The organism is Fulvimonas yonginensis (assembly GCF_037137055.1).
GTDB classification, from domain to species: domain Bacteria; phylum Pseudomonadota; class Gammaproteobacteria; order Xanthomonadales; family Rhodanobacteraceae; genus Frateuria_A; species Frateuria_A yonginensis.
Genome location: NZ_JBBBNY010000002.1, coordinates 474,712 through 529,959 on the forward strand (window position 1 = coordinate 474,712; position 55,248 = coordinate 529,959).

Below are 55,248 nucleotides of genomic sequence, written 5' to 3' on the forward strand. Positions count from 1 at the left end.
ACTCCAGCGCCACCGCGATCCCCAGGGGAATCGTGCGCAGCGACATGTAGAACACCAGGTTCATGGCGCCCATCGAGAGTCCGTAACCCCACAGCGCGCGCCAGTCCCGCTCGCCGTTCGAACGGCGCCATGGCCGCCGCCACGCCAGCAGGATCAGCGCGCTGAGCCCCAGCCGATAGGCGGTCGCCCCCTGCGCGCCGACCTGCGGGAACAGGTGCTTGGCCAGCGAAGCCCCGCACTGGTACGAAACCATGCTGATCAGCAGCGCGCCGACCGCGAGCGCGACCGGGGCAACAGCGGTACGTGGGGACATGAGTCGGTCGAGGGCTGGAGAGGCGGGTACGCCCATGATGCCTGCGTGGGTGGCTGAAACCCACCGGGCCGACTGGCCTTGCAGGCGGGGCTGCTGACAACGGCTGGCAGCAGCATGCAAGCAGACGAGACCCACGATGCGTTGGTCAGCCGGCGAGACGCAAGCGCCTGACGCATCACCGCGGAGGGGGGCGCACCGCACGGTCGGCTGCGCCGCGGAGACCGGCGGCGCGCCCGACCCTTAGTCCTCAGCGCATCCCGCCGGCGGCGTAGAGCTGCTCGCCGCTCAGCCAGTAGGAGTCGTCCGAAGCGAGGAAGCTGACGATCGAGGCGATATCGCCCGGCTGGCCGATACGGCCCAGCGGTGTCTGTGCGACCGCGCCCTGGTGGAAGTCCGAGCCGATGAAGCCGGCGCTGTGCGTGCCTTCGGTCTCGACCATGCCCGGGTTGACCGCATTGACGCGGATCCTGCGCGGCCCGAGTTCGCGTGCGAGCACCGCGGTGATGCCGTCCACCGCACTCTTGGTGGCCGTGTAGACCGCGCTGCCGGGCGGCACGATGCGCGAAACCAGCGAGCCGATGTTGATCACGCTGGCGCCCTCGCCGAGGTGTTCGGCGGCCGCCTGGGTGACCAGCAGCAGGCCCAGCACGTTGACGTCGAACTGCTTGCGGAAATGCTCTTCGGTGATCGCCTCCAGCGGGGCGAACTCGTACACGCCTGAGTTGTTGACCAGCACATCCAGCCGGCCGAAGGTCCCGACTGCCGCGCCGACGATGGCCCGGGCGTCGGCCGCCTTGGCGACGTCCCCTTGCACGGCGACGGCCTTGCCACCCTTGGCGGTGATGTCGGCGACCACGGCGTCGGCGCCGGCCTTGCTGGAAGCGTAGTTGACGACCACGGCTGCGCCTTCGGCGGCCAGCGAACGGGCGATGGCGGCGCCGATGCCCTTGGATGCGCCGGTGACCAGCGCGACCTTGCCTGCAAGCTTGTTCATGAGTGGCTCCTGGGTTGGGGGAGGTACTTCATAAGTGCCGTAGTTCGTAAAATATGAACTATGGAACCCATAGTCAAGGGCTGGTAGCCTGCATCGGCATGAAGCCGCTGATCCATCCGTCCATCGACGACATCACCGTGGAGGGCATCCTGCACGCGCTGTCCGACCCGGTGCGGGCGGCGATCTACGCCGACCTGGCCGGAGCCGGCTGCGCGCAGACGTGCACGGCATTCGCGCAGGTGAGCGACCGCGAGATTCCCAAGTCCACGCTGTCGCAGCATTTCCGTACCCTGCGCGAGGCCGGACTGATCCGCAGCGAACGCCAGGGCGTGGAGATGCGCAATACCACCCGCTGCGCGGAGATCGAACAGCGCTTCCCCGGCCTGCTGCCGGCGATCATGAACGCCCATCGCCTGCAGCGGGAAGGCAGGCGGCCGGCAGGCAGACGCAAGAGCGCCACGGGCAAGGCCTGAGCCGGGCCGCTACGGTCCGTCCGGCGGCGGCCACCGCCGCATCGTTTCCAGTGCCACGCCCACCCGCCGGCAGGAGCGGCTGACCACGCCGCTCTCCTTCAGCGCCGCGCGGAAGGCGGGCGCCATCGACCACAGCACCCGTGCGGCGAGGCGCGCCTGCCGCCGTTGCCGGGGCGTGTGCCGCAACAGCTCGCTGGCCCAGGCAGGCAGCAGGGCGATCCCCGCGTGGAGGAAGACATCGCGGGAAAGACCGGCGAGCGGTACGGGCAGGCGCACGCCGGCGAGGATGCGCAGCACCTCGCGCGAGCGGTCGGTATAGGCCAGCTGCGGCCGGACACGGGCGAAGTAGTCGGCCACCTGAGCCTCCGAGGCCGGCACCCCGCGTGCACCGAGCGCCTCGGCAACGCGCCGTACTTCGTCGTAGTAGCGGTCCGCGACCGCGCGAGGCACGGCGTGGTGGGCGAAGCGGCGGTAGCCGGCAAGGAAGCTGTGCGCTTCGGTGACGTGGACCCAGGTGAGCAGTGCCGGATCATCCGCGCGATACGGCGTACCGTCCTCGGCGATGCCGTGCACCTGCGCATGGATGCGCCGCACGCGCTCGATCAGCCGCTCGGCGTCCGCACGCGGCGCGTAGGTGGTGGCGCCGACGAAGGTCGTGGTGCGGCGCAGCCGCCCGACCAGGTCCTCGCGGAAGTTGGAGTGGTCCCACACGCCGGCCAGCGCCAGCGGGTGCAGCGTCTGCAGCATCAGCGCCGCCAGCCCGCCGGCGAGCATGCCGGGGAAGTCGGCATGGATGCGCCAGGTCACGCTGTCCGGTCCGAACAGGCCAGGATCGCCCGGCGGCCTGTCGTAATCCACCGTACCGCCGGGGTCGCGGGGAAACGCGCCCACGACCCAGCGTCGGATCGGTTCGTGCGCGACGCGCTGGAGCAGGTGCAGGACCATCGTCCCAGTATAGGAACCTTGCCCCGGGCGTCCCGGTGGGCGCGCGATGCACGCGTGCCCACCAGGCGGGTTCAGCCTTCCGCGCTCACCGCGGCGGTGGACGGCGCATGGCCGGCCGCGATCGCCGCGGGCGCGGGCAGGACGAACATGGCGCTCATCACGCCGAGGCAGAGCAGCAGGCAGGCGGCGAACAGGCCGTGCAGCATCAGGGTCTCGAATTTCATGGTGGTTCTCCGGCAGAGGGGTCTCGAGCCTTGGATGGCACGAGGCGTGCCAAGGTTTGAATCGCCCGCAAACCCCGCCGTTGCGCGGTTTTCTCCACGCCGCTGACGCGCCGTGAGTGTCCGCGGACGGCGGCCAACTGTCCGGCCGGACCGCGGACAGCGGAGCCGGCCGCCGTCACCTTGCACCGTCATGACGGTGCGGTCGCATCGACTGCGCTAGCTTGCCTGTCCACCCCAGGCCGCTCGAACGAGGTGAACGCTCCATGGTCCGCGTTGGGCTGATCTCCGACACCCACGGCCTGCTGCGCCCGGCCGCGGTCGACTTCCTGCGCGGCTGCGAGCGGATCGTGCACGCGGGCGACATCGGCCATGCCGCCTTGCTGGAAGCCCTGGCCGAGGTGGCGCCGGTCACCGCGGTGCGCGGCAACAACGACCGCGACGCCGCGCTGGCGGACTTGCCGGGGACTGCCGTGTTGCAGGTGGGCGAGGTGCGGATGTACGTGTTGCACGATCTCAAGCAGTTGGCGATCGACCCCGTGGCGGAAGGCTTCCACGTGGTGTTGTCGGGCCACTCGCACCGGCCGCTGGTGGAAGAGCGTGCGGGCGTGCTCTACGTCAACCCCGGCAGCGCCGGGCGGCGCCGCTTCAGCCTGCCGATCGCCGTGGGCGAGCTGGTCATCGAGGGGCGCGAGGTGATGCCGCGCATCGTGGAGCTGGACGGGTAACTCCGATCGCTGGCCGGTGCGGCCAGGTTGCGACGCCGGCCGCGCGCACGTCGGCCATCACGAAGCCGCTGGCCGGCCGGCTGGGCAGGCGATCGAGGCGGTAGCGCAGGTCCTGCGGCGGCACGGTGTAGCGCAACGCATTGGCCAGCTCGCCCACCGCGACCATGAGCAGGGCGATCGCCGGGTTCTCGCCCGGGCAGCGGTGGGTGAGCGCGACCTCGCCGCCGCCCTGCGGGATGAAGTCGTAGGCGTTGCCGTCCCAGTCCGCGAAGCGGGCCGGGTCGAAGCGCTCGGGGTGCGTCCAGCGGCGTGGATCGTGGTCGGTACCGTACAGGTCGAGCACCATCCAGTCGCCCGGCTCGAACCTCCGCCCGCGCCAGACGAAGGGCTCGCGCACGCGGCCGCCGATGAAGGGGAAGAACGGGTACAGGCGCCGCACCTCCTGCACCACCGCCAGCAGCAGGCCCGGCTCGCCGGCTTGCAGCCGGCGGCGGATATCCGGTTGCCGGTGCAGCGCCAGCGCCGCGAAGGCGATCCAGCGCGCCACCGCCACCGTCGGGCGCAGCAGGTTGAGCAGTTCGGTGGCCGCGTCGCTGCAGGACAGGCGCCCCCCGTCCGGACGGCGGTAGCCGGCGAGGGCGGCCGCCGGCGTGGCCGCATCGACCGCAGCGCCGCGCAGGCGGCGGATCGTCTGGCGTGCCCAGCGCTCGCAGCGCTCCCGCGCCAGCCAGCCGCGCAGCAGGCGTGGGCCGGACGCGCCGGCGCCCTCGATGGTGTCGGCTAGGTCCCGGGCGCGTCGTGGCGCCTGGTCGTCAGGCAGCGGGACGCCGGCCCAGCGACAGGCCGTGCGGCACAGGATCAGCTCGGCCTGCGGCAGCAGTGTCACCCGCGAAGCGTGTTGCCAGTGCAGCGCCTGGCGCCGCCATTCCTCGCGGAAGAGGGACACCATGCGCGCGGTGCCCGGCGCATCGAGCAAGCGCAGGAACAGGGCCTTGCGATGCGCGTGCGCGGGGCCGTCGAGCCGTTGCACGCTGCCGAAGTCCTGCAGCAGCGCCACGGTGGTGGGCGGCATCGCGCCGCGCCGGGTGAAGCGCCCAGGGTGGTAGAACACGGCAGCCGCTTCGGCTCCCATCGCACAGACCACCTTGCGCAGCATCAGCCGCGTCTCGAAGGCATCGCTGCCGTAGCGCCGGCACCGCTGGCCGACGAAGTCGTAGCCGTCCACCAGCAGCGCGGCGGTGCTGTCGAAGCCGGGAACGTGCGGGAAGGCGGAGCCGGAATGGGCCATGGTCGGTCGCTCGGGACGACAGTGTCGCCATGGCGCCGTGAGCACCCCGCCAAGAACCACGGACCTGGCCGACGCCCGCACAGGCACGCTTGCGTCCGCCGCCGGCTCCTCTATGGGAAGGGTTTCCGCCGACAGGAGGGGCACATGGCGCATCAGGGCAAGTCCGCAGGCATCGGCCTGTTTCCGTTGCTCACGTGGGTACTGAGCTGCGTGTTCTACACGGCAACCATCGCCACCGGACACCTGCGTGGCGCAATGAACATGTACGTGACGAGGCTGATGTGGTGCCCCGGCATCGCGGCGCTGCTTACCTGCCGCCTGCGTGGCGAGGGGTTCGGGCGGCTGGGCTGGCGGTGGGGCGCGTGGCGCTGGCAATGGCTCGCCTACCTGGTCCCGCTAGGGTACGTCGCGGTGGCCTACGCGGTCGTGTCGAGCACCGGCCGGGGCGGCTTCGGCGATGCGCAGTTCCTGGAGCGGATCGCCACCGCGCTGGGCTGGAAGGGCGCGCCCGCCTGGCTGGATACGACTGTTACTTCGTGCTGCTCGTGTTACTTCGTGCTGCTCGCCAGCACGGGCATGGCGCGCAGCCTGTCCATGGCGCTGGGCGAGGAGATCGGCTGGCGCGGTTTCCTGGCGCCGGCGCTGGTGGGGCGGCTGGGCTTCACCGGCGGTGCGCTGGGCACCGGCGTGATCTGAGCCGCCTGGCACCTGCCGATCCTGCTGTTCGCGGGTTGCAACGCGGGCACACCCTGGTGGTTCGGCATGCCCTGCTTCGTGGTGCTGGTGCTCGCCAGCAGCGTGATGATGACCTGGCTGCGGCTGCGCTCGGGCAGCCTGTGGACCGGCCGCGGTGATGCGCGCCAGCCACAACCTGTTCATCCAGGCCTTCTTCACGCCGATCACGGCGCCGCGCGGCGGGATCACGCCCTACGCCATCGACGAGTTCGTCTTCGTGGTGCCGTGGGTGATGGTGCCGGTGGCGCTCGGGTCCTGGCTACGCCGGCGCGAGGTGGCGCGTCCCGCGGACCTGTCCACGCCCTGAGGGTCGCGGCAGGCGCTCGCATCGCAAGGGAAGGGCGTCCGGGAAGTGGCCGGACGCCCCGTGTGCCCAATGGACGCGGGGTCGGGGTTGAGGGAACACCATTGGGCAGGCGTGGTTTACGCCTCGAGTGCACCCGAGTCCGTGACCTGGTTCTCCTTTTCGGGCGGAGCCGACTTTCGTAGCGTGTTTCGGCCGGGTCCGCTGCCTGCAGAGCGCCAGGGCCTCATGCGGAGGCCGGCTGCGCCTGCGGCAGGGCCTGTGCCCGGCGCCAATCGCGCAAGCCGATCGCCGCGAGCACCACGAAGCCGGCGTACAGCACGGCCGTGATCAGCAGGTCCTTGTAGACGTATTCGCCCACGTAGATCACGTCGACCACGATCCACAGCCACCAGGCGGCGACGTGGCGGCGGCCCTGCCACCACTGCGCGACCAGGCTGAAGGCGGTGAGCGCGGCATCGAGCCAGGGCAGGGCCGCATCGGTCCAGCGGTGCATGGCGTAGCCCAGGGCGAGCGCACCCGCCCCGCCGACCAGCACGTGCAGGGCGAGCAGGCGTGCGGGCAACCGCGCGATGGTGACACGGCCGTCGCTGTCCAGGTGCCCGAGCCAGCGTACCCAGCCGTACACGATCAGGGCGGCGAAGGCGCCCTGCAACAGGGCGTCGGAGTACAGCTTCGCGCCGACGAAGATCCAGCCGTAGACCAGCACCGAGGCGAAGCCCACCGGCCAGCACCACGGTCGGCGCCGGGCGGTGAGCCAGACCGCCCACGCGCTGAGCAAGGCGCCGATGAACTCGACCGCGTCCATCAGAACGCGTAGCTCACCGACAGCCGGGCCAGCCGCGGCGCGCCCGGGAACAGGTAGCTGTCGCCGTAGGCACTGCCGGTATCGCGCCAGTAGAAGCGGTCGAACAGGTTGTCCACCGACAGGCGCGCGGTGAGCGCGTGGCCGCCGAGCGTGGTGGCGTAGCGCAGGCCGGCATCGAACACGTTGTAGGAGCCCACGCGCACGCGGCCGTCCGGCGTGGCAACGTTGGGCGAGGCATAGCGCCAGCCGCCGAGCAGGCTGAACTGCGGCGCGAAGGGCAGGCGGTAGTCGGCGTGGACCGCCGCACGGAACCGCGGCACGTTGGCCACCTGATGACCCTCGTAGGCGCCCGTGCCGGTGTCCTGCGCGCGCGCGCGGATCAGGCTCGCGCTCGCGGTGAGGTCGAGGTTCTCGCTGACGCGGCCGTTGGCACCGAGCTCGAACCCGGTGTGCACTTCCTCGCCGTGCTGCACGAAGGTAAACCCGTAGGCGGAGTCGTCCGGCTGCGCGAACTGGTACGGCTGGCGGATGCGGAACAACGCGCCGCTGAGGGCGAGCGTGTCGCCGAGGTCGAGCTTCACGCCGGCCTCGACCTGCCGCGACAGGCGCGGCGGCAGCATCTGGCCGTCGTTGCTGGTCCAGTACGGCGCTTCCTTGCCCAGCGACAGGCCCTCGCTGTAGCTCAGGTACGCGGTCAGCGGCTCGCTCGGCTGCCACAGCACGGCCGCCTGCGGCAACGTCCTGCTCAGGCGCGTGTTGCGCTCGAGCGCGCCGTCGCCGTCGTAGGCGCGTTCGTGCAGGCGCACGAAGCGGCCGCCGGCGATCAGTTGCCATTGCTCGCCCAGGTGCAGGCGATCCAGCGCGAACAGCGAGCGCTGCCAGCTGGTGAGGCGACGCACGGACGGGCCGGGCTGGTTGGGCGAGGGCGCGAAGTAGGGCGGGTCGAGCTCGGCGATGTTGGCGGTGCCGACGTAGTCGTAGACGTCAGCGCGCTGGTCGTTGAGGCGGCGGAACGCGCCCGCGCCCAGGGTCAGTTGCTGGCTCACGCCGCCGGTGTCGAAGTGGCCTTCCAGCACGGCGCGCGCCTCGTCGTCGACGCGCGTGTCGTCCGGGCTGCGGTAATCGTAGACGTCGTAGTCGCCGTTGGGCGCGAAGAAGTTGCCCGGCGCACCGTTGGCACAGGCGGGCGAGTAGAAGCAGCCGTAGGCGAACGCGACGTTGTCGTCGATCACGCTGCGGCTGTGGCCGGCGGCCAGGCGCACCCGCCAGTCGTCGCTGAAGCTGTAGTTGAAGCGCGCGCCGCTGTTGGCGGCGTGGATGCCGACCGGCTGCTGCCACGGCTCGAAGCCGAGCATGCGGGTCGGGTCGGCGTGTGCGGGGAGGGTGTCGCCGCCGAGCAGCTGGTAGCCGGAGACCGAGCGCTGCGCGCTGGCCTGGTAGTCGCTGTCCAGTTCCAGCGTGGCGTCGGGGCTGATATGCCAGTCGGCCGCCAGCGCGTAGAAATTGCGGCGGCCATCCGCGTGGTGCACGTAGGAGTGCATGTCTTCCCAGGCGAGGTTGGCCCGTACGCCGAAGCTCGGCGTGAGCCAGGTGCCCGCGTCCAGCGCGCCGTAGCGCGAACCGTGCGAGTCGGTGCCGAGCGTCACCTCGCGCACCTCGGCGGGACGCTTGCTGACGAAGTTCAAAACGCCGCCCGGTTCCATCACGCCCGCCTGCAGGCCGGCCAGGCCCTTGAGCACTTCCACCTGCTGCTTGTCCTCCAGCGCCACCGGCTGCTCGCCGGCGATCGTCAGGCCGTTGGAGCGCAGGCCGGTGGCGAGGTCCAGCGGATAGCCGCGGATCGCGATGTCCTGGTAGTAGCCGACCGGCGCGTAGTTGTCGCCGAGCGAGGCGTCCTCGCGCGCCAGCTCGCTCAGCGTGCGGATCTGTCGGTCGTCCAGTTGCTTGCGCCCGATGACGGTGACGGCGGCCGGGGTGTCGTGCAGCGAGGCGTTGCCGTAGGCGTCGAGCGCGGTGCCGTGACGGTCGTCGTGGGCCCGGCCTTCCACGCGCACGGGCGCGAGTTCCTTCGCCTGGCGGGCGTCGTCGGATCGGCCGGCGGCGTGCGCGGCGGGCGCCAGCGTGGCGAGGAAGGCGAGCAGCAGGGGGGTACGGTTCATCGTCGACTCGTCGGTAGAGGGCACACGGACGAAGCGACGGCGGGTCGCACGCCCGGCGGACGCACGACTCCGATGCAAGCTCCCTACGCCGGTACAAACCGGATCAGGTTCCAAGGGACTCTCTCAGCCCGGCCATTTCGCCGGGCACCCCCGCTTCAAGACGGCTATTGAAGCATGGAACGGACGTCCGATCCAAACCGCTCGCCCGGGGCAGGACCGGTGCGATCCGCTCGGTTCGTGCGAGCGGTGCGCGCGCCGGCGCCGGGGGGGGCGCCCGTGCAGGGGGGGCTTCGGCTGCGCTCGCGGTGCGAGGCTCGAGGCGGCGGCTCGCAGGTCACGCCAGCGCGCGGATGCCATCCAGCAGTGCCCGCCCTGCGGGCGTGGCGAACCATGCGGCGTGTCCGCGCAGGAAGGTGTGATAGGCCACGTCGGCATTGGCGGGCGAGCGTGTGACCGCCGTGAAGTACTCCACCTCCGACAGTGCGAAGTCCAGGTGCACTAGCGGCAGCAGGTCGGCGAGCAGGTGGATGTCGTCGCCCGACAGCGGCTGCTGCGCGCGGTAGCCGGCCACCAGTGCGCGCGCCGTGTCCAGGTGCGCGGCTTCGCTTCCGGTGTCCAGGGCGAGCCAGGCGACGGCGTTGCGCTCGATCGCCGTGGCGAGGTCGAACAACGGGAAGGTGCGCGCGGCGAGGCCGAAGTCCAGCACGGCGCTGATCCGCGCTCCCGGACCGCGGCCGCTCCAGCACAGGTTGGACACGTGCCAGTCGCCGTGCGTCCAGCATTTCGGTCGCCGGGCGATACGCGGTTGCGCGTGCGCATGGAAGGGCGCGAGCGCAGCGCCGATGTCCGCCCGCCAGTCGCGTCGCGCGAGGTAGGCGGCCAGGCCGGGGCGCTGCGGCAACTGCGCGGCGAGCGCCGCCAGCGGATCGGCGGCCTCGATGAGCTCGCTGCGTGCGACCAGCAGATGCGTGCCTCGCTGGGGCGCCATGTAGCCGTCCGCCGCCTGGTGCAGGCGCGCCAGCATCGCGCCGGCCGTGTGGGCATGGTGCAGATCGAGCAGCGGCGACCACGAAACCGCTTCGCGGTAGAGGTCGATGCCGGCGGCGGGTGCGTGCACTTCGTAGGTCCACTCGCCGATCGCCACGGCGCTCCGCCCGTCCGCGGCGGCCAGCACCGCCGGCACCGGCACGCCGGCGGTGCGCAACCGGGCCATGAAGGCGTGCTCCTCGCCCAGCGTGGACGGGGTGCGTACGCTGTGGTGATGGCGCTTGACGAAGACGGTGCCCCCGGCAGTGCGGACCAGCGCCGCGGCCGACAGCGGGCGCGGACTGTGCCAGGTGATCGCCCCGGCCGGCCCCAGCGCCGGATACTGCCGCAGCAAGGTCGCGAGTTCTGCCGGGGCGAGCGGTGGCCAGTCCGGGGCGACGTCGTCGGAGGCCAGGCCGTGGACGCGGTGGTCGGGATGGGTCATGCGGCGGCTGCAGGTGGCGAAGTCGCGATTATCGCCTTGCACCGGGCCCTTCGCAGGAAAAGGCCGGGTCTTCGGCTTTCCGCCTGCCGGCGGTTCGCGTCTAATGGACGTTTTCCTTCCCTGGCGACCCGATGAGCGCCTTGCTGCTGCTGTTCACCTGCCTGGTCCTCGGCGCGCTGGTGGCGCGCCTGGCGCGGCCGCCGGCGGGGCTGGCGACGGGGCTCAACTGGTGGGTGATCAACGTGGCGCTGCCGGCGCTGGTGCTGGAGTTGATCCCGCGGCTGCGCTTCGACGCGCAGCTGTGGTTCCCGATCGCGGCGATGTGGGTGACCTTCGGCGGCGCATGGCTGCTGTTCGGCCTGCTCGGTCCCCGGCTGGGCTGGTCGCGCGGGCGCACCGGGGCGCTGATCCTGGTCTGCGGGCTGGGCAACACCTCGTTCATGGGCTACCCGCTGATGCAGGCGCTGCACGGTGCGCCGGGGTTGACCCTGGCGGTCGTGGCCGACCAGCTCGGCGCGTTCCCGATCCTGGCCTCTGCCGGCATCGTGGTGGCCAGCCTCTACGCCGGGCGGACCCCGCAGCCGGCGCTGATCGTGCGGCGTATCGCCACGTTCCCGGCCTTCCTGGCGCTGCTGGTCGGCATCGCCGTGGGCGCGCTGGGCGGATGGCCCCCGGTGGTCGAGCGCGTGTTCGCGCCGCTGGGCGCCACGCTGACGCCGTTGGCGCTGTTCTCGGTGGGCCTGCAGTTCCGCTTCCACCCGGGCGAGCGTCAGGTGGCCGCCGCCGGTCTGGGGCTGGGCTGGAAGCTGCTGCTGGCGCCGCTCGCGTGCTGGGTGCTGGGCACGGCCGCGGGCGTCGGCGGGCTGGTGCTGACGGTGGGCGTGCTGCAGGCGGCGATGGCGCCGATGGTCTCGGCCACCATCCTGGCCGACGAGTACGGTCTGGATCCGCCGCTGGCCAACACCATGCTCGGCGCGGGGATCGTGCTCTCGCTGCTGAGCGTGCCGCTGGGCAGCGTGCTGCTGCGCTAGCCGCTGGCCTGCCAGGAGCAAGCCCGCTCCTGCGGGGGCGTATGCACCGCGTGCGTGATGCGCCGCGCGTGCGAAGACGGATAATCGCGTGATGAGCGAACGACAGGACAATCCGGCGCCGGGGGTGCGCGCCGACGTCTGGCTGTGGGCCGCCCGTTTCTTCAAGACCCGCAGCCTGGCCAAGCACGCGATCGACGGCGGCAAGGTCGTGGTGAACGACGCCGGCTGCAAGCCGGCCAAGGCACTTCATCCCGGCGACATGCTCCGCATCACCCGCGGCGAGGAGCGCCTGGAAGTCGAAGTGCTGGCGCTGTCCGAACAGCGCGGACCCGCGAGCGTCGCGCAGATGCTCTATCGCGAGACCGAGGCGAGCCGGCAGGCCCGTGAGGCGGCCCGCGAGCAGCGCCGCCTGATCGGTGCGGCCGGGCCGTTGCGCCGGCCGAACAAGCAGGAGCGCCGGGAGCTGCGGCGGCTCAAGGACGCGGACTGACGGCAGATCACCCCTGCGGGGAAAACGGTGAGCCGCCGCGCGATGCGGGTCGGGCGCGGCGCCCGCGCCCGTTCGCGCGCCCAGCCGGCGGCGCATCGAGCAGTTGCAGCGCCACCGCCTGCGCGCAGCGGCGCACCTCGTCGGCGAATGCCGGATCGTCGACCGTGCGCGCCAGCACCATGGCGCCCACGCAGAGAGCGGTGGCCGCCACGCCGCGCTCGCGTGCGCGGGCATCGTCCGGATCGCCGGCGCCGCCGGCGAGCATGCCGGCCATGTGCTCGACCAGCGCCCGGTAGGCCTTGCGCACCTGCGGGCCGGCGCGTGCGGCGTCGGAAGGCAGCGCGATCAGCGGGCACTGGCCTTCGAGGTCGTCCAGGTGGCTGGCGGAAAGGTAGATGTTCACCATCTGCCGCGCGCACGCGCCGCCCCGGGCCTGCGGATCGAACGGGATGTCCTTCCAGCGCCGGGAGGGATCGAAATGCAGGTAGAGCGATACCGCTTCGGCGTACAGCTCTTCCTTGGCCTTGAAGTGGTTGTAGAACCCGCCGCGGGTGAGCCCGGCGCGCTGCATGATCTCGTCGATCGACACGTTCGCGAAGCCACGGCGGTTGAACAGCTCGCGTGCGCTCTCGACGATGCGCTGCCGGGTCTTCTGCTTGTGTTCGGCGCTGTAGGGCATGGCGGGACCCAGGGGATGCAACAGGCGATGCAGCGTACTGCGGACCCGGAATATGTTCTTGAACATATTTAGTCCACGGGCAAACTCCGGTCGTTCCCACGGGCGGGTGCCGCCCTTCATCCCCACGGAGGCACGACATGAAGCTGTACTACGCAGAGACGATGAACCCCCGCAAGGTCTGCGCGCTGGCCAAGTACCTGGGCGTGCCGCTGGAGTTCGTCCGGGTGGACCTGGCCCGGGGCGAGCACCGCAGGCCGGAGTTCCTCGCCGTGAACCCCAACGGCAAGGTGCCGGTTCTGGTCGACGGCGACCTGGTGCTGTGGGAGAGCACGGCGATCATGGTGCACCTGGCGGTCAGGGCCGGCTCCGACCTGTGGCCGTCGGACCCGGCCGGACAGGTCGAGATCCTGCGCTGGCTGTCGTGGGACCTGACGCATTTCTCGCGTCACGGCGCGTCGCTTTACTTCGAGCACATCATCAAGCCGTTCGTCGGCCTGGGCGAGCCCGTACCGGCGGTCGTGGACGAGGCGACCCGCTTCTTCCGGAACTTCGCGGGCGTGCTGGATGCGCACCTGGCCGACCGGCAGTTCCTCCTCGGCGACAGACTGAGCATCGCGGACTTCAGCGTCGGCGTGCTGTTGCCCTGGGCCAGGGAAGCACACCTGCCGATCGAGGACTTTCCGCACATCGTGCGCTGGCACGAGCGGATGATGGCGCTGCCCGGGTGGCGCGATCCGTTTCCCGCGCCGATGCCCGCCGCAGCCTGAGGCGCCGACCGGACACGCGCGCGCCACGGACGGTGTGCGCGGCAGTCCGGACCTGTCGCCTCAAAGCAGGGCTTTGAGGCGGTAGAGCACGTCCAGTGCCTCGCGCGGCGCGAGCGCGTCGGGATCCACCTCGCGCAGGGCGCGTTCGGCCGCCGAGGGCTCCGGTGGCGCAAACAGGCCGAGCTGTGGCGAGACGTCCGCCCTCGGCCTCGTCGCGGGGGCGTGTGGCTGCATGCCGCGCTCCAGCTCGGCCAGCGTGCGCCGCGCGTCGGCGATGACGCTCTTCGGCAGGCCGGCCAGCGCCGCCACCTGCAGGCCGAAACTGCGGTTGGCGGGGCCTTCCTTGACCGCGTGCATGAACACCAGCTGCTCGCCGTACTCGACCGCGTCCAGGTGCACGTTGGCGATGCCGGGATACTCGCCGGCCAGTTCGGTCAGCTCGAAGTAATGCGTGGCGAACAGCGTGAAGGCGCGGCTGTGCGTGGCCAGGTGCACGGCGGCGGCGCGCGCGAGGGCGAGGCCGTCGTAGGTGCTGGTGCCGCGGCCGACCTCGTCCATCAGCACCAGGCTGTGTTCGGTCGCGTTGTGCAGGATGTTGGCGGTCTCGCTCATCTCCACCATGAAGGTGGATTGCCCGCGCGAGAGGTCGTCGCCGGCGCCGATGCGGGTGAAGATGCGATCCACCGGGCCGATGCACGCGCGCGCGGCCGGCACGTAGCTGCCGATGTGGGCGAGCAGCACGATCAGCGCGTTCTGGCGCATGTAGGTGCTCTTGCCGCCCATGTTCGGGCCGGTGATCACCAGCATGCGGCGCGTGTGGGTGAGCTCGAGGTCGTTCGGCTCGAACGGCTCCTCGCGCACCTTTTCCACCACCGGGTGGCGGCCGCGCTCGATGCAGATGCCGGGCGCGTCGGTGAGGTCCGGCGCGCGCCAGTCGAGCGCCTCGGCGCGCTCGGCGAGCGTCGCCAGCACGTCCAGTTCCGCGATCGCGGCGGCGACGTCCTTGAGCGGTGCGAGGCGTTCGATCAGGGTGTCTAGCAGGCCTTCGTAGAGCGCGCGTTCGCGCATCAGCGAGCGTTCGCGCGCCGACAGCACCTTGTCCTCGAACGCCTTCAGCTCCTCGGTGATGTAGCGCTCGGCGTTCTTGGTGGTCTGGCGGCGGGTGTAGTGGGTCGGCGCCTTGTCGGCCTGCGCGCGGGTGATCTCGATGTAGTAGCCGTGCACCCGGTTGTAGCCGACCTTGAGCGTGCTGATGCCGCTGGCGGCCTTCTCGCGTTCCTCCAGTTCGACCAGGAACTGGTCGGCGTTGGTCGAGAGGCGGCGCAGCTCGTCCAGCTCGGCGTCGTAGCCCTCGGCGATGACGCCGCCGTCGCGCTGCAGCACCGGCGGTTGCGCCACGATCGCGCGCTGCAGCAGGGCGACGGTGTCGGCATGGTCGCCGGTGCGAGCGACCAGCGTGTGCAGCAATGGGCTGTCCAGCGCCGCCAGTTGCTCGCGCAATGCCGGCGCGGCGGCGAGGCCGTCGCGCAGCGTGGAGAGATCGCGCGGTCGCGCCGAGCGCAGCGCCACGCGGGCGAGGATGCGCTCCAGATCGCCGATGCCGCGCAGTCGTTCGCGCAGCGGCTCGTAGGCGCGCGCCTCGATCAGCGTGGCGATCGCCTGGTGGCGCAGGCGCAGCGGTTCGCGTGCGCGCAGCGGGCGATTGAGCCAGCGGCGCAGCAGGCGCGCGCCCATCGGCGTGACCGTTTCGTCCAGCACGCCGAGCAGGGTGTGCTCGATGCGGCCGCTGGGATGCGTGTCCAGCTCCAGGTTGCGACGGGTGGCGGCGTCCAGCGCGATGGTCTCGCCCGCGCTCTCCACCGCCATGCCAGTCAGGTGCGGCAGCGCGCTCTTCTGGGTTTCCTCCACGTAGCCGAGCAGGCAGCCGGCCGCGGCGACGGCCAGCGGCAGGCCGTCCACGCCGAAGCCGGAGAGGTCGCGCGTGCCGAAGAAGCGGTTGAGCTCGCGGCGCGCCGCGTCGAGGTCGTAGTGCCACGGCGGGCGCTTGCGCAGGCCGGGCAGGGCGGTGACCAGCTTCGGCCACGCACCGTCCTCGCCCACCAGCGTCTCGGCCGGCTGCAGGCGCGCCAGCTCCGCAGCCAGCGCTTCGGCGCCGGGCACCTGGCTGAGCAGGAAGCGGCCGGAGCTGAGATCGACCCAGGCCAGACCGAACGCACCCTGCGAGCCGGCGTGGATCGACAGCAGCAGGTTGTCGCGCCGCTCCTCCAGCAGCGCCGCGTCGGTCACCGTGCCGGGCGTGACGATGCGTACCACCTTGCGCTCGACCGGCCCCTTGGACGTCGCCGGGTCGCCGATCTGCTCGCAGATCGCCACCGATTCGCCGAGCCGGACCAGCCGCGCCAGGTAGTTCTCCACCGAGTGGTAGGGCACGCCCGCCATCGGGATCGGCGCGCCCGCGGACTGGCCGCGCTGGGTCAGGGTGATGTCGAGCAGCCGCGCGGCCTTGCGCGCGTCGTCGTAGAACAGCTCGTAGAAGTCGCCCATGCGGAAGAACAGCAGCACGTCCGGATGCTCGGCCTTGGCCGCCAGGTACTGGCGCATGAAGGGCGTGTGCTGGGCGGAATCGTGGAGGTTCATGCAGGGAGAGTCGTCGCTGGTCGCTCGGCCCGTGGTCCGGCCGGAAACCCCCGAGTGTATGCCAACCGGTCGGGGCGATGCCCGCGTCCCTCCCGCGGACGCCGCGCTTGCGGTGACCTCCGCGGAACGGGTAGAACGCCGCTTTGCGCGCGCCGCAGTCCCCCGACGGAGTTCCCGAACGTGTCCCCGCCCGCCCCCACCGATGCCGAGCTTTCGGCGCTCGCCGCCCAGCTCGCCGCCGAGCTGCTGCAGCACAAGTTGATGCTGGTCACCGCCGAGTCCTGCACCGGCGGCTGGATCGCCAAGACGCTGACCGACCAGCCCGGCAGCTCGGCCTGGTTCGACGCCGGCGTGGTCGCGTACAGCTACGAGGCCAAGGAAGCGCTGCTGGGCGTCAATCCGCGCACCATCGAGCACACCGGCGCAGTGAGCGAGGAGACCGTGCTGGAGATGGTTTCCGGTGCCATGGCGCGCTACGGCGCCGGCGTGGCGGTGGCCGTCACCGGCATCGCCGGGCCCGGCGGCGGCACGCCGGAAAAGCCGGTGGGCACGGTGTGGATCGGCTGGAAGCGCAGGGGCGGCTACGCGCACGCCAGGCTCTTCCATTTCACGGGCGATCGCGACGCGATCCGGCGCCAGAGCGTGGCCGCCGCGCTCAGCGGGGTGCGGAAAGCGCTGACGGAGTGACGCGGCCTGCGCCGGCGGCGGGGCTTGACGGGTGTGGGATACTTGGCTCCTTGCAGATGATCCCAGCCCGTGAGACTGCGGCCGGGCATCATGCCTCCCATTCCTAGCCACACCACCGGGATTCCCACGATGGACGACAACAAGCGCAAGGCGCTGGCCTCCGCCCTCGGCCAGATCGAGAAGCAGTTCGGCAAGGGCGCCGTGATGCGCCTGGGCGACCGCACCGACGACGCCATCGACACCGTCTCCACCGGCTCGCTGGGGCTGGACATCGCACTCGGCGTCGGCGGCCTGCCGCGCGGGCGCGTCATCGAGATCTACGGTCCGGAGTCCTCGGGCAAGACCACGCTGACCCTGCAGGTCATCGCCAACTGCCAGAAGAACGGTGGCACTGCGGCCTTCGTCGACGCCGAGCACGCGCTCGATCCGACCTATGCCGAGAAGCTCGGCGTCAACGTTGCCGACCTGCTGGTCTCCCAGCCCGATACCGGCGAGCAGGCGCTGGAGATCGCCGACATGCTGGTGCGCTCCGGCGCGGTGGACGTGGTGGTGGTCGACTCGGTCGCCGCATTGACGCCGAAGGCGGAAATCGAGGGCGAGATGGGCGACTCCCACGTCGGCCTGCACGCGCGCCTGATGAGCCAGGCGCTGCGCAAGCTCACCGCGAACATCAAGAAATCCAACTGCCTGGTGATCTTCATCAACCAGATCCGCATGAAGATCGGCGTGATGTTCGGCAGCCCCGAGACCACCACCGGCGGCAACGCGCTGAAGTTCTACGCCTCGGTACGCCTGGACATCCGCCGCATCGGCTCGGTGAAGAAGGGCGACGAGGTGATCGGTTCGGAAACCCGCGTCAAGGTCGTCAAGAACAAGGTTGCGCCGCCGTTCCGCCAGGCCGAGTTCGAGATCCTCTACGGCGAGGGTTCCTCGCGCGAAGGCGAGATCATCGAACTGGGCGTGAAGGAGAACCTGATCGACAAGTCCGGCGCCTGGTACAGCTACAACGGTGACCGTATCGGCCAGGGCAAGGAGAACGTGCGCCAGTTCCTCAAGGACAACCCGGCCATCGCCGACGAGATCGACCGCCAGTTGCGCGAGCGGCTGCTGGTCGGCGGCGGCAAGGCGGCGCCCGCCTCCGAAGAGGCGCTGGAAGAAGCCTGATCGGATGGCGGTGCGCGGACCGGTCCGCGTCGTGCCGCCGGGCACCGCCCGGCGGACCCCGGCTTTCGCAGGAGCGAGCTTGCTCGCGATGCCCATGACTCCGGTGTCCGGTCGGAGCGGAAAGCATCGCGGGCAAGCTCGTTCCCTTTCCGCATGACGCGGCGGGCACGGCCATGAAGCGCCGCCCGGACGATCCCGACAAGCCCCGGCGCAGCGCCTACGACAAGGCGCTGGGCCTGCTCGCGCGCCGCGAACACTCGCGCCGCGAACTCGAGCTGAAGCTGCGTCATGGCGGCTACGACGCCGAGGAAGCGGGGGCCGCCGTCGAACGCCTGGGCGAGCAGCGCTACCAGGACGACGACCGCTTCGCCGAGGTACTGGTGCGCAGTCGCGCGTCGCAGGGTTACGGTCCCCAGCGCATCCGCGCCGAGCTGAAGAGCCACGGCGTGCCGGATGGACGCATCCGCGAATTGCTGGACGCCGCCGGGGTGGACTGGGAGGCCTCCGCAGCCGACCAACTGCGCCGCCGCTACGGTGCCCGGAGCAGCCGGGAACCGGCCGAACGCGCCCGGCGGGCGCAGTTCCTCTTGCGTCGGGGCTTTGCCGCCGCCACAGTACGACGTGTTACCCACGCCGAAGTGGACGACGCTGCCGACGGAATCGACTGATTCGACAGGCGGCGGCCGCCGGCGTGGCCTTTTTTGTTTCCTTTCGCCACGCTCCGATGAAAACCGCCGACATCCGCTCGACCTTCCTCGACTTCTTCCGCGCGAAGGATCACGCCATCGTGCCTTCCAGCTCGCTGGTGCCGGCCAGCGACCCGACGCTGCTGTTCACCAACTCGGGCATGGTGCCGTTCAAGAACGTGTTCCTGGGTAGCGAGAAGCTGCCGTACGCGCGCGCCGCCGACGTGCAGCGCTGCCTGCGGGCCGGCGGCAAGCACAACGACCTCGATTCGGTCGGCTACACCGCGCGCCACCACACCTTCTTCGAGATGCTCGGCAACTGGTCCTTCGGCGACTACTTCAAGCGCGAGGCGATCGCCTGGGCATGGGAGCTGCTGACGCAGGTCTTCAAGCTGCCGGCCGAGCGGCTGTGGGTGACGGTCTATCACACCGACGACGAGGCGTACGACATCTGGCACAAGGGCGTCGGCGTGCCGGCCGAGCGCATCGTGCGCATCGGCGACAACAAGGGCGCGCCCTACGCGTCGGACAACTTCTGGCAGATGGCCGACACCGGCCCGTGCGGTCCCTGCACCGAGATCTTCTACGACCATGGTCCGGAGGTCGCCGGCGGCCCGCCGGGCTCGCCCGACGAGGACGGCGATCGCTACATCGAGATCTGGAACCTGGTGTTCATGCAGTTCGACCGCGCGCCGGACGGCACGCTGTCGCCGCTGCCCGCGCCCTGCGTGGACACCGGCATGGGCCTGGAGCGCCTCGCCGCCGTGCTGCAGCACGTGCACTCCAACTACGAGATCGACCTGTTCCAGCACCTGATCCGCGTGGCGGGCGAGCTGACCGGCACGAAGGACCTGGGCAACAAGTCGCTGCGCGTGATCGCCGACCACGTTCGCGCCTGCTCCTTCCTCATTGTCGATGGCGTGCTGCCGTCCAACGAAGGGCGCGGCTACGTGCTGCGCCGGATCATCCGCCGCGCGCTGCGGCACGGCTGGATGCTCGGCGTGCGCGGCGAATTCTTCTGGAAGATGGTGGCGCCGCTGGTCGAGGAGATGGGCGCGGCGTATCCCGAGCTGGCCTCGAAGCAGGGGTTCGTGGAAGACGCGCTGCGCACCGAGGAGCAACGCTTCGGCGAGACGCTCGAGCACGGCATGCGCGTGTTCGACGAGGTGGCGCGGAAGGCGGGCACCACCATCCCCGGCCTCGACGCGTTCCGGCTCTACGATACCTACGGTTTCCCGGTCGACCTCACCGCCGACATCGCGCGCGAACGCGGGCTGACGGTGGACATGGCCGGCTTCGAGGCCGCCATGAACGAACAGCGCGAACGCGCCCGCGCGGCCGGCCGCTTCGAGGCCAGGGGCCAGATGCCGGCCGAGCTGGCCAGCCGCCTGGCGCCGACCGTGTTCCTGGGCTACGAGACGCTGTCCGCGCAGGGCTGCAAGGTGGTCGGCATCGTGCGCGACGGGCGCCAGGTGGACGCCCTGGACGATGGCGAGGAGGGCCTGGTGATCCTCGATCGCACGCCGTTCTACGCCGAATCGGGCGGCCAGGTCGGCGACACCGGCGTGCTCGCCGGCGCGGACGGCCGCTTCGAGGTGAGCGACACCCTCAAGATGGGCGGGGTGTTCTTCGGCCATGCCGGCCGCTGGCGTGGCGTCGCGTTGCGCGCGGGCGACACGCTGGACGCGCAGGTGGATACCGAGCGCCGCCAGGCGACCGTATTGAATCACTCGGCCACGCACCTGCTGCACGCGGCGCTGCGCCAGGTGCTGGGCGAGCACGTCACGCAGAAGGGTTCGCTGGTGGCCCCGGAGCGGCTGCGCTTCGACTTTTCGCATTTCAAGCCCATGAGCCGCGACGAGCTGGCCGCGGTCGAGGCGCTGGTCAACGCCGAGGTGCGCCGCAACGCGCCGGCCGAGGTGCATCACATGGCCTACGACGACGCCATCGCCTTCGGTGCGATGGCCCTGTTCGGCGAAAAGTACGGCGACCAGGTGCGCGTGCTGAAGATGGGCGACTTCTCCACCGAGCTTTGCGGCGGCACGCACGTCAGCCGCACCGGCGACATCGGCCTGTTCAAGATCGTCAGCGAGGCCGGCGTGGCCTCCGGCGTGCGCCGCATCGAGGCGGTGACCGGCGCCGGCGCGCTCGCTCACGTCGCCGAAGAGGAGCGGCGCCTGGGCGAGCTCTCGCAGCTGCTCTCGGGCAGTGGCGACGACGTGGTGGAGAAGCTGCGCCAGTTGTTCGAGCGGCAGAAGAAGCTCGAACGCGAGCTCGACTCCCTGCGCAGCAAGGCGGCCGGCAGCGCCACCGCCGACCTGGCCGGCAACGCGCGCGACGTGGCGGGCATCAAGGTGGTGGCCGCGCGGCTCGAGGGCTTCGACGCCAAGTCGCTGCGTGAAGGTGTCGACCAGCTCAAGCAGCAGCTCGGCGACTGCGTGGTGCTGCTTGCCGGGGCATCCGAGGGTCGCGTCTCGCTGGTGGCCGGCGTGCACGGCGCCGCGCTGGGCCGGATCAAGGCCGGTGAAGTGGTTTCGCACGTCGCCCGGCAGATCGACGGCAAGGGCGGCGGCCGGCCCGACATGGCCCAGGGCGGCGGCCTGGATACCCCGCAATTGCCGGCGCTGCTGGAGGCGCTGCCGGGCTGGATCGGGCACCAGCTGGAGGCCGCCGGGGCTTTGTGAATCCGGGGTTTACCCCCGCCAAAATGCATTGCGCGGGGCGCTGGCGCTCGGCTAGTATCGGTTGACTGTCGGTGGCATGGACCCACGGTGCCGCCGCAAGGCAAGGCATGCATGGGGAATGCCTTGGCTGTGAGCCGGGGAAGGCGGTAGGGCCTTCGACGGACGACGTCGAACTGACCGTTGCAGGAACTCAGGGGTGAAGTTCCACTGTACGGCAGGCCTGTGACCAACAGCACTAATGGAGTAACACAACATGTTGATTCTGACCCGCAGGGTCGGTGAAACCCTGATGATCGGTGACGAGGTGACCGTTACCGTTCTCGGCGTGAAGGGCAACCAGGTGCGGATCGGTATCAACGCGCCCAAGAATGTGGCCGTCCATCGCGAAGAGATCTACCAGCGGATCAAGGGCGAACACGAGGCCGGTGGCCCTCCGGCCGGTGAAACCGGCGACCGTTGATCACGCACGCTTTACCTCGGCGGCGCCGGTCGGTATCCTTGCCGGCTCCGCTCCCGTGCGGAACACACCCGGAGAGATGCCCGAGAGGCCGAAGGGGCTCCCCTGCTAAGGGAGTATAGGGTCAAAAGCCTTATCGAGGGTTCGAATCCCTCTCTCTCCGCCAGATACGCCAGACGCCCCACCGGGGCGTTTTGCGTATCTGGCGTCGGGAAACGCCGACAGGATATCCGGGTGGCCGGGTCGCGTACTCATCGAGACGGTGGCGACCGATGTCCGCGGTGCCGTGGCTGTGCCGAGCTCGCCAGGCAGGTCGGGGCGGTTTCGGAGGGGTCTCCGGGGAGGCTGCTGGTAAAGGCCTGTGCGGATCAGGACGCAAGCCGACAGACCGGCCCGACCCACCGCAGGTGGTGCGCTGGTCCCGCGTGCGCGGCCGGCGCCGCGGGCCTGCGTTTTTCGCGAGGGCTAGGGCACCAGCGCCTCCAGTTGCTTCGCGGTGAGTTCGCCGCTGAAGCCCTGCCGACGGCCGTCGGCGTGGATCACCAGCACGCGCGGCGTCTCGCCGCCCCAGTCCGGATCGAGCAGGTAGTTCAGGCGTTCGGGCATGGCATCGGCGTAGGCGCGTGCCGGCCAGCCGCTCACGCCGGCCGCCTGCAGACGCCGCTCGATCGCGTCGCGCTGGCCGATGTCGTCGGTGGCGACCGTGACCAGCTCGACCGTGCGCGGATGCGCCCGCTGCAGTCGCGCCAGCGCCTGCAGGTTGGGTTCGCAGTAGGCGCAGTCGAGCGCCCACAGGGCGATCAGGCGCTCGCCTTGCGCGGGCGGCGCGAGCAGGGCGGGAACGTCGGCTGCGCGGAGCGGTTGCAGCGTGCCGGCGGCGGCGACGCCGGGCAGCAGCAGGAGCATGGCCAGCCAGCGCTTCATCGGGCGGCTCCCGCGAGCAGCAGGCGGAAACCCGCCGAGGTGTTCCACGCGACGTAGGCACGACCTTCGTGCAGCAACAGCTGCGGCGAGCCCACCGCGCCCTGCACGGTGGCGAGCGTGCGCGGCGCGCCGAAGTGCAGGCCGCCGTCGTCGGAACGGCGCATCTGCAGCGACTCGCCGTCGGCACCGATCCGGTTCCAGGCCACCCACACGGTGCGGCCCTGCACGGCGATGTCCGCGTGGCTGGCGCCGGTGCCCGCCATCGCCAGCGCACGCCGTGGCGGATGGCCCGGATCGAGCTGGCCGTACCAGATCGTCGGCTTGCCGTTGGCCTCGTACCACACCGCGTGGCGGGTGCCGTCGGCGGCGATCGCCAGGCCGGGCCCGTGATGCGGGCAGCCGGCGATGTGCCAGTCGCTGAAGGTCGCGCGGCGCGGGACGTCGATCTTGCCGTCGGTGCGCAGCAGCGCGTATGCGTGGTCGCGGATGTTGTCGCCGTAGACCGCGCGGAAGAACGCGGCGACATCGCCCTGCGGCGTGCGCGCCAGGGCGATGCGGCAGCATTCACAGCTGTGCTGCGCCAGCGCGCGCTCGGGCGCGAAGTGCGCACCCCGGTCGGTCGACCAGGTGTAGTAGACCGCCGCGCCGAGGTAGGGCTGGTGCGCGGCCTCCGCCGCGACCTGGTCGCGCTTGTCGATCCAGGCCAGCACCACGCGGCCCGTGCCGTCAACGGCCAGCGCGTCGAAGCGGTGGGTGATCTCGGCGCGGTCGCGGTGCACGGTGACCGGTGTGGAGAAGTGCGCGCCGCCGTCGAGCGAGCGGGCGAAGCGCACGAAGCCGGTCCACGGCTCGGCGCGCGGCTGCGACCAGCTCACGTAGAGTTCGCCGTGCGGTCCGAAGGCCAGTTTGGGTCGGTTCTCGCCTTCGGCATAGATCGGTTCGGGCGCGGCATTGACCGGCACCGGGACGCTGAACGTCGCGCCCAGGTCGTCGGAGTGACGCAGCCGCACGTGCCCGTCGGCGGCGTCCACCACCCACAGCCGGCCGTGCGCGTCGAAGGCGGCGCTGGCGCCGAGCGGTGGTTCCTTCGCCATGCTCATGGGGGCCTGGCTCACGGCATCGTGCGCGAGCGTCTGTGCACTCGCCAGGCCAAGCAGCAGGATCAGCAGTCCGCGCATGCGATCGCCTCCGTCACAGATCCCAGCGCACTTCGCCGACCCAGGTGCGGCCGGCATAGGGATGGTAGACCCAGTAGCGTGCGTTGGTGAGGTTGTCCACGCCCAGCGAAGCGGTCCACTGCGGCGCGAACTTCCAGCGCAGTTTGGCATCGGCCACCGTGAAGGCGCTGACGGCGCCGTAGCTGTCCACGAGATCGCTGTTGTCCAGCGTGCCGTACTGGCGGCCGGAGTGGCGGATGCCGAGCGAGGCGTCCCAGCCGTCGGCGAAGCGGTAGTCGGCGAACAGGCTGGCACGCAGGCGCGGGATGCGCGGGAACCACTTGCCCTCGGCGAGCCGATAACGGCGGTCGCGCAGGGTCTTGGCGTCGTTCAGCGCGACGCTGGCGGTGAGGTCCAGCCCGGACGTCCAGACGTCCGTCAGCGCCAGCTCGCCCTCGATGCCGCGCAGGCGGGTGAGGTCGATGTTCTGCACGCTGGTGACGGTGGGCGTGACGGTGATGTCGGTCTGCGTGTACAGCGCATCGGCGATGCGGTCCTGGAACAGCGAGACGCGCCAGTGGCCGCCGTGCAGGTGGCGTTCCAGGGTCAGGTCGAAGGAGTCGTCGCGCTCGGGCCGCAGGCGGGGATCGTTGCCCACGATCGCGTTGGCGGAGATCGAGCCCTGGAACAGCTCGGCAACGGTCGGGTAGCGTACGGCGCGCCCGTAGGCCAGGCGCAGCCGCCAGTCCGGCGCGAAGTCCCATTCCAGCGCCGCCTTCGGCGAGAGGTCGCTGCGCTGCCGGTCGGGGTAGCGCAGCGCCGTGCTGGCATCGGCACGGCGACCGCCGTAGGCGCGCCACTGCTCCCAGCGGGCACCGAGCGTCAGCGCCCAGTTCGAAGCGAAGCTCCACACGTCCTGCAGGTAGGCGGCGCGGGTCTGCGTGCGCCCCGCGAAGGCGCCGGTCAGCGGACCGTCGGCGGCGCCCCGCCAGTCGCTTGCGGCGTGCACGCGCGAATCGAGCACGTAGCGGTCGCCGTGCACGCCGGCGTAGAGCATGTGCGCATCGCCGAGCGGGCCGGAGTTGCGCAGGTCGAGCGTGTCCCAGCCGGAGCCGGCGTTGTCGCCTACCGTGCCGGGACCGCCGAGCGTGCCCAGCGGCGGCGGCAGGTCGGCCGTGCGCGCCTGCGCGCGCGCGAAAGCGTAGTGGCTGGCCACGGCGGTCCAGCGCCAGCCACCGTCGAGCGTGCCGTTGAGCTCCGCACCGTAGAGCAGGTGGGTGTCCTTGCTGGCGGTCGGCGCCAGGCCGCTCGGCGGCAGCGTCCAGGTGCGGCCGTAGGCTGCGATGGTGCCGGCGGTCACCAGCTGGCCGCCGGCATCGCGCAGGAAACTGCGGGTGCGATCCTCGGCGTGGTCGTGCCACCAGCCCATCGTGAACAGCGCGGCGGTGCGATCGGTCAGGTCCACGCCCAGCTTGAGCTTGGCCTGGGTCTGCACGGTGTGCTCGATGCTGTTGGCGCCGTAGACCAGCCGCGGGCTGCCGTTGGGGTTGCGGTCGAGCGTGGCGCCGGTGACCGGTACCGCCGCCGGGGCGTCGCCGCCGGCCCTGGCGGTGGCGTACTGCATCGGCTGGCCGTGGTTGTCGAGCCTGTCGAGGGTGAGCAGCCAGCTCCAGCGCCCTTGCCGGTTGCCCAGCGAGGCCGCGGCGTGGCGTCCGTCGTAATGGCCGCCGGCACCGTAGGCATCGCGGAAGTCCTGGCGCATGGACTGCAGGCTGGCGCTCGCGGTGAGCCGTTGCGGCAGGCGGGTGTGGATCAGCACCGTGGTGCCCAGCGAGTTGCCCGGGTAGAGCGCCGAGTAGGGGCCGTAGAGCACGTCCACCGCGCCGATCTCCTCGGGCGTGACCATGCCCCAGCGCGGCGCGCCGTCCCAGCCGTTGGTCATCAGGTTGGAGAGCAGCAGGCCGTTGGAGTAGACCAGGCTGCGCGCGCTCTGCAGGGTGCCGGCATTGCGGCCGCTGATGACGGCATTGGGGTCGCCGATGTAACGCGCGCGCACCTGCACGTTCGGTGCGAAGCGCAGCGCGTCGGCGCTGGTGGTGACGTTCTGCTGCGTCAACCGCGCGCGATCGATGCGCACGCTCACCGCCGGTGTCTCGGTGACGTGGGTGTCGCTGGCGTGGACAGTGACCGGGGAGAGCGTGGTCGCCTGCTGCGGGCTGTCGGCGGCAGGCGCCAGTCCGGACGCGGCCAGCAGGACGAGGGCGCAGATGGCCGGCGGTCGTGGATGCACGGACAACCCTGGACGTTGGTCGAGGTGGGGCAGGATAGCGGCGCCAATGTGCACGACCAGATGACGCGTTGTCGCAGGTCGTGTGCGAAGCGCGTGGCTGCGCGGTTTCAGGCGGTCGACGGCACGCCTGCGCCAGGAAGTCGCGCGAGCCGGGGCCTGGGGCAGGAAGGCGTCCCGGTCCGCGGGATCATTCGGCCGCGTCGGGCCGCTCGCGCACCGGATGCTTGCTCAGCTTGCGCTGCAGGGTGCGCCGGTGCATGCCCAGGCGCCGGGCCGTCTCGGAGATGTTGCCGTCGCACTCGGTGAGCACGCGCTGGATGTGCTCCCACTCCAGGCGGCGCAGCGCCAGTGGCGCCTCGGGTGCTTCGGGCGGCTCGTCGTCGGCTGCCGACGGGCCCTCGCCCTCGAGCAGGGCGCGCACCACGGCGTCGGCGTCGACCGGCTTGGCCAGGTAGTCGTGGGCGCCGCGCTTGATCGCCTCAACCGCCGTGGCGATCGAGGCGTAGCCGGTCAGCAGCAGGATGCGCATGTCCGGCACCAGCGCATGCAGCTCGGAAATCAGCTTGAGCCCGTTCTCCTCGCCCAGCTTCAGGTCCAGCACGCAGTAGCGCGGCTGGTGGCGGCGCGCCAGCACGCGCGCCTCGTCGGCGCGGGTGGCACCGATCGCCTCGAAGCCGCGCGAGCCGAGCGCGCGCGAGAGCACGCGCACGAAGGTGGCGTCGTCGTCGACGATCAGCAGCTGGCGGGGGGCGTTGGGTTCGGTCATGGGCATGGCGGGAGCGGCGGGAACACCATTCTTGCCCGGATGCGCCGCGCTTGCACGCGCACGCTCAGGCGGCGGCGATGGCCGCCAGCGGCAGGCGCAGGCGCACCTGCGCGCCGTGCGGCGTGTTGGCGGCGGTCAGTTCGCCGTTCAGGCGCTCGGCGGTCGCCTCGGCCAGGGCCAGGCCGAGGCCCAGGCCACCCTGCTTGCCGCTGCGGCCGAGCGCCACGTTGCCCTCGGTCTCGAAGCCGGGGCCCTGGTCGCGCACGGCGAGTTCCAGCCAGCCCCCGTCACAGCGGATGCGCAGCTCGACCGCATCCGAATCGCGCGACGCGGAGGCATCTGCCGCGTTGTTCAGCAGGTTGATCAGGGCGTGGCGCAGCCCGGCCGGTACGCGCAGCTCCAGCCGCGCAGCGGCCTCGGGCAGGTCGAGCGTCAGCTCCGCTTCCGGACGGAGCAGCTGGAAGCGTTCCAGGCAGCCGTGCACGAACGCCTGCAGCGGCATCTGTTCCGCCTCCTGCGACAGCTGCGCCTGGCCGAAAGCGACCATCTCGCGCAGGATCGCGCGGCAGCGGTCGACCTGCTCCTGCAGCAGGGCCAGGTCTTCCTCCAGCACGGCGTCCCGGGCGTGCTCGCGACGCAGCTCGGGCAGCAGGGTGCGCATGGTCGACAGCGGCGTGTTGAGTTCGTGCGCCGCGCCGGCGGCCTGCGTGGCGATGGCGAGGATGCCCTCGTCGCGCAGCGCGCGCTCGCGCACCCGCTGCACCTCCAGCTGCTGCACCCGCAGCGCGCGCGCCAGGCGGTTGATGAAGAATCCCAGCAGCAGCGCGGTGATCACGAAGTTCACGCCCATGCCGGCCACGTGCAGCGGGAAGCCGCCGCCGTGCATCGGCATCGGCAGCGGCACGTGGCGGTAGAGCAGCACCAGGTAGGCCACGCCGGCCAGCGCCGCGACGGCCAGCACCGCCGGCACCGACAGTGCCGCGGCGGTGAGTGCGATCGGCACCAGCAGCAGGGTGACGAACGGGTTGGTGGCGCCGCCGGTGAAGTAGAGCAGGTAGCCCAGCACCAGCGTGTCCACCGCGACGTGGGCGATCGTTTCCCATTCGCGCACCGGCCAGGGCTGGCCCAGCCGCCACGCGGCGAACACGGCGAACACGGCGAGCGCGCCGATGCCGGTCAGCAGCGGCAGCAGCGGGATGGCGAGCTGCATCCACAGCGCGCAGACCAGCACCGCCACGCTCTGCCCGGCGATCGCGCACAGGCGCAACCAGGCCAGCGTGCGCGTCAGCGCGAACGGGCCGATACGACGACTGGCTTGCCGGTGTTGCATGCGTGGGGAGACCGGCGCCGCGGCTGCCGCGGCGCCTCGCGGGATCAGCCCGGCAGTTCCCAGCCTTCCTCGCTGCGCACCGGCGGCAGCGGGTCGGCGGCCGCGGCGTGCTCGGCGTGGCTGTTGGAGAGCTTCTTCATCAGCGGCAGCACCGCCACGGCGATCGCCGTGCAGCCCACGCCGACCCAGCCGAGCTTGGTGAACAGGCTGGTGTAGATCTGCAACGATTGCACCGGATCGGTGAGGCCTTCGGGGATGTGCGCGAAGTTCGCCACCACGCTGCCCAGGTACTGCGAGATGCCCACGGCGACGTAGTAGGCGCCCATCATGAAGCCGCCCATGCGCGCCGGCACGTAGCGGGCGATCATCGCCAGGCCGAGGCCCGAGACCAGCAGCTCGCCCAGCGAGTACAGGCCGTATCCCCAGACCATGATCCACGAGGAGACCTGGCCGGCCACCGCCCAGTGCGCGCCGATGCCGTAGATGAAGAAGCCGGCCGCCACCGCGGCGAAGCCCCAGGCGAACTTGGCGGCGACGGACGGGTCCTTGCCCAAGCGGCCCAGCGAGTTGTAGATGAGCACCAGCACGGGGCTCAGCAGCACGATCCAGATCGCATTGAGGTTCTGGTACTGCTCGGGTATCCAGGTGAACAGGTGCCAGCCGAAGAGGCCGAAGCGCAGGTCGACGTTTTCCTGGGCGAACAGGTTGAGCGACGTCGCCATCTGGGCGTAGAAGATGAAGAAGAAGATCGTCTGCAGCGTCAGCACCAGCGCGGCCACCAGGCCGGCGCGCTCGCCGCGTTCGCTGGAACGGATCAGGTGGATGAAGATGCCCAGGATCACCACGCCGGCCGAATACACGCAGATGCGCGCCACCGCCTGGCTCTGCAGGATCAGCGCGGCGACGAACACGGTGCCGGCGGCGACCGCGAGCACCGCACCGAAGCGGGCGAGGTTGAACGGCTTGCGGTCCGGATCGGAGCCGATGTGCGCAAGCGTGCGGCTCATCAGCGTGTAGATGACCAGGCCCAGCGCCAGCCCGATCGCGCAAGCGCCGAAAGCGGTATGCCAGCCCCAGGTCTCGCCGTAGCGCGCCGCCACGACGTTGCGGATCCACGGCGTGGCGGTCATGGAAAGCATCGAGCCGACGTTGACCGCCATGTAGTAGATGGTGAAGGCGCTGTCGATCTTGGTGTCGTTGCCCTCGTAGATCTTGCGTACGAGGTTGCCGGCATTGGGCTTGAAGAAGCCGTTGCCGACGACGATGACGCCGAGCGCGACATAGGTCAGGTAGGGATCGTTGGATGGAATCCACAGCAGCGCGTAGCCCAGCGCCAGCACCACCGCGCCGGTGAGCATCGTGCGACGGGTGCCGATCAGCTTGTCGCCGACCCAGCCGCCGATCGCCGGCGTGGCGTAGATCAACGCGGCGGCCGCGCCCCACACCAGGTTGGCATGGGTATCGACGAAGCCGAGCGTCTTCATCAGGTAGGTGACCATCAGCACCTGCATGCCGTAGAAGCCGAAGCGCTCCCACATCTCGATGAGGAAGACGGTGCTGAATGACCGGGTCTGCGATACGGGCGGATTCTGGACTGCCATGAAAATTCCGAGCGGTTGAACACTGACTGCCGCTGCGCGGCCTGCTCTGCAACCCTGAACCGGGCTACAACCCGTCGAGGGTACCCCATCCATCCAGCGGGTGACGCTGCACTGCGACATGCCGTCCCGCGCGCCGACGCTATGGCATCATGGCGCGCTTGCCGCCGACGAGAAGCGAGTGCCGCCGCCATGCCGACAGTCCAGCTTTCGCCGCTTCCGGCCCTGAACGACCATCCGGCCGCGGGGCGCTGACCGCACATGGCCGCCGAGGGTTTCCGCGGACCGCGGCAACTGTGGAACGCGCTGCGCTGGTCGATGAAGGGGCTGCGTGCCGGCTGGCGCCACGAGGCCTCGTTCCGCTTCGAGGTGTGTCTCGCGATCGTGACGATCCCGCTCGGGCTCTACCTGGGCCACGGCGCGCTGGAGAAGCTCGCGCTGGTGCTGCCGATGTTCCTGGTGCTGTCGGTCGAGCTGCTCAATTCGGCGATCGAGGCGGTGGTCGACAAGGTGAGCCCGGAGTTCCACGAGCTGGCCGGCCGCGCCAAGGACATGGGCTCGGCCGCGGTGTTCGTGCTGCTGGTCTTCATGGGGCTGGACTGGGCCCTGATCGTCGGGCCGCGCCTGCCCGCGATCATGGGGTCGTAGGCGGGTCGAAGCGCGCCGGCCTGCAGGAGCGGGCATCGCCCGCGATGCCCTTCGTCCGTGTACACCCAGGCCGATCCGTCCCGAGCAAGCGCGCTCCCGCAGGCGAACCGGTGTGGCCGTTGACGGTGGATCGAGGCACCACCTACGCTGGCGCCCTTACACCGCATCGGAGTGCCTCATGAAGACCTTTCGCGTGTTCGTGCTGTCGCTGCTTGCCGTGCTGCTGAGCGGTTGCGGGTACAACGCCATCCAGCGGCAGGACGAGGCAGTCAAGGCCGCCTGGTCGGAAGTGCTCAACCAGTACCAGCGCCGCGCCGACCTGGTGCCCAACCTGGTCAACACGGTCAAGGGCTACGCGCAGCACGAGGAGCGTGTGCTCACCGAGGTCACCAACGCGCGCGCCCGCGTCGGCAGCGTCCAGGTCACCCCGGACATGGTCGACGACGCGCAGAAGCTCAAGCAGTTCCAGCAGGCGCAGGGCGAGCTCTCCAGCGCGCTGTCGCGGCTGATGGTGGTCAGCGAGCGCTATCCGGACCTGAAGGCCAACGGCCTGTTCCAGAACCTGCAGGCGCAGCTGGAAGGCACCGAGAACCGCATCACCGTGGCGCGCAACCGCTACGTGCAGGCGGTGCAGCAGTACAACGCGATGATCCGCACCTTCCCGAACAACCTCACCGCCAAGATGTTCGGCTACCAGGTCAAGCCCAACTTCAGCGTGGACAACGAAAGAGCGATCTCGACCGCGCCGACGGTGGACTTCGGCACGGCGGCGCCGGCGCCGGCCGGCTCGGCGCACTGACGTGCGCCGCCGCCCGCCGCGGCTGGCGTGGCTGCTGCTCGCCCTGCTGCTGCTGGTGGCGGCCGGCGCGCGGGCGGCGGAGGTACCTACGCTGCGCCGTCACGTCACCGACCTCACTGGCACCCTCAGCGCCCGGCAGGTCGACCAGCTCGACGGCGAACTGGTCGCGCTGGAGCAGCGCAAGGGCGCGCAGCTGGTGGTGCTGATGGTCGGCAGCACCGACGGACAGGACATCGAGAGCTACTCGCTGGCGGTGGCCGAACGGAACAAGGTCGGCCGCAAGGGCACCGACGACGGCGTGCTGCTGCTGGTGGCCAAGGACGACCGGCGCGTACGCATCGAGGTCGGCTACGGCCTGGAGGGCGCCATTCCCGATGCAGCCACCGCGCGCATCATCCGCGAGTACATCGCACCCAGGTTCCGCGAGGGCGACTACTACGGCGGCCTCCGCGACGCGGTCGGCGCGCTGACCCAGCTGATCGACGGCGAGCCGCTGCCGCCGCCGGTGCAGGGCGCGCCGCGCGAGCACCGCGGGCCGGGCTTCCAGCAGACGCTGCTGATCGGCGTGTTCATCGCCTTCTTCCTGCGCAGCCTGTTCGGGCGTGCCAACGTGCTGCTGCGCACTCCGCTGGGCGCCGGCATCACCGGCTTCGTGCTGTGGCTGGTCGCGGCCAGCCTCGGTGCCGCCCTGCTCGGCGCGCTGGTCGGCGGCGTGCTGATGCTGCTGCCCGGCGGCGGCGGTCGCTCCATCGGTCGCGGCGGCTGGGGCGGCTGGGGCGGCTTCGGCGGTGGCGGCTTCGGCGGTTTCGGCGGCGGAGGCTTCGGCGGCGGTGGTTTCGGCGGCGGTGGAGGAGGTGGTTTCAGCGGTGGCGGCGGCAGCTTCGGCGGCGGCGGATCCTCGGGGAGCTGGTGATGACCGTGATGCAGCGGCTGATGGCCAACCTGTTCGGCGGCTGGTTCCAGCTGCGCCAGCGCTTTCCCGCGATGCTACTGGACGAGCTGGCCGACGCGGTCACGCTGGGCGAGCGCGAGCACCTGGGCGAGCTGCGCTTCGCGGTCGAGTCGCGGCTGACCGTGCGGGCCGTGCTGGCCGGCGTGTCCGCACGTGCCCGTGCCGAGGAGGTGTTCGCCCAGTTGCGCGTGTGGGACACCGAGGACAACTGCGGCGTGCTGATCTACCTGCTGCTGTCCGAGCAGCGCATCGAGATCGTCGCCGACCGCGGCATCGCCCGCCGCGTGCCACAGGCGCAATGGGACGCGATCTGCGCGCGCATGCGCGGCGCGTTCGCCCGCGCCGAATGGCGCGAGGGCAGCCTGGCCGGCATCGAGGCCGTGCATGCGCTGCTGCGCGAGCACTTCCCGGCGGGCGACCGGCCCAACCCCGACGAGCTGCCGGACCGTCCGGTGCTGCTCTGAAAAGGAACGGCCGCCCCAGGCGGCCGTTCATCCCACGGGGTGCGGCCCGGTCAGGCGCCCTTGCCGATGTGCTTCTCCAGGAACGCCTGCAACGCGTTGTAGAAATCCACGCGGTTCTTCTCGTCGTAGAAGCCGTGGCCCTCGCCGGGCTTGCTCATCCACTCGTACGGCTTGTGGGCGGCCTCCAGCGCGGCGCGCATCGCCTTGGCCTGGGCGAACGGGGCGCGCTGGTCGTCCTCGCCGTGGATCAGCAGCACCGGCACGTCGATCTTGTCGGCCAGCTTGTCGGGCGAGTTGGCGTCCAGTTCGGCATCGTCGCGGCCGATCACCGTCCTGAGGTAGCTGCGGCCGCTCTTGCTCTCGCGCACGTCCCCCTTGCTGTACATCATCCTGAGGTCGTAGACGCCGGCGTAACCGACCGCGCACCTGAACATGCCCGGCGCGCGGATCACGGTCATCATGGCGGAGTAGCCGCCGAAGCTGCCGCCATAGACGCAGATGCGCTTGGGATCGGCGTAGTGCTGGCCGATGGTCCATGTCACGCCGTCGATGAGGTCCTGCTGGATGCGCGTGCCCCACTTGAGGTAGCCCGCCTCCTTGAAGCCTTCGCCGCGCCCACCCGAGCCCCGGTAGTTCACCTGCAGCACGAGGTAGCCGCGATTGGCGAGGAACTGCGCGTCGTCGTCGTAGAACCAGTCGTCGCTGACCCCGATCGGCCCGCCGTGCGGCAGCAGCACCATCGGCAGGTCGGTCTCCGCGCGGCCCGGTGGCAGGGTGAGGATGGCCTCCAGCTCGGTACCATCGCTGGCCTTGAAGCGCACCGGCCGCCGCTCGGCCATCTTGGTGGGGTCGATCCAGGGCGCCGCGTCGAACAGTTTGCGCACCTTGTAGGTGTGCGTGTCGATCAGCAGGTAGGCGCCCGGGCTGCGATCGCTGCTCACGCTGAAGAGCAGTTGCCCGCCGTCCTCGCTGTAGTTGATGAAGTGCACGTACTGGCCGGGGAACTTCAGGCTGAGCGCGCGATGCAGCTTGGCCGCCGGCAGGTTCGGGTCGATGTAGCTGACCTGTGGCACGCCGGTCTCGCCGATCGTGGCGAACGGCTGGCGGGGCAGGGGCGTCCATTCGATGCTGCCGACGTCGCCGAAGCCTGCCGCGGCGAGCACCTTGCGGTTCGCACCGGATTCGTCCTGCTCGACCAGCGACGCGGGGCCGGTGCCGGCGTCGTAGTAGGCATACACGTGCTGCTGGTCCGGAGTGACCTCGATCGGCGCGAAGGTGCCGCCGGTCTGCGCGACGGACAGCCGCTGCCAGTGGTCGTTCTCGCGGTGGTAGACGACGTAGTCGTAGGCGTCGTTGCGGCCGTAGGCGTAGCGCGCCCGGCCGTCGTCGCCGACCAGGAAGCTCATGTTGCCCACCCCGATGTCGGCCACCAGGTGGCGGGTGTTGGCCCGGGCGTCGACGTCGTAGAGCGAGCTGCTGTCCTGCGAGCTCCAACTGGTCGCGGCCATGTAGAAGTGGCCGTTGGCCCGGTCGGGCAGCCCGTCCACGAAGCCCCACCCGTGATCGGTGCCGCGCGTGTCGGACCGCGAGCTGAACCTGACCTGGTAGCCGTAGAGGTAATCCTGGTGCTTGCCGTCGACGTCGCTGGCGATGATCTCGCCGGTGTAGGCCGGCCGGTCGAGCGAGCCGAATTCCTTGCCCTTCTCCACCACCAGCCGGTTCGGGCTGACCCAGTTGATGCCCAGCGGCAGCTCGTACTTGGGCATGCGCAGCATGCTGGCCGGCTTGGACATGTCGCTGATGCGGTAGACCACCAGCGCATGCGAGTCGCCGTCGTCCCAACGCACGGCCAGGTACTGCCCGTCCGGCGAGAGCCGCGGCATCGACAGCTGCGGGTGCCGCGCGAAGTCCCCCACGGGCAGCAGGTCGGCCGCGCCCGCGATGGCGGGCCTGAGCAGCAGCGCCGCAGACAGTGCGGCCTGCGTCCATCGAATCGTCATGGTTCCCCCTTGCACGCTCCTTGTGGCGAACGCAGCCGCCGGGAGCACGGCGGCCGGTCGGAAGCGGCACCCCCATGCCGCATGGACTCGTGGCCGATTCTAGTCGCCGGCGCCACGGGCCGGGAAGAGCCCGCGCCGGTTACACTTGGGCTTTGACCGTCGTGTCCGAAGCCATGACCCAGCCCTTCACCGTCCACTTCAACCCGGTCGCCTTCCACGTCGGCCCCGTGCAGGTGCACTGGTACGGCCTGATGTACCTGCTCGGCTTCCTGGGCGCGGGGCTGCTGGGCGAGCGGCGGCGGGAGCAGGGGCGCCTGCCGGTCAGCCGGGATGCGCTGAGCGACCTGGCGTTCTACGCGATGCTGGGCATCATCGTCGGCGGACGCGTGTGGTACATGCTGTTCTACTACGCCGGCGGGCTGCACTGGATCTGGACCGATCCGCTGGCGCTGTTCAAGGTGTGGGACGGCGGCATGAGCTTCCACGGCGGCCTGGTCGGCGTGCTGGTGGCCGCCTGGTGGTGGTCGCGGCGGCACCGGCTGCATTTCTTCGACACGATGGACTTCGTCGCGCCGCTGGTGCCGCTCGGACTCGGCCTGGGCCGGCTGGGCAACTTCATCAACGGCGAGCTCTGGGGCAAGCCCGGCAACGTGCCCTGGGCGATGATCTTTCCCAATGCGCACGAGGAGGACCTGCAGGTCGCCGCGAACCAGCCCGAACTGGCGCAGCAGCTGCTGCACTACGGCGGCCTGCCGCGGCATCCCTCGCAACTCTACGAACTGGCGCTGGAAGGCATCGTGATGTTCACCGTGCTGTGGCTGGTGTCGATGAAGCCGCGGCCGCGCTACCTCGTCTCCGGCCTGTTCGCGCTGATGTACGGCTGCTTCCGCTTCGCGGTGGAGTTCGTGCGCGTACCCGATCCGCAGCTGGGCTACCTCGCCTGGGGCTGGCTGACGATGGGGCAGATCCAGTCGCTGCCGCTGGTGGTGGTCGGGCTGGTGCTGGTGGCGCTGTCGGGGGGGGGGGGGACCCCCCCCCCCCCCCCCCCCCCCCCCCCCCCCCCCCCCCCCCCCCCCCCCCCCCCCCCCCCCCCCCCCCCCCCCCCTCTCCCCCCCCCCCCCCCCCCCCCCCCCCCCCCCCCCCCCCCCCCCCCCCCCCCCCCCCCCCCCCCCCCCCCCCCCCCCCGCCGGCGGTGCGCCGCCGGCGCTGAACGGCCGGCTGCTTCACAGCACGGTGAGCCGGTACACGTAGGTCATGTCGGTGCCGTTGCGGTCGTGGTTGTGCCGCACGATGGTGTGCTCGCCGGGCGACAGCGGGCGGAACATCATGAAGTAGCCGTACACCACGGCGGGCTGGTAGCTGCCGGTGATGCAGGGGTCGAACGCCGTCTCGCTGGGGTCACCCTTGACGGCGAACAGGTTCTCGGAGGTGTAGATGTAGCGTTCCGGGTCGAAGATCGGGCGGCCGTCCAGCCGCACGTCCAGTTCGGTGACCATGTTGTAGGTGAGCGCGTCGGCGACGAGGAAGTCGTACAGCGACTGTCCGGGCGGCGGGCCGAAATGCGGGTCGGGGCAGGGCCAGTCGTCGGTGACGCTGCCGATGTTCAGCAGCACCGCCTTGTCGCGCGGGATCGCGCAGTGGCGCGTGTAGGTGCCCGACGTCATCGCCGCGATCGGGGCCAGGTGCCAGACCGGGCCGCCCTGGCCGGTGCCGCAGTCGGCGCCGGTGGGATCCAGATAGGGGTTGTGCTGCAACGGTTGCGCGTAGATCCACTGCCAGTTCAGCTCCGCCCAGCTGGAGATGCTCTTGCCGAACGGGCGCGAGTTCTTCGGGTAGAGCATGGGGTTGAGCCAGTCCTGGACGGACGCGGGTTGTGCGGCGTGGGCCGCGCCTGCCACGCAGCAGGCGGCCAGCAGGGTGCACAGGGTCTTGGTCATGGCCGTATCTCCTCAGCATGCCGGTCCGGCGCTCGCCGGCCCGGGCATCCCGGATGGGGTGCCGGTGCAGCGTGACCCTGCGCGGCGGCCGCGCGCTTTCACAAACGTGCCGGGGAAAACCGGGCGAACTCGGGCTGCCATGGATCGCGTGCCGGCGCTTTCGAAAACGTGCGCACGCGTCGTTCCCCGCATGCCGGCAGCTGCCGGCGGCAGGCGTATGATCGGCGGCGAACCGGCCGCGGAGCGTCGTGCATGTCGATCATGCAGACCGTGCTGCAATCCCCGCACTTCATGGTGATCGCCCATGTGTGCCGGCGGCCGCGCGTCGACTGCGGCTACGTGCAGGGCGGCGAGCCGGCGCGCTTCATCTTCACCCGTCGCGGCTCGTTCGCGGTGCATGTGGGCTCGCGCACCTGCTTCGCTCGGCCGGGCACGGCGGTGCTGGTGCGCGGCCGGGTGGAGTACCGCATCTCGCACCCGGACCAGGACAGTTGCGACTGCTGCACGGACGTGTGGCTCGACGACGCCACGCTGGATGCGCTCGGCCTGGCCGCCGCGCCCGCCTGCCGCGAGTTCCCGCACGACCTCCGGTTCCAGAAGGACCACGTGGAGATGATGCAGGCGCTGCGTCGCGGTGACGCCGATGCGGCGACCGCGGAAGAGGTGCTGCTGGACGTGCTCGGCGGTCTGCTCGGCGACGGCGCCGCGGTGCGGCCGCGGGCCGTCGGCGCGGCCCTGCGGCTGGCGCGCGTGCAGGAGGCCATCATCGGCCACGCCGGCGAGAACCTGGGCATCGAGCAACTGGCCGCGCTGGCCGGCTGTTCGCCCTTCCACCTGTGCCGGCTGTTCCGCAGCGCGACCGGCCAGTCGTTGCGCCAGTTCCGCCTGCAGCAGCGGCTGGGCACGGCGCTGGGCCGCCTGGCGGAGGGCGAGGAGGACCTGGCCGGGCTCGCCTGCGACCTGGGTTTCGCCAGCCACAGCCACATGACCGAGGCGTTCCGGCGCGCCCTGGGGCGGTCCCCGCGCGAGCTGCGCGAGGAACTGCGGCGCAGCGACCTGCGCCGGCTGCAGGCGCGCCTGCGCGGGCGCGCCTAGCCGGGTTCCGGCCTCAGGCCTTCGCGCCGGCCTGGTATCGCTCCACGCCGGCGCGGATCTCGGTCTTGGCCTCCTGGGCGCCGACCCAGCCTTCGACCTTCACCCACTTGCCCTTCTCCAGGTCCTTGTAGTGCTCGAAGAAGTGGCCGATGCGCTCGAGCCAGTGCGGGGTGACGCCCTTGATGTCGGTGATGTGCGCGTAGCCGGGGAAGATCTTCGGCGCAGGGACCACCACCAGCTTCTCGTCGCTGCCGGCCTCGTCGGTCATCTTCAACATGCCGACCGGGACGCAGCGGATCACCGAGCCGGGGATCAGCGGCAGCGGCAGGATCACCAGCGCATCCAGCGGATCGCCGTCGCCGCCCAGCGTGCCCGGCACGTAGCCGTAGTTGCACGGGTAGCGCATCGGCGTGGACAGGATGCGGTCGACGAAGATCGCGCCGCTTTCCTTCTCCACCTCGTACTTGACCGGTTCGGCGTCCTTGGGGATTTCGATGACGACGTTGATTTCGTCCGGCACGTTGCGGCCGGCGGAGACGAGATGCAGACCCATGGGAATCCTTCGGTGGGGATGGAAAAACGAGGCGCGCAAGGATACGGCAAACGCTGCTGCAATGCAGCGAAAGACGGGGCGGTGTTTCGCGGGCGGCCAGCCGGCCTCCCGGAAAGCCGCTCATTCCGAGCTTGGACGCGACGGTACGCGGACGGCCGCGCGGGGCGCTCAGCGCAGCGGCCGCTCGCGCAGCCACTTGGTGGCGATCCACTTCTCGCCGCGGGTCACCGGCAGGCCGGCGTGCAACGAGCTGGTGTCGCCGCCTTCGTAGGCGAAATAGACGGCCGAACCGGCCAGCGCGGTGACCGTCAGGCCGACGTTGGGGAAGGCCGTGCCGCCGCCTTCCTCGGGGGTATTGAGGTACATCACCACGCTGGCGACGCGCTGGCCGCCCTTGGCCGTCACCGCGGCGTAGCCCGGCTGCGTCGGGTCGAACCAGTCGTAGTGCGGCTCGTACTCCTGCCCGGGCAGGTAGTGCAGCACCTGCAGGCCTTCGCCGTACTCCACCGGCAGGTCGAGCAGCTCGGCCAGGCGCCGCTCCAGCCGCGCGACCAGCGGCGTCTCGCCCGGCTTGAAGAACATGCCGCGGCTGGTGCGGCGCTCGTCGACCTGGTGCCTGCCGTCCTCGGCGACGGTGAGCGCACGGTCCAGCCGCGGCCGCGCCGCCTCGATCAGCGCCGCGCATTCCTCGGCGTCGAGCAGGTCCTCGAGCACGCGCACCACCGGCGCCTCCATGCTGGCACTGACCCGCACGCGGCGGCCGTCCACCTCGACCTGCGGCGCCGCGGGCGCGCGGGTGCGGCGGCCCGCCGGCGCGGTGGCGTTGATCGAACTCAGCGGAATCCTCAGCACCTCGGCCACCGCGCTGCGGCTCTGCGCCGGCGGGTAGCCCGCTTCCTTGAGCAGCCGGAGCACCTCGGGCACGCCGTGGCCGGCGCGCGCCGTGGCGAGGATCCATTCGCGCAACTGGGGGCTGATGCTGCCGGCGGCTCTCATGCGTGCGGTCGGAAGGCTGCGGCGGCCGCGCGGCCGCCGGGGGGCCTCATTTTACGTGGTGCCACAGCCAGGTGTATTCGAGCGCGTGCATGAAGGCCAACTGCCTGTTGTCGGCCGCACCGCCGTGGCCACCCTCGACGTTCTCGTAGAAATCCGCCGGGTAGCCCAGGGCCTGCATCTTTGCCGCCATCTTGCGGGCATGCGCGGGGCCGACGCGGTCGTCGCGGGTGGAGGTGGTGAACAGCACCGGCGGATAGCGCCGGCCCGGCTGCACGTTCTGGTAGGGCGAGAAGGTCCTGATCCAGGCCCATTCGCTCGGCTTGTCGGGGTCGCCGTACTCGGCGATCCAGGAGGCGCCGGCGGACAGGTGGGTGTAGCGCTTCATGTCCAGCAGCGCGACCTGGCTGACGATCGCCCCGTAGAGCTGCGGGTAGAGCGTGAGCATGTTGCCCGCCAGCAGGCCGCCGTTGCTGCCGCCCATCGCCGCCAGGTGCGCCGGCGAGGTGACCTTGCGCCGGATCAGGTCCTCGGACACCGCGGCGAAATCCTCGTAGGCGCGCAGGCGGTCGGCCTTGAGCGCGGCCTGGTGCCAGCGCGGGCCGTACTCGCCGCCGCCGCGGGTGTTGGCGACCACGTAGACGCCGCCCTGCTCCAGCCAGGCGCGGCCGATGCTGCCGCTGTAGCTCGGCTGCAGCGAGATCTCGAAGCCGCCGTAGCCGTACTGCAGGGTGGGATTCCGGCCGTCGAGCGCCATGGCCTTCGGGGCGATCTCGAAGTACGGCACGCGGGTGCCGTCCTTCGAGCGCACGAAGTGCTGGCTGACCTGGTACTTCGAGGCGTCGAAGAAGCTCGGGCTGTGCTTGATGGGCTGCGCCTGGCCCTCGCCGAGGGTGCCGTGGTAGAGCGTGGTCGGCTGCAGGAAGCCGGTGACGGTGAGGAAGTAGTCGTCGCTCTCGTCGGCGTCGATGCCACCGGCGTCGATGGCGGACAGCGCCGGCGCGCCCGCGAGCGGTTCGCGCTTCCATGCGCCCGGCTGCGGGGTGAGCACCTCCAGCCGGTTCACCACGTCGTCCATCACGTTGAGGATCAGGTGGTGGCGGGTCCAGGAGTAGCCGTCCAGCGCGGTGGTGTCGGTCGGCTCGAACAGCACGGCGAGTTCGCGCCGGCCGGTCCTGTAGTGGCCTGCCAGGTAGGCGTCGAAGTCGGCGGCGAGCAGGGAACCGGCCTTGTAGGTACGGCCGGCGAGCTGCCAGTCGCTGCGCGGCTCGATCAGCAGCCATTCGCGCTCGACGCTGGTCTCGGCGTCGGTCGGTACGTCGATGCGGGTGAGCCTGCCGTCCGCGCCGAGCAGGTAGCTCTCGCTGTCGTAGAAGGCCAGCGCGCGCTGCACGAAGCTGCGCTCGTAGCCAGGCGTGAGGTCGCGCCAGGCGCTGACCGCCAGGTCCTCGGGCTTGCCCTCGTAGACCGTGCGCGCCTGCGCGAGCGGCGTGCCGCGCGTCCACAGCTTGGCGATGCGCGGGTAGCTCGACTGCGTCATGGAGCCGGGGCCGAAGTCGGTGCCGACGAAGATGTGGTCCTCGTCCACCCAGGCGACCTGGGTCTTGGCCTCCGGCAGCACGAAGCCGCCCTCCACGAAGGCCTTGGCGAGCAGGTCGAACTCGCGGACCACGTCGGCGTCCGCCCCGCCGCGCGAGAGCGACACCAGGCAGCGCCGGTATCCGGGTTTGAGGCACTGCGCGCCGTGCCAGATCCAGTTCTCGTGCTCGGTGTCGGCAAGCGCATCCAGGTCGAGCACGGTTTCCCAGGCCGGTTCCGCCTTGCGGTATTCGGCCAGCGTGGTGCGTCGCCACAGGCCCCTGGGGTGGGCCTTGTCGCGCCAGAAGTTGTAGTAGTGCCCGCCCAGCTTCTCGACGAAGGGAATGCGCGCATCCGAGTCCAGCACCTCCAGCAGGCGCTGGTCGAGCCGGGCGAAGGCCGGCGACTGCCCATGCCGTTGGAGGGTGGCGGCATCCTGTTGCTTCACCCACGCCATGGCGCGGCTGCCGTCGATGTCCTCCAGCCAGAGGTAGGGATCGTCCTGGGCCTGCAGTGCGCCGGCCGGCGTGGGGGTCTGTGCGTAGGTCATGCCGCCTAGTGTGAAGCCCAGTGCCAGCAGCAGCCAGCGCCATGCGGTCGATGCCATGGGTCGTTCCTTAGCCGAGCGCGCGCCGGTGCGCCTGCCGAGTATGCGGGCAAGCCCGCGCAGGTGCCTGTGGCGGACGTCAGGACGCAGCGATGGCGTCACGCGCGGGGCCGGCACCGCGTTGCCGCGGGGGCGGTACCGGATGCAGCGAGGCGAGCGCACGTGCCATGCGCCGCACGGCTTCGTCCAGTTCGCGCTCGTCCAGGTAGCTGAAGCCCAGACGCAGGCACGGCTGCGGTCGGCGGTGAAAGTCGTAGCGGGTGGCGTCAAAGAATTGCACGCCTTCGCGGCCGCCGGCTGCGCACCAGGCGTTCAAATCGATGGCCGGATCGACTTTCGCCCACAGGCCCATGCCGCCATCGGGCAGACGGAATCGGAGCGCACCGCCGAGGTGGACGTGCAAGGCCTCTGCCAGGGCATCGCGTCGGGTCGCGTAGGTGCGCCGCATACGGCGGACGTGGCGCAATAGCTCGCCGTCTTCGAAGAGTTCGGCGATTGCGCACTCGACCGCGGCATCGCCCCGCGCATCGCTGGCCGCCCGCAGGCTGGCCAGGCGCGGGAACACGCTGGGCGGTGCGGTGACGAAGCCCGTGCCGATCCCCGGCGCGAGCAGGTTGGACAGCGAACCCACGTACACCACGTTGGCGCGATGCGGGCCGGCCGCGATCGGCAGCACCGGCTTGCCGGCATAGTGGAACTCGTGGTCGTAGTCGTCCTCGACGATGGCGAAACCGTGCTTCACCGCGAGCTGGCCCAACCGCGCGCGCCGCGCGGGCGGCATCACCACGGTGGTAGGGAACTGGTGGTGCGGGGTGAGGAACACCGCGCGAATGCGCTGCTGCGGCAACAGTGTCTCCAGCGCGCCGACGTCGAGTCCGCGCTCGTCCAGCGGCAGCGCCAGCAGCCGTGCGCCGGCCAGTTCCAGCACGCGCCAGGCCGGCGGATAGCCGAGCGCTTCGACCACGACCACGTCGCCCGGTTGCAGCAGCGTGCGGGCGACCAGATCGATCGCCTGTTCGATGCTGCGCGTCACCATCAAATTGGCCGAAGTGACCGGCAGGCTGCGCGTGTGCGCGAGCATGGCGGCCAGTTCGGTCCGCAGGCGCGGATGGCCGCAGGCGTCGGGCATGCCGAGCGCCACGCGCTGTCGCTGGCCGAGCGCGCGCCGGAACGCGCGCGCCAGCGCCTGCGCGGGGAACAGCCGCACGTCGGGCATCGCGTTGCAGATCGGGAGGGCGCCAGGCGGTGCGGAAGGGAAGGGCGGCGGCAGCGGCAGTGGCGGTGCCAGTTCGAAGGTGGGCGCCGGGTCGCCCGCGAGCGCCTGCGGCCGCGGCGCGGGCACCTGGGCGGCGACGAAGGTGCCGCCGCCGATGCGCGTTTGCACCAGCCCTTCGGCCGCCAGTTCGGCGTAGCCGGCCACGACCGTATTGCGATTGACACCGAGCATTCCCGCCAGTTCGCGGGTGCCGGGCAGTGCTTCGCCGGGCTTGAGCCGCCCCTGCCGGATGGCATCGGTGACGGCCTGCGCCAGCTGCAGGAACAAGGGCTGCGGCAGCGCGGGGTCGAGCGAGAGGGTCAGTTCCCAACGGCGCATGCACCCGAGTGTAGCGCGGCGCGCGTGCCGGGCGGTGGGGCGGCACCGGACCAGCGTTCGTCGCGGAAGTGGACCTTCCGTGCACCCTGCGCCGGCGCGAGCCTGCGCCTGCCGTCCCCACGAAACAAAACCTTAGGAGAACATGCCATGCGACCGGTTTCGCGCGTGCTCCTGGCCGCCGCCTGCGCGGCCGTTCTGGTTCTTCCTTTGTCCGCCGCGGCGAGCGGCAGGTACCAGGTCCGCAACCTGGGGTCGCTCGGCGGTACGTCCAGCGTTGGCGCCGGCATCAACAACTTCGGTCTGGTTACCGGGTCCTCCAACCCGCCCGGCGACCAGGTCACACACGCCACCGCGTGGCTGTTCGGCTCGATCTTCGACCTGGGCACCCTCGGCGGGCCCAACAGCGCAGTCGTGTTCCCGGTGAAGAACAACTACGGGCTCATCGCCGGCGTCGCGGAAACCGACCGGCTCGATCCCAACGGCGAGAGCTGGAGCTGCTCGGCGTTCTTTCCCAGCGTGACCGGCCACACCTGCCTGGGTGTGGTGTGGGAATGGGGCCACAAGCGGGTGTTGCCCACGCTGGGCGGCAACAACGGTTTCGCCGCAGGCATCAATGACCGCGGCCAGGTGGTGGGGTGGGCGGAGACGGCCCGGCACGATCCGACCTGCGACCCGCGATCAGGCCAGATGTTGCAGTTTCTGCCGACGGTGTGGGGGCCGGACAAGGACCAGGTGCGTGCCCTACCCTTGCTCGATGGCGACAGTTCCGGCGCCGCGGTGGCGATCAACAACCGAGGCCAGGTGGTGGGTATCTCGGGCGATTGCGACCAGGCGGTCGGGCGCTTCACGGCCAGGCACGCCGTGCTGTGGGATAAAGGCGGGATCGTCGTGCTCGGCGACCTGGGTGGCGTGGCCTGGAATACGCCGGTGGCGATCAACCAGCACGGTGACGTGGTGGGTTTCGCCAACGTGCCCGGAGGCGCCACGCCGGGGAGCGTCCACGAGCACGCGTTCCTGTGGACAAGAAGGGACGGCATGCGCGACCTCGGCACCCTCCCGGGCGATACGCACAGCCAGGCGCTGGGCATCAACGACCGCGGCCAGGTGGTCGGGTTGTCCTATGGCGGCACCGCGGGGTTGCGCGCCTTCCTGTGGGAGAACGGCGTGATGAAGGATCTCAACACGCTGGTCGCCCCCGGCTATGCCGACCACCTGCTGTTCGCCAACGACGTCGACGACGGCGGACGCATCACCGGGCAGGCGGTGAACGCCGAGGGCTCGGTGGCTTTCGCGTTCCTTGCGGTGCCCGATGGCATGTAAGGCCGATGCCGGGCAAGCAAAGGCCCGCACGAGCGGGCCTTTGCGGAGAACGTGGCGAACGATTCCTACAACAGCGGGATCAGCAAAAGCGCCACGATGTTGATGATCTTGATCAGCGGGTTGACCGCCGGGCCGGCGGTGTCCTTGTAGGGATCGCCCACGGTGTCGCCGGTGACCGCTGCCTTGTGCGCCTCCGAGCCCTTGCCACCGTGGTGGCCGTCCTCGATGTATTTCTTGGCGTTGTCCCAGGCGCCGCCGCCGGTGGTCATCGAGATGGCCACGAACAGGCCGGTGACGATGGTGCCGATCAGCACCCCGCCCAGCGCCTTGGGCCCCAGCAGCAGGCCGACCACGATCGGCACCACCACCGGCAGCAGTGAGGGCACGATCATCTCGCGGATCGCCGAGCGGGTGAGCATGTCCACCGCGCGCGAGTAATCCGGCTTGCCGGTGCCCTCCATGATGCCGGCGATGCTGCGGAACTGCCGGCGCACCTCCTCCACCACGGCGCCGGCCGCGCGCCCGACCGCCTCCATCGCCATGGCGCTGAACAGGTAGGGGATCAGGCCCCCGATCAGCAGGCCGATGATCACCATGTGGTCGGAGAGGTCGAAGGTGAAGGTCTTGCCGACGTTGTTGAGCGCCAGGTTGTGCGTGTAGTCGGCGAACAGCACCAGCGCAGCCAGCGCCGCCGAACCGATCGCGTAGCCCTTGGTCACCGCCTTGGTGGTGTTGCCCACCGCGTCCAGCGGGTCGGTGACGCCCCGCACTTCCGGCGGGAGGTCGGCCATCTCGGCGATGCCGCCGGCGTTGTCGGTGATCGGGCCGTAGGCATCCAGCGCGACGATCATGCCAGCCATCGACAGCATCGCGGTGGCCGCCACGGCGATGCCGTACAGGCCGCCCAGCGCGTGGGCGCCCCAGATCGCCGCGCACACCACGATCACCGGCCACGCGGTCGCCTTCATCGATACGCCCAGGCCGGCGATGATGTTGGTGCCGTGACCGGTGGTGGACGCCTGCGCGATGTGCTGCACCGGCTTGTACTGCGTGCCGGTGTAGTACTCGGTGATCCACACGATCAGGCCGGTGAGCACCAGGCCGATCAGCGCGCAGTAGAAGATGGAGGTGCCGGCGATCCCGCCGTCCACCGTCGCCAGCCCCTGCGGGAACAGCGTGCGCGTGACGAACCAGAAGCCGACCGCCGAAAGCACGGCGGAGATGATCACGCCCTTGTACAGCGCGCCCATGATCGAGCCGCCCTCGCGCGCCCGCACGAAGAAGGTCGCGATGATCGAGGCGATGATCGAGACGCCGCCCAGCACCAGCGGATAGAGCACCGCGTGCGGGTCGGCCGCGAAGGTGAGCCCGCCGAGCAGCATGGTGGCGATCACGGTCACCGCATAGGTCTCGAACAGGTCGGCCGCCATGCCGGCGCAGTCGCCTACGTTGTCGCCCACGTTGTCGGCGATCACCGCGGGATTGCGCGGGTCGTCCTCGGGGATGCCGGCCTCGACCTTGCCGACCAGGTCCGCGCCCACGTCGGCACCCTTGGTGAAGATGCCGCCGCCCAGGCGCGCGAAGATCGAGATCAGCGAGCTGCCGAAGGCCAGGCCGACCAGCGCGTGCAGCGGGTCGGGCACGCCCATCGCGTTGAGCACGAACCAGTAGCCGGCCACGCCCAGCAGCGCCAGGCCGACCACCAGCATGCCGGTGATCGCGCCGCCGCGGAAGGCCACGTCCATCGCTGCGCGGATGCCGCTGCGCGCGGCCTCGGCGGTGCGCACGTTGGCACGTACCGAAACGTTCATGCCGATGTAGCCGGTGGCACCGGACAGCACCGCGCCGATCAGGAAGCCGATCGCGGTGAACCAGTTGAGGAAGAAGCCGATCAGGACCAGCAGCACGACGCCGGCCAGCGCGATGGTGCCGTACTGGCGATTGAGGTAGGCGCGGGCGCCTTCCTGGATCGCCGCCGCGATCGCCTGCATGCGCTCGTTGCCGGCCGAGCGGCCGAGCACCCAGCGTACCGAGAACAACCCGTAGAGAATCGCGACGACCGCGCACCCCAGCGCGATCCACAACCACATACCGTCCTGCTGCTGCATTCGGTGCCTCCCCAGGTGAGTGGATACCGCGACAGGCGGGTTGCCTCGACGGGCAGCTCGCCCTCGGCCGCCGCAACAGCGGCCTCGGCGAGTATAGGCAGGGGAGATGTGATTGATTGTTGTGCGCCGCAGCGCTTGGGTGCCCGCGGGGCGCCGGCGCTGCCGCAAACGCACGCGGCCGGAGCGCACGGGCCCCGGCCGCGGATCGGCATCCCGTCGTCAGTTCAGCACGTAATCGAGGATGATGCCGGTGGCGATGGCAACGAGAACGTAGTTGTCGTCGTCGTCGCGGACCCAGTGGTAGCCGCGCGGCGGCGGACGCAGGTGGTATTCCTCGTAGTCGCGCACGACCACGATCGGGCCGTCGTAGCGATGGCCGCGCTCCCAGCGATGCCCACGACCGTGCCAGCCCTGGTCGTGGTAGCCGTCGTGCTTCGGGCCGTGGCCATGGCCATGGCCATGGTCCTGGTGGGCCAGCGCCATGCCGCTGGCGGCCAGCAGGGGCAGGGCGAGCAAGGTGCTCAGCAGGATCTTCATCGTGTCTCTCCCTATGCCGGGCGCGCGGCCCGGGTGATCCGCAGCCTAGGAAGCTGCGACTGAACGCATGGTAGCCGCCTCCACGCGGCCTTCACGTGATGCCCAGCAAGGAAACGGGTGCCTGCCGGCTCAGCGGAAGGCAGGCAGGCGCCTGGGGACGGCCACGTTGCGCAGCGAGGCGTAGGCCGGCAGGCCGTCCTTGCCGTACGGTGGCGGCGCCTCGCCGCGGATCAGCGGCGACAGGTAGCGGCGGGCGGCGGCGGTGATGCCGAAGCCGTCGCGCCGGATGAAGCCCCTGGGCAGCTTCTTCTCGCGGTTGGCGACCTTCTTCAGCTCGGCCGGTTCGATCTTCCAGCGATAAGGGGCGTCCGAAGTACGCACGATCACCGGCATCACTGCATTCATCCCGGCCAGCGCGAACTCCACCGCGGCGCGGCCCACGGCGTAGGCCTGCAGTGCGTCGGTGGCCGAGGCCAGGTGGCGGGCCGAGCGCTGCAGGTAGTCCGGCAGCGCCCAGTGCACCTTGTACGCGAGCCTGTCCTTGACCAGCTGCGCCAGTACCGAGGCGGCGCCGCCGAGCTGGGCGTGGCCGAAGGCGTCGCGCGTGCCGCCCTCGGCCAGGAAGCGCCCGGCGGCATCGCGTACGCCCTCGGAGACGACCACCGTGCACCAGCCCACGCGTTCCACCGTGGCCTCGACCTTGGCCAGGAAGGCCGCCTCGTCGAACACGTTCTCGGGAAACAGGATCACGTGCGGCGGCGCATCCGGGCCGTCGCCGGCCAGGCCGGCGGCGGCGGCGATCCAGCCGGCGTGGCGGCCCATCACTTCCAGCACGAACACCTTGGTCGAGGTGTCGGCCATCGAGGCCACGTCCAGGCTCGCCTCCCGTACCGACACGGCGGTGTACTTGGCGACCGAGCCGAAGCCCGGGCAGCAGTCGGTGACAGCCAGGTCGTTGTCGACGGTCTTGGGTACACCGATGCAGCGGATGTCGTAGCCCATCGCCTTGCCGAGCTGGGAGATCTTCAGCGCGGTGTCGGCCGAGTCGTTGCCGCCGTTGTAGAGGAACCAGCGGATGTCGTGCGCGCGCAGCACCTCGATCAGGCGCTCGTACTCGGCACGGTTGGCTTCCAGCGACTTGAGCTTGTAGCGGCACGAGCCGAAGGCCCCGCCGGGCGTGTGGCGCAACGCGGCGATCGCCGACTTCGACTCCTTCGTGGTGTCGATGAGGTCCTCGCGCAGCGCCCCCAGGATGCCGTTGCGCGCCGCGTACACCGGCACGCCCTGCGCGCGCGCCGCCTCGATCACGCCCGCGGCGGTGGCGTTGATCACCGCGGTGACACCGCCGGACTGGGCGTAGAGCAGGCGGCCGGAACGGGAAGATGGACTCATGGCGATCTCCTGGCAGACATGGGCGTGCGCCCTTCCGAAACAGCGACTTGCCGCGCATTGCGGCATCGCTTGGTTTGACGCTGGCGGGCCCCAGACGGTACTTTGACGCCCCTTGGGTGAAATCTGGCGAACCGCCGCAAGCGTGCGTGCGGACCACACGCCCCGGAGCATTATGCGACTCGTCCTACTCGGTGCGCCCGGTTCGGGCAAAGGCACGCAGGCCGCGCGGCTGAAGACCGACCTCAACGTACCGCACATCTCCACCGGCGACATGCTGCGCGCCGCGGTCGCCGCGGGCACGCCGCTGGGCCTGAAGGCCAAGGCGGTGATGGACGCCGGCCAGCTGGTGTCCGACGACATCCTGCTCGGCATGCTGGAGGAGCGCCTGGCCCAGGACGACGCCCGCAACGGCTTCATCCTCGACGGCTACCCGCGCAACCTGGCCCAGGCCGACGCGCTGGACCACCTGCTTGCCCGCATCCGCCAGCCGCTCGACGCGGTAGTCAAGCTGGACGTGCCGAACGAAGCGATCATCGGCCGCTGCCAGATCCGTTTCCAGGCGGAGAACCGCGCCGACGACAACCCCGAGACGGTGCGCAAGCGGCTGGACGTCTACGCCGAGCAGACCGCGCCGGTGGCGGACTTCTATGCCAGGCGTGGCAAGCTGCAGGTGGTCGACGGCGTCGGCTCGCTGGACGAGGTGACCGCCCGCATCAAGCGTGCGCTGCGGAGCGAATCGGCGGCCGCCAACGGCTGACCCATCCGCTCCCTCGCTCCGCCGGGGAGACGGCAAGGGCGAGGCGGCCCCGAGCGCCAGTTCGATACGCCCCACTTCCCGGCAAGCCCCGTACCCTCACCCCCAGCCCCTCTCCCGGCGGGAGAGGGAGCCAACACCGGTGAGAGGGAGGGTTATCCAAGACATGCGCCTGCACATCCTCGGCATCTGCGGCACCTTCATGGGCGGCGTGGCGGCGCTCGCGCGCGAGCTAGGCGTCACCGTCGAGGGCTCCGATGCGGCCGTCTATCCGCCGATGAGCACCCAGCTCGAGGCGCTGGGCATCCGCCTGATGGACGGCTATACGGCCGACCACCTGCGGCCCGCGCCCGACCTGGTGGTGGTCGGCAACGCCATGGCGCGCGGCAACCCTGCGGTCGAATACATGCTGGATCAAGGCCTGCGCTACGTCTCGGGGCCGCAGTGGCTGGGCGAGACGGTGCTGGCCGGGCGCGAGGTTCTGGCGGTGGCCGGCACGCACGGCAAGACCACCACCACCAGCCTGCTGGCGCACCTGCTGGACAGCGCCGGCACGGCGCCGGGCTTCCTGATCGGCGGCGTGCCGGGCAACTTCGGCGTGTCCGCACGACTGGGCGGGGTCGGCGCGCCGTTCGTGATCGAGGCGGACGAATACGACACCGCGTTCTTCGACAAGCGCTCGAAGTTCGTGCACTACCGTCCGCGCATCGCGATCCTCAACAACCTCGAGTACGACCACGCAGACATCTTTCCAGACCTGGCTGCGATCCAGCGCCAGTTCCACCACCTGGTGCGCACCGTGCCGGGCAACGGCCGGCTGATCGTCAACGCGCACGACACCGCGCTGGCCGAGGTGCTCGCGATGGGCTGCTGGACGCCGGTGGAAACCTTCGGCATCGGCCAGGGCGACTGGCAGGCGCGGCTGGTCGAGGCGGACGGTTCGGTGTTCGAGGTCAGTCGCCGTGGCGAGCGGCTGGGCGAGGTGCGCTGGTCGCTGCTTGGCAACCACAGCGTGCTCAATGCGCTGGCCGCGCTGGCCGCCGCGGCGGCGGCCGGCGCCGACCCGCGCGCGCTGCTGCCGGCCTTTGCCGGCTTCGAGAGCGTCAAGCGGCGGATGGAACTCGTCGGCGAGGCCGCCGGCGTGCGCGTCTACGACGATTTCGCGCACCACCCGACGGCGATCGCCACCACGCTCGCCGGCCTGCGCGCGAAGGTGGGTCGGGCGCGCATCCTGGTCGCGCTGGAGCCGCGTTCGAACTCGATGCGTCTGGGCGCGCACGCCGCCGGCCTGGCGCCGTCGCTGGCCGATGCGGACGCAGTGGTGTTCCTGCACCGCCCGGAACTGCCGTGGGATGCGGCCCGCGTCACCGGTGCGCTGGCCGGCCGCGGCCGGACCGCGCCGAGCGTCGCCGCGCTGATCGATGCACTGCGCGCGCAGGTGCGACCGGGCGACCATGTGGTGTTCATGTCCAACGGCGGCTTCGAGAATGCGCCGCGCCGCTTCATCGACGCGTTGGCCTGACCCGGGCGTGGTTCCGGATGGCGGCAGGAGCGAGCTTGCTCGCGATGCTTCGTGACCTTCGATGGCCGAGCCAAGGCACCGCGAGCAAGCCCGCCCCTACGTGAAGGTGGCCCGGCTCATGCGAGCGGCGCGTCGAAGCAGGGCTCGCGTCCCACGTACTCCCGTTGCGCGGCGAACCATACGGACAGCCCGAAGCCCAGGGTGACCAGCGCCAGCAGACCGCCGCCGAACGCGTAGCCCAACGCGTGGATCAGCCATACGCCGCCCCAGTACGTCGCGGTCGTGCCCGCCAGCACCAGTGCGTTGACCAGTTGCCGGCCGACGGTGTTCTGTGGCCCGACCAGGTGCACGGCGAGCGCCACCAGGGCGCCGGCGCTGGCGACGATCAGCGTGGTCAGCAGCATCAGGCCCGGCTGCGTGGCGCGGGTGAGCAGGATGCCGAGGGCGGTGTAGGCCAGCGCCGTGAGCGTGCCGATCGGCACCAGCACGAGCAGGGCATCGGCCAGCGTGCGCTGGTAGTCGGCGCGGGTGGGTGGTGCCAGGGTCAGGTACAGGTCGGCCAGGTTGGGCCGCATCCGCAGCATGCCGCGGCCGACCTGCGGGAAGCGCGCCAGCGCCACGATCACCGCATAGGCGCCCACCACGGTCGCGTCGAAGTGCTGGCGGTGCAGCACGACCAGCAGATACAGCGCGGCGAACATTGCCATGATCGCCACCCGCAGGGTCAGCGCGCCGAGATTGTCGTGCGGCAGCAGCAGCCGACGCACGAGCGCGAGCCGGTGCGCCGCACTGGGGGCAGTGCGGTAGCGGCCCAGGGCCCGCTCCATGGCGCGCTGGCCCAGCGTGTCGAACCAGTCCTCGATGCGCCGGCCCAGCGCGCTGTGGCGCACTGGCGATTCGGGCGCGCTGCCGCGTCCCAGGCTCAGGCCCTCCAGCGGCGAGGTCGCCGGTGCGCGATCGGCGATGCGCAGCATCGGCCGCAGCGCGAGCCGCAGCAGCAGCCAGGCGGTCAACAGCAGCAGCGGCACGGTAAGCGGCGAGCGCAGCGCGCCGTGCACCACCGCCGTGGCGAAGCCCGGCATCCAGCCGGCGAGGATCAGCAGGGGCCAGAACAGCAGGCTGATCCAGCGCTCCACGCCCATCGCGAAGCCCATCGCCGCGGCCAGCGCCAGGGCAGCGATGGCCAGGCCCGCGTGCGGCACGCGCAGACCCAGCGCCAGCAGACCGGGCAGCAGCACCCATTGCACCGCATCGGCCAGCCCCAGGCCGGTCAGGTGGCGGCGAAAGCCCGGCAGCAGGAAGGTCTCCGCCCGGCAGGCGCCACGCAGCACCAGCCCCAGGCCCATGTGCCAGAACCAGCTGCCCACCGCGAGCAGCATGCCGCCCAGCGCGGCGCCGTCCGGCACCGTCAGCGCCGCCGCCAGCGCGCCCAGCCACAGCGACTGCGCGATGGTGGCCAGCACCGGCATCTGCCGGCACGGCAGCAGCCACAGCTGGACGAGCGCCTTCATGCCAGTTCCACGAACAGGTCTTCCAGCGTCGGCATCTCGATGCGCAGGCTGGCGTCGAGGTCCTTGGCCAGCTGGTGCAGCCGTTCCGGCGGCACGTCCTCCAGCAGCAGGTGCAGTCGCTCCCCGGCGACGCGCAGCTTGAGCGCGCCGTCCACCGTAGGCAGCTGCGCCCAGCCGGCCGGGCGGCTCAGCACCGCGTGGCACAGCCGCGCCTTCAGCTCCGCCAGCGGGCGGGTGAACTGGATGCGCCCGTCGCGCAGCAGGGCGATGTCGGCGTCGGCCCGCTCCAGGTCGGCGGTGATGTGGGTGGAGAAGATCACCGTCTTGTCCGGCGCACGCATGAGCGCGAGCAGCTCGGCCATGAACGCCCGCCGCGCCTGCGGATCCAGGCTGGCGACCGGCTCGTCCAGGACCAGCAGGTCCGGCTCCGGCGCGATCGCCCGCACGATCGCCAGCTTCTGCCGCTGGCCCTGCGAAAGCTGGCCGATCTTCTGTCCCGGATCGAGCTGCCATTCGCCGAGCAGGCGCGCCGCGAGCGCGTGGTTCCAGCGCGCGTAGAAGGCGGCGGTGAAATCCAGGTAGGCGCGCACCTTCATCCAGGGGAACAGGTCGAAGCTCTGCGGCACGAAGCCGACGCGGTGCATGCGCGTGCCGCCCGGCTCGACCATGGGCGCGCCGAACAGCTCCACGCTGCCGCCGTCGACAGGGGACAGCCCGAGCAGGCAGCGCAACAGCGTGGTCTTGCCCGCCCCGTTGCGCCCGAGCAGGCCGATCACGCGGCCGGCCAGCACCTCCCAGTCCACCCCGCGCAGCACCTCGCGCCGCTCGAAGGCCTTGCGCAGGCCGCGCACGCAAAGCAGTGGCGTCTGGGCGGACGTCGTGCTGGGGGCGGGGAAGGGCGTGATGGTGGCCATCGGCACCTGGCTCCGGTTGAGGCTTCACTGTGGCCTCGCGCGATCCTCACGTCCAGTGATGGGTGTCACGCGCGTGCGGCGCGCCGGGGTATCCTGCGCTCCCTTGCGCCATCGCCCGAACGCCATGGAAACCACGCTGGCCGGCAAGACCCTGTTCATCACCGGCGCCTCGCGCGGCATCGGCCTGGCGATCGCCCTGCGTGCCGCACGCGACGGCGCGAACGTGGCGATCGCCGCCAAGAGCGGGGTGCCCAATCCCAAGCTGCCGGGCACCATCCATACGGCTGCGGCGGCGGTGGAGCAGGCCGGCGGCACCCCGCTGGCGCTCAAGGTGGACATCCGCGACGAGGCGCAGGTGCAAGCGGCGGTGGCACGGACCGCCGAGCGCTTCGGTGGCATCGACATCGTGGTCAACAACGCCAGTGCCATCTGGCTGGCCGGGGTCGAGGGCACGCCGGTCAAGCGCTTCGACCTGATGAGTCAGGTCAACACGCGCGGCACCTTCGTGGTCACCCAGGCCTGCCTGCCCTACCTCAAGCGCGCCGCCAACCCGCACGTGCTGATGCTGGCGCCGCCACCCAGCCTGGACCCGAAGTGGTACGCCCCGCACACCGCCTACACCATCGCCAAGATGGGCATGAGCCTGTGCGTGCTGGGGATGAGCGCCGAATTCGCGCCGCGCGGCATCGCCGTGAACGCACTGTGGCCGCGCACGGTGATCGCCACCGCCGCGATCGGGATGATCGAGGGTGTGCGCCCCGAGCAGTGCCGGCGGCCCGAGATCGTGGCCGATGCCGCTCACGTCATCCTCACGCGGCCGGCGCGCGAGTTCACCGGCCGGTTCGCGATCGACGAAGCGCTGCTGCGCGAAGCGGGGGTGCGGGATTTCGGGGCCTACGCGATGCAGCCGGGCGGGACGTTGCTGCCGGACCTGTTCCTGGATTGACGCCGTTTCCAGGTCGCCCGTCGCCGGGTTGTCCCATCGTCTTGTGATGTCCATCACGGTTCGTCGCTCCGGAAAGGTCGGCGGGCAGCCGACTCCCGGCTTACCGCGCGCGAGGGCCAGGCGCGCATCAAATCGGACAGCGCCACGCTGCGGTCGCCGAGCATCGGGGCCAGTTCCGCGGTGTCGCTGTGCACCTGCTTGAGCACCACGAGGTGGCGGAAGCCACGCACGTCCATCAGCACCAGTCCGGGCACGCGCAAGCTGCGCAGGCGCGCCGCATCGATGCGGTAGCCGCGTCGCGCATGCCCAGCGCTTCCACGCAGTGCTCGATGTCCAGCAGGGAAAAGCCCCCGCTGCTTGACCGGCTCCTCGTCGGGCACGCCGAGCATGCCCTGGATCACCACCTGCTCGTCCACGTCCAGGTCGTGGGCCCAGCGCAAGATGGGGGCCAGCATCCCGCGCCACAGCTGTGGTCGGTGTGCTGGCGCACCGGGTCGCGGTAGCGCGCCTCCTGCATGCGCTGCACGGCATGCACCTACAGGCTGCCGTCCGGCAGCTGCTACAGCCCCCTCGGGGCGACCAGCGGCAGTGCTAGCATGTGCGGGCGACGTCCCCGTCGTATCCCCCTGCATGTCGCGGCGGCGCCTGCGCGCTGCCGGAGAGTGGCCATGTCCCCGCAAGACGCTTCGCTGATCGATCTGGCCCGGCGCTACTGGCTGCCGGTGTACCGCCCGCGCGAACTGGTGCTCGACCACGGCCGCGGCGCGCGGCTGTGGGATACGCAGGGCCGCGACTACGTCGATTTCGGCGCCGGCATCGCCGTCAACGGCCTGGGCCACCAGGACCCGGACCTGCTCGCCGCGCTCACCGCGCAGGCGCACAAGCTCTGGCACAGCAGCAACGTGTTCTACACCGAGCCGCCGCTGCGCCTGGCCGAGGAGCTGGTGGAGGCGTCCGGTTTCGCCGAGCGCGTGTTCCTGTGCAATTCCGGCGCCGAGGCGAACGAGGCGGCGATCAAGCTGGTCCGTCGCTGGGCCGCCACGCAGGGGCGCGAGGCCGGGCGGCGGGTGATCGTCACCTTCCGCGGTTCCTTCCATGGCCGCACGCTCGCCACCGTCACCGCGACGGCCCAGCCGAAGTACCAGGAAGGCTACGAGCCGCTGCCCGGCGGCTTCCGCTACATCGACTTCAACGACGTGGCGGCGCTGGAGGCGGCCTTCGCGCACGGCGACGTGGCG

49 protein-coding genes, 1 tRNA gene, 2 pseudogenes and 1 riboswitch (2 of these 53 cut by a window edge) are annotated in these 55,248 nt (G+C 70.8%); of the genes and pseudogenes, 24 read left to right on the forward strand and 28 right to left on the reverse strand.

The window, feature by feature from the left end; translation table 11 throughout:
* Positions 1-313 carry the 5' end (the start) of an EamA family transporter gene (locus WAT24_RS05450; RefSeq protein WP_336806808.1) on the reverse strand. It extends 572 nt beyond the left edge of the window, so 313 of the gene's 885 nt are visible here — the first part of the coding sequence; the start codon lies at positions 311-313; its stop codon lies beyond the left edge, outside the window.
* 247 nt (positions 314-560) lie between these two features.
* Positions 561-1,307, reverse strand: a complete 747-nt coding sequence (locus tag WAT24_RS05455; RefSeq protein ID WP_336806809.1) for a glucose 1-dehydrogenase — start codon at positions 1,305-1,307, stop codon at positions 561-563.
* Between the two features lie 98 nt (positions 1,308-1,405).
* Between WAT24_RS05455 and WAT24_RS05460 the strand changes: the two genes are divergently transcribed.
* Positions 1,406-1,780, forward strand: coding sequence for an ArsR/SmtB family transcription factor (locus WAT24_RS05460; protein WP_336806810.1), 375 nt, complete (start codon positions 1,406-1,408; stop codon positions 1,778-1,780).
* A 9-nt stretch (positions 1,781-1,789) separates the two neighbouring features.
* Here WAT24_RS05460 and WAT24_RS05465 read toward each other — a convergent pair whose 3' ends face one another.
* Positions 1,790-2,725, reverse strand: a complete 936-nt coding sequence (locus tag WAT24_RS05465; RefSeq protein WP_336806811.1) for an oxygenase MpaB family protein — start codon at positions 2,723-2,725, stop codon at positions 1,790-1,792.
* A 71-nt stretch (positions 2,726-2,796) separates the two neighbouring features.
* Positions 2,797-2,949, reverse strand: coding sequence for a hypothetical protein (locus tag WAT24_RS05470; protein WP_336806812.1), 153 nt, complete (start codon positions 2,947-2,949; stop codon positions 2,797-2,799).
* Between the two features lie 263 nt (positions 2,950-3,212).
* Between WAT24_RS05470 and WAT24_RS05475 the strand changes: the two genes are divergently transcribed.
* On the forward strand, positions 3,213-3,674 hold the full coding sequence (locus WAT24_RS05475) for a metallophosphoesterase family protein (protein ID WP_336806813.1): 462 nt from the start codon (positions 3,213-3,215) through the stop codon (positions 3,672-3,674).
* On the opposite strand, the gene WAT24_RS05480 is transcribed toward WAT24_RS05475, so the two are convergent.
* Positions 3,625-4,962 carry a cytochrome P450 gene (locus WAT24_RS05480; RefSeq protein ID WP_336806814.1) on the reverse strand — a complete coding sequence of 446 codons (1,338 nt, stop codon included), beginning with the start codon at positions 4,960-4,962 and terminating at the stop codon, positions 3,625-3,627. The genes WAT24_RS05475 and WAT24_RS05480 overlap by 50 nt on opposite strands.
* 144 nt (positions 4,963-5,106) lie before the next feature.
* On the opposite strand from WAT24_RS05480, the gene WAT24_RS05485 reads away from it, so the two are divergent.
* Both WAT24_RS05485 and WAT24_RS05490 read left to right on the forward strand, forming a co-directional pair.
* The gene (locus WAT24_RS05485; RefSeq protein ID WP_336806815.1) at positions 5,107-5,658 is read left to right on the forward strand and encodes a hypothetical protein; all 552 of its coding nucleotides are present in this window, start codon (positions 5,107-5,109) and stop codon (positions 5,656-5,658) included.
* 157 nt (positions 5,659-5,815) lie between these two features.
* Positions 5,816-6,004 (forward strand): hypothetical protein, encoded by a 189-nt coding sequence (locus WAT24_RS05490; protein WP_336806816.1) that lies wholly within the window; start codon positions 5,816-5,818, stop codon positions 6,002-6,004.
* Between the two features lie 223 nt (positions 6,005-6,227).
* On the opposite strand, the gene pnuC is transcribed toward WAT24_RS05490, so the two are convergent.
* The 3 genes from pnuC to WAT24_RS05505 all read right to left on the reverse strand — a co-directional run bounded on the left by pnuC (position 6,228) and on the right by WAT24_RS05505 (position 10,439).
* Entirely contained in the window at positions 6,228-6,809 is a 582-nt protein-coding gene (pnuC, locus tag WAT24_RS05495) for a nicotinamide riboside transporter PnuC (protein WP_336806817.1), read from the reverse strand.
* Positions 6,809-8,968, reverse strand: a complete 2,160-nt coding sequence (locus tag WAT24_RS05500) for a TonB-dependent siderophore receptor (RefSeq protein ID WP_336806818.1) — start codon at positions 8,966-8,968, stop codon at positions 6,809-6,811. The genes pnuC and WAT24_RS05500 overlap by 1 nt, the downstream gene beginning before the upstream one ends.
* Positions 8,969-9,031: 63 nt before the next feature.
* Positions 9,032-9,130: riboswitch (TPP riboswitch) on the reverse strand.
* Between the two features lie 172 nt (positions 9,131-9,302).
* A complete protein-coding gene (locus tag WAT24_RS05505; protein ID WP_336806819.1) occupies positions 9,303-10,439 on the reverse strand; it encodes a phosphotransferase enzyme family protein in 1,137 nt (378 codons plus the stop codon).
* A gap of 131 nt (positions 10,440-10,570) precedes the next feature.
* Between WAT24_RS05505 and WAT24_RS05510 the strand changes: the two genes are divergently transcribed.
* Both WAT24_RS05510 and WAT24_RS05515 read left to right on the forward strand, forming a co-directional pair.
* Positions 10,571-11,470: an AEC family transporter gene (locus WAT24_RS05510; RefSeq protein ID WP_336806820.1), complete on the forward strand. Its 900-nt coding sequence runs from the start codon at positions 10,571-10,573 to the stop codon at positions 11,468-11,470.
* Positions 11,471-11,561: 91 nt separating this feature from the next.
* A complete protein-coding gene (locus WAT24_RS05515; protein WP_336806821.1) occupies positions 11,562-11,960 on the forward strand; it encodes an RNA-binding S4 domain-containing protein in 399 nt (132 codons plus the stop codon).
* A 7-nt stretch (positions 11,961-11,967) separates the two neighbouring features.
* On the opposite strand, the gene WAT24_RS05520 is transcribed toward WAT24_RS05515, so the two are convergent.
* The gene (locus tag WAT24_RS05520) at positions 11,968-12,705 is read right to left on the reverse strand and encodes a TetR/AcrR family transcriptional regulator (RefSeq protein WP_336806822.1); all 738 of its coding nucleotides are present in this window, start codon (positions 12,703-12,705) and stop codon (positions 11,968-11,970) included.
* Between the two features lie 71 nt (positions 12,706-12,776).
* On the opposite strand from WAT24_RS05520, the gene WAT24_RS05525 reads away from it, so the two are divergent.
* Entirely contained in the window at positions 12,777-13,406 is a 630-nt protein-coding gene (locus WAT24_RS05525; RefSeq protein ID WP_336806823.1) for a glutathione S-transferase family protein, read from the forward strand.
* A 60-nt stretch (positions 13,407-13,466) separates the two neighbouring features.
* On the opposite strand, the gene mutS is transcribed toward WAT24_RS05525, so the two are convergent.
* A complete protein-coding gene (gene mutS / locus WAT24_RS05530; protein WP_336806824.1) occupies positions 13,467-16,043 on the reverse strand; it encodes a DNA mismatch repair protein MutS in 2,577 nt (858 codons plus the stop codon).
* A 180-nt stretch (positions 16,044-16,223) separates the two neighbouring features.
* Between mutS and WAT24_RS05535 the strand changes: the two genes are divergently transcribed.
* The 6 genes from WAT24_RS05535 to WAT24_RS05560 all read left to right on the forward strand — a co-directional run bounded on the left by WAT24_RS05535 (position 16,224) and on the right by WAT24_RS05560 (position 21,887).
* The gene (locus WAT24_RS05535) at positions 16,224-16,730 is read left to right on the forward strand and encodes a CinA family protein (protein WP_336806825.1); all 507 of its coding nucleotides are present in this window, start codon (positions 16,224-16,226) and stop codon (positions 16,728-16,730) included.
* Between the two features lie 129 nt (positions 16,731-16,859).
* Positions 16,860-17,894: a recombinase RecA gene (recA, locus tag WAT24_RS05540; protein ID WP_336806826.1), complete on the forward strand. Its 1,035-nt coding sequence runs from the start codon at positions 16,860-16,862 to the stop codon at positions 17,892-17,894.
* 173 nt (positions 17,895-18,067) lie between these two features.
* Positions 18,068-18,562 (forward strand): regulatory protein RecX, encoded by a 495-nt coding sequence (locus WAT24_RS05545; RefSeq protein ID WP_336806827.1) that lies wholly within the window; start codon positions 18,068-18,070, stop codon positions 18,560-18,562.
* A 56-nt stretch (positions 18,563-18,618) separates the two neighbouring features.
* A complete protein-coding gene (gene alaS, locus WAT24_RS05550; RefSeq protein ID WP_336806828.1) occupies positions 18,619-21,264 on the forward strand; it encodes an alanine--tRNA ligase in 2,646 nt (881 codons plus the stop codon).
* A 253-nt stretch (positions 21,265-21,517) separates the two neighbouring features.
* On the forward strand, positions 21,518-21,724 hold the full coding sequence (gene csrA, locus WAT24_RS05555; RefSeq protein ID WP_336806829.1) for a carbon storage regulator CsrA: 207 nt from the start codon (positions 21,518-21,520) through the stop codon (positions 21,722-21,724).
* A 70-nt stretch (positions 21,725-21,794) separates the two neighbouring features.
* A tRNA-Ser gene (locus tag WAT24_RS05560) sits at positions 21,795-21,887 on the forward strand.
* A 299-nt stretch (positions 21,888-22,186) separates the two neighbouring features.
* Here the strand turns inward: WAT24_RS05560 and WAT24_RS05565 are convergent.
* The 6 genes from WAT24_RS05565 to WAT24_RS05590 all read right to left on the reverse strand — a co-directional run bounded on the left by WAT24_RS05565 (position 22,187) and on the right by WAT24_RS05590 (position 29,789).
* On the reverse strand, positions 22,187-22,645 hold the full coding sequence (locus tag WAT24_RS05565) for a TlpA family protein disulfide reductase (protein ID WP_336806830.1): 459 nt from the start codon (positions 22,643-22,645) through the stop codon (positions 22,187-22,189).
* Positions 22,642-23,823, reverse strand: coding sequence for a sialidase family protein (locus WAT24_RS05570; RefSeq protein ID WP_336806831.1), 1,182 nt, complete (start codon positions 23,821-23,823; stop codon positions 22,642-22,644). Before WAT24_RS05570 ends, WAT24_RS05565 begins: the two co-directional genes overlap by 4 nt.
* Before the next feature lie 13 nt (positions 23,824-23,836).
* A complete protein-coding gene (locus WAT24_RS05575) occupies positions 23,837-26,092 on the reverse strand; it encodes a TonB-dependent receptor (protein ID WP_336806833.1) in 2,256 nt (751 codons plus the stop codon).
* Positions 26,093-26,279: 187 nt separating this feature from the next.
* Entirely contained in the window at positions 26,280-26,858 is a 579-nt protein-coding gene (locus tag WAT24_RS05580; RefSeq protein ID WP_336806834.1) for a response regulator transcription factor, read from the reverse strand.
* Between the two features lie 64 nt (positions 26,859-26,922).
* The gene (locus tag WAT24_RS05585; protein WP_336806835.1) at positions 26,923-28,188 is read right to left on the reverse strand and encodes an ATP-binding protein; all 1,266 of its coding nucleotides are present in this window, start codon (positions 28,186-28,188) and stop codon (positions 26,923-26,925) included.
* Between the two features lie 44 nt (positions 28,189-28,232).
* Positions 28,233-29,789: a peptide MFS transporter gene (locus WAT24_RS05590; protein WP_336806836.1), complete on the reverse strand. Its 1,557-nt coding sequence runs from the start codon at positions 29,787-29,789 to the stop codon at positions 28,233-28,235.
* 258 nt (positions 29,790-30,047) lie between these two features.
* Between WAT24_RS05590 and WAT24_RS05595 the strand changes: the two genes are divergently transcribed.
* From WAT24_RS05595 to WAT24_RS05610, 4 genes are all read left to right on the forward strand, one after another.
* On the forward strand, positions 30,048-30,434 hold the full coding sequence (locus WAT24_RS05595; RefSeq protein WP_336806837.1) for a diacylglycerol kinase: 387 nt from the start codon (positions 30,048-30,050) through the stop codon (positions 30,432-30,434).
* 178 nt (positions 30,435-30,612) lie between these two features.
* Entirely contained in the window at positions 30,613-31,233 is a 621-nt protein-coding gene (locus tag WAT24_RS05600; protein ID WP_336806838.1) for a LemA family protein, read from the forward strand.
* A 1-nt stretch (position 31,234) separates the two neighbouring features.
* Positions 31,235-32,146 carry a TPM domain-containing protein gene (locus tag WAT24_RS05605; RefSeq protein WP_336806839.1) on the forward strand — a complete coding sequence of 304 codons (912 nt, stop codon included), beginning with the start codon at positions 31,235-31,237 and terminating at the stop codon, positions 32,144-32,146.
* Positions 32,146-32,649 (forward strand): TPM domain-containing protein, encoded by a 504-nt coding sequence (locus WAT24_RS05610; protein ID WP_336806840.1) that lies wholly within the window; start codon positions 32,146-32,148, stop codon positions 32,647-32,649. Before WAT24_RS05605 ends, WAT24_RS05610 begins: the two co-directional genes overlap by 1 nt.
* A 50-nt stretch (positions 32,650-32,699) precedes the next feature.
* On the opposite strand, the gene WAT24_RS05615 is transcribed toward WAT24_RS05610, so the two are convergent.
* Positions 32,700-34,649: an alpha/beta hydrolase family protein gene (locus WAT24_RS05615; protein ID WP_336806841.1), complete on the reverse strand. Its 1,950-nt coding sequence runs from the start codon at positions 34,647-34,649 to the stop codon at positions 32,700-32,702.
* Between the two features lie 173 nt (positions 34,650-34,822).
* On the opposite strand from WAT24_RS05615, the pseudogene lgt reads away from it, so the two are divergent.
* Positions 34,823-35,686 (forward strand): annotated as a pseudogene (lgt, locus tag WAT24_RS05620) (prolipoprotein diacylglyceryl transferase); the annotation flags it as partial.
* A gap of 186 nt (positions 35,687-35,872) precedes the next feature.
* Here the strand turns inward: lgt and WAT24_RS05625 are convergent.
* Complete coding sequence (locus tag WAT24_RS05625; protein ID WP_336806842.1) at positions 35,873-36,586, reverse strand: hypothetical protein; 714 nt, start codon at positions 36,584-36,586, stop codon at positions 35,873-35,875.
* Positions 36,587-36,838: 252 nt separating this feature from the next.
* Between WAT24_RS05625 and WAT24_RS05630 the strand changes: the two genes are divergently transcribed.
* On the forward strand, positions 36,839-37,681 hold the full coding sequence (locus WAT24_RS05630; RefSeq protein ID WP_336806843.1) for a helix-turn-helix transcriptional regulator: 843 nt from the start codon (positions 36,839-36,841) through the stop codon (positions 37,679-37,681).
* A 13-nt stretch (positions 37,682-37,694) separates the two neighbouring features.
* Here WAT24_RS05630 and ppa read toward each other — a convergent pair whose 3' ends face one another.
* The 4 genes from ppa to pdxR all read right to left on the reverse strand — a co-directional run bounded on the left by ppa (position 37,695) and on the right by pdxR (position 43,006).
* A complete protein-coding gene (gene ppa, locus WAT24_RS05635) occupies positions 37,695-38,234 on the reverse strand; it encodes an inorganic diphosphatase (protein WP_336806844.1) in 540 nt (179 codons plus the stop codon).
* 168 nt (positions 38,235-38,402) lie between these two features.
* Positions 38,403-39,230 carry a 2OG-Fe(II) oxygenase gene (locus WAT24_RS05640; protein ID WP_336806845.1) on the reverse strand — a complete coding sequence of 276 codons (828 nt, stop codon included), beginning with the start codon at positions 39,228-39,230 and terminating at the stop codon, positions 38,403-38,405.
* A 46-nt stretch (positions 39,231-39,276) separates the two neighbouring features.
* Positions 39,277-41,355: a prolyl oligopeptidase family serine peptidase gene (locus tag WAT24_RS05645; RefSeq protein WP_336806879.1), complete on the reverse strand. Its 2,079-nt coding sequence runs from the start codon at positions 41,353-41,355 to the stop codon at positions 39,277-39,279.
* Positions 41,356-41,491: 136 nt separating this feature from the next.
* Positions 41,492-43,006, reverse strand: coding sequence for a MocR-like pyridoxine biosynthesis transcription factor PdxR (gene pdxR / locus WAT24_RS05650; protein ID WP_336806846.1), 1,515 nt, complete (start codon positions 43,004-43,006; stop codon positions 41,492-41,494).
* Positions 43,007-43,153: 147 nt separating this feature from the next.
* On the opposite strand from pdxR, the gene WAT24_RS05655 reads away from it, so the two are divergent.
* Positions 43,154-44,326: a hypothetical protein gene (locus tag WAT24_RS05655; RefSeq protein ID WP_336806847.1), complete on the forward strand. Its 1,173-nt coding sequence runs from the start codon at positions 43,154-43,156 to the stop codon at positions 44,324-44,326.
* A gap of 65 nt (positions 44,327-44,391) precedes the next feature.
* Here WAT24_RS05655 and WAT24_RS05660 read toward each other — a convergent pair whose 3' ends face one another.
* From WAT24_RS05660 to WAT24_RS05670, 3 genes are all read right to left on the reverse strand, one after another.
* Positions 44,392-46,416, reverse strand: coding sequence for a sodium-translocating pyrophosphatase (locus WAT24_RS05660; RefSeq protein WP_336806880.1), 2,025 nt, complete (start codon positions 46,414-46,416; stop codon positions 44,392-44,394).
* Positions 46,417-46,653: 237 nt separating this feature from the next.
* A complete protein-coding gene (locus WAT24_RS05665) occupies positions 46,654-46,971 on the reverse strand; it encodes an RcnB family protein (RefSeq protein ID WP_336806848.1) in 318 nt (105 codons plus the stop codon).
* 129 nt (positions 46,972-47,100) lie between these two features.
* The gene (locus WAT24_RS05670; RefSeq protein ID WP_336806849.1) at positions 47,101-48,363 is read right to left on the reverse strand and encodes a 6-phosphofructokinase; all 1,263 of its coding nucleotides are present in this window, start codon (positions 48,361-48,363) and stop codon (positions 47,101-47,103) included.
* 172 nt (positions 48,364-48,535) lie between these two features.
* Between WAT24_RS05670 and WAT24_RS05675 the strand changes: the two genes are divergently transcribed.
* Both WAT24_RS05675 and mpl read left to right on the forward strand, forming a co-directional pair.
* Positions 48,536-49,120: an adenylate kinase gene (locus WAT24_RS05675; protein WP_336806850.1), complete on the forward strand. Its 585-nt coding sequence runs from the start codon at positions 48,536-48,538 to the stop codon at positions 49,118-49,120.
* 163 nt (positions 49,121-49,283) lie between these two features.
* Positions 49,284-50,639 carry a UDP-N-acetylmuramate:L-alanyl-gamma-D-glutamyl-meso-diaminopimelate ligase gene (gene mpl / locus WAT24_RS05680; protein ID WP_336806851.1) on the forward strand — a complete coding sequence of 452 codons (1,356 nt, stop codon included), beginning with the start codon at positions 49,284-49,286 and terminating at the stop codon, positions 50,637-50,639.
* A gap of 116 nt (positions 50,640-50,755) precedes the next feature.
* Here the strand turns inward: mpl and WAT24_RS05685 are convergent, their stop codons facing one another.
* Together WAT24_RS05685 and WAT24_RS05690 are read right to left on the reverse strand one after the other, a co-directional pair.
* Positions 50,756-52,150: a hypothetical protein gene (locus WAT24_RS05685; RefSeq protein ID WP_336806852.1), complete on the reverse strand. Its 1,395-nt coding sequence runs from the start codon at positions 52,148-52,150 to the stop codon at positions 50,756-50,758.
* Positions 52,147-53,064, reverse strand: coding sequence for an ABC transporter ATP-binding protein (locus tag WAT24_RS05690; protein WP_336806853.1), 918 nt, complete (start codon positions 53,062-53,064; stop codon positions 52,147-52,149). Before WAT24_RS05690 ends, WAT24_RS05685 begins: the two co-directional genes overlap by 4 nt.
* A 124-nt stretch (positions 53,065-53,188) precedes the next feature.
* Here WAT24_RS05690 and WAT24_RS05695 point away from each other — a divergent pair, with 124 nt between their 5' ends.
* Entirely contained in the window at positions 53,189-54,010 is an 822-nt protein-coding gene (locus tag WAT24_RS05695) for an SDR family oxidoreductase (protein WP_336806854.1), read from the forward strand.
* A gap of 101 nt (positions 54,011-54,111) precedes the next feature.
* Here the strand turns inward: WAT24_RS05695 and WAT24_RS05700 are convergent.
* Positions 54,112-54,536 (reverse strand): annotated as a pseudogene (locus tag WAT24_RS05700) (C39 family peptidase); the annotation flags it as partial.
* A gap of 142 nt (positions 54,537-54,678) precedes the next feature.
* Here WAT24_RS05700 and WAT24_RS05705 point away from each other — a divergent pair.
* On the forward strand, positions 54,679-55,248 hold the 5' portion of the coding sequence (locus WAT24_RS05705) for an acetylornithine/succinylornithine family transaminase (protein ID WP_336806855.1). It continues 675 nt past the right edge of the window; 570 of the gene's 1,245 nt are visible here — the first part of the coding sequence; it begins with the start codon at positions 54,679-54,681; its stop codon lies beyond the right edge, outside the window.

Bases quoted from the DNA above. Each gene is read 5' to 3' on its own strand.
- WAT24_RS05455 (WP_336806809.1), bottom strand. From the start codon at position 1,307: ATGAACAAGCTTGCAGGCAAGGTCGCGCTGGTCACCGGCGCATCCAAG.
- WAT24_RS05460 (WP_336806810.1), top strand. From the start codon at position 1,406: ATGAAGCCGCTGATCCATCCGTCCATCGACGACATCACCGTGGAGGGC.
- WAT24_RS05465 (WP_336806811.1), bottom strand. From the start codon at position 2,725: ATGGTCCTGCACCTGCTCCAGCGCGTCGCGCACGAACCGATCCGACGC.
- WAT24_RS05470 (WP_336806812.1), bottom strand. From the start codon at position 2,949: ATGAAATTCGAGACCCTGATGCTGCACGGCCTGTTCGCCGCCTGCCTG.
- WAT24_RS05475 (WP_336806813.1), top strand. From the start codon at position 3,213: ATGGTCCGCGTTGGGCTGATCTCCGACACCCACGGCCTGCTGCGCCCG.
- WAT24_RS05480 (WP_336806814.1), bottom strand. From the start codon at position 4,962: ATGGCCCATTCCGGCTCCGCCTTCCCGCACGTTCCCGGCTTCGACAGC.
- WAT24_RS05485 (WP_336806815.1), top strand. From the start codon at position 5,107: ATGGCGCATCAGGGCAAGTCCGCAGGCATCGGCCTGTTTCCGTTGCTC.
- WAT24_RS05490 (WP_336806816.1), top strand. From the start codon at position 5,816: ATGCGCGCCAGCCACAACCTGTTCATCCAGGCCTTCTTCACGCCGATC.
- pnuC (WP_336806817.1), bottom strand. From the start codon at position 6,809: ATGGACGCGGTCGAGTTCATCGGCGCCTTGCTCAGCGCGTGGGCGGTC.
- WAT24_RS05500 (WP_336806818.1), bottom strand. From the start codon at position 8,968: ATGAACCGTACCCCCCTGCTGCTCGCCTTCCTCGCCACGCTGGCGCCC.
- WAT24_RS05505 (WP_336806819.1), bottom strand. From the start codon at position 10,439: ATGACCCATCCCGACCACCGCGTCCACGGCCTGGCCTCCGACGACGTC.
- WAT24_RS05510 (WP_336806820.1), top strand. From the start codon at position 10,571: ATGAGCGCCTTGCTGCTGCTGTTCACCTGCCTGGTCCTCGGCGCGCTG.
- WAT24_RS05515 (WP_336806821.1), top strand. From the start codon at position 11,562: ATGAGCGAACGACAGGACAATCCGGCGCCGGGGGTGCGCGCCGACGTC.
- WAT24_RS05520 (WP_336806822.1), bottom strand. From the start codon at position 12,705: ATGTTCAAGAACATATTCCGGGTCCGCAGTACGCTGCATCGCCTGTTG.
- WAT24_RS05525 (WP_336806823.1), top strand. From the start codon at position 12,777: ATGAAGCTGTACTACGCAGAGACGATGAACCCCCGCAAGGTCTGCGCG.
- mutS (WP_336806824.1), bottom strand. From the start codon at position 16,043: ATGAACCTCCACGATTCCGCCCAGCACACGCCCTTCATGCGCCAGTAC.
- recA (WP_336806826.1), top strand. From the start codon at position 16,860: ATGGACGACAACAAGCGCAAGGCGCTGGCCTCCGCCCTCGGCCAGATC.
- WAT24_RS05545 (WP_336806827.1), top strand. From the start codon at position 18,068: ATGAAGCGCCGCCCGGACGATCCCGACAAGCCCCGGCGCAGCGCCTAC.
- alaS (WP_336806828.1), top strand. From the start codon at position 18,619: ATGAAAACCGCCGACATCCGCTCGACCTTCCTCGACTTCTTCCGCGCG.
- csrA (WP_336806829.1), top strand. From the start codon at position 21,518: ATGTTGATTCTGACCCGCAGGGTCGGTGAAACCCTGATGATCGGTGAC.
- WAT24_RS05565 (WP_336806830.1), bottom strand. From the start codon at position 22,645: ATGAAGCGCTGGCTGGCCATGCTCCTGCTGCTGCCCGGCGTCGCCGCC.
- WAT24_RS05570 (WP_336806831.1), bottom strand. From the start codon at position 23,823: ATGCGCGGACTGCTGATCCTGCTGCTTGGCCTGGCGAGTGCACAGACG.
- WAT24_RS05580 (WP_336806834.1), bottom strand. From the start codon at position 26,858: ATGACCGAACCCAACGCCCCCCGCCAGCTGCTGATCGTCGACGACGAC.
- WAT24_RS05585 (WP_336806835.1), bottom strand. From the start codon at position 28,188: ATGCAACACCGGCAAGCCAGTCGTCGTATCGGCCCGTTCGCGCTGACG.
- WAT24_RS05590 (WP_336806836.1), bottom strand. From the start codon at position 29,789: ATGGCAGTCCAGAATCCGCCCGTATCGCAGACCCGGTCATTCAGCACC.
- WAT24_RS05595 (WP_336806837.1), top strand. From the start codon at position 30,048: ATGGCCGCCGAGGGTTTCCGCGGACCGCGGCAACTGTGGAACGCGCTG.
- WAT24_RS05600 (WP_336806838.1), top strand. From the start codon at position 30,613: ATGAAGACCTTTCGCGTGTTCGTGCTGTCGCTGCTTGCCGTGCTGCTG.
- WAT24_RS05610 (WP_336806840.1), top strand. From the start codon at position 32,146: ATGACCGTGATGCAGCGGCTGATGGCCAACCTGTTCGGCGGCTGGTTC.
- WAT24_RS05615 (WP_336806841.1), bottom strand. From the start codon at position 34,649: ATGACGATTCGATGGACGCAGGCCGCACTGTCTGCGGCGCTGCTGCTC.
- WAT24_RS05625 (WP_336806842.1), bottom strand. From the start codon at position 36,586: ATGACCAAGACCCTGTGCACCCTGCTGGCCGCCTGCTGCGTGGCAGGC.
- WAT24_RS05630 (WP_336806843.1), top strand. From the start codon at position 36,839: ATGTCGATCATGCAGACCGTGCTGCAATCCCCGCACTTCATGGTGATC.
- ppa (WP_336806844.1), bottom strand. From the start codon at position 38,234: ATGGGTCTGCATCTCGTCTCCGCCGGCCGCAACGTGCCGGACGAAATC.
- WAT24_RS05640 (WP_336806845.1), bottom strand. From the start codon at position 39,230: ATGAGAGCCGCCGGCAGCATCAGCCCCCAGTTGCGCGAATGGATCCTC.
- WAT24_RS05645 (WP_336806879.1), bottom strand. From the start codon at position 41,355: ATGACCTACGCACAGACCCCCACGCCGGCCGGCGCACTGCAGGCCCAG.
- pdxR (WP_336806846.1), bottom strand. From the start codon at position 43,006: ATGCGCCGTTGGGAACTGACCCTCTCGCTCGACCCCGCGCTGCCGCAG.
- WAT24_RS05655 (WP_336806847.1), top strand. From the start codon at position 43,154: ATGCGACCGGTTTCGCGCGTGCTCCTGGCCGCCGCCTGCGCGGCCGTT.
- WAT24_RS05660 (WP_336806880.1), bottom strand. From the start codon at position 46,416: ATGTGGTTGTGGATCGCGCTGGGGTGCGCGGTCGTCGCGATTCTCTAC.
- WAT24_RS05665 (WP_336806848.1), bottom strand. From the start codon at position 46,971: ATGAAGATCCTGCTGAGCACCTTGCTCGCCCTGCCCCTGCTGGCCGCC.
- WAT24_RS05670 (WP_336806849.1), bottom strand. From the start codon at position 48,363: ATGAGTCCATCTTCCCGTTCCGGCCGCCTGCTCTACGCCCAGTCCGGC.
- WAT24_RS05675 (WP_336806850.1), top strand. From the start codon at position 48,536: ATGCGACTCGTCCTACTCGGTGCGCCCGGTTCGGGCAAAGGCACGCAG.
- mpl (WP_336806851.1), top strand. From the start codon at position 49,284: ATGCGCCTGCACATCCTCGGCATCTGCGGCACCTTCATGGGCGGCGTG.
- WAT24_RS05685 (WP_336806852.1), bottom strand. From the start codon at position 52,150: ATGAAGGCGCTCGTCCAGCTGTGGCTGCTGCCGTGCCGGCAGATGCCG.
- WAT24_RS05690 (WP_336806853.1), bottom strand. From the start codon at position 53,064: ATGGCCACCATCACGCCCTTCCCCGCCCCCAGCACGACGTCCGCCCAG.
- WAT24_RS05695 (WP_336806854.1), top strand. From the start codon at position 53,189: ATGGAAACCACGCTGGCCGGCAAGACCCTGTTCATCACCGGCGCCTCG.